This window comes from Enterococcus sp. AMC2644, from assembly GCF_058216475.1.
In genome coordinates, this window is the sequence record NZ_CM177095.1 from 2,106,887 (window position 1) to 2,164,557 (window position 57,671).

The 57,671-nt window shown below is 36.0% G+C and carries 56 protein-coding genes and 1 other annotated feature (2 of these 57 running past the window's edge); of the genes, 36 read left to right on the plus strand and 20 right to left on the minus strand.

What is annotated here, in order from left to right; all coding sequences use genetic code 11:
* Together AC4BC5_RS10175 and AC4BC5_RS10180 are read left to right on the plus strand one after the other, a co-directional pair.
* Window positions 1-1,175, plus strand: partial view of a glycoside hydrolase family 125 protein gene (locus AC4BC5_RS10175; protein ID WP_490495285.1) — the 3' portion only. 118 nt of this gene lie to the left of the window's left edge; the window shows 1,175 of its 1,293 coding nt (coding positions 119-1,293); its start codon lies beyond the left edge, outside the window; its stop codon occupies window positions 1,173-1,175.
* 10 nt (window positions 1,176-1,185) lie between these two features.
* The gene (locus AC4BC5_RS10180; RefSeq protein ID WP_490495286.1) at window positions 1,186-3,861 is read left to right on the plus strand and encodes an alpha-mannosidase; all 2,676 of its coding nucleotides are present in this window, start codon (window positions 1,186-1,188) and stop codon (window positions 3,859-3,861) included.
* A 48-nt stretch (window positions 3,862-3,909) separates the two neighbouring features.
* Here AC4BC5_RS10180 and AC4BC5_RS10185 read toward each other — a convergent pair whose 3' ends face one another.
* The gene (locus AC4BC5_RS10185; protein ID WP_490495287.1) at window positions 3,910-4,215 is read right to left on the minus strand and encodes a CHY zinc finger protein; all 306 of its coding nucleotides are present in this window, start codon (window positions 4,213-4,215) and stop codon (window positions 3,910-3,912) included.
* Between the two features lie 67 nt (window positions 4,216-4,282).
* On the opposite strand from AC4BC5_RS10185, the gene AC4BC5_RS10190 reads away from it, so the two are divergent.
* Window positions 4,283-4,825 carry a biotin transporter BioY gene (locus AC4BC5_RS10190; RefSeq protein WP_490495288.1) on the plus strand — a complete coding sequence of 181 codons (543 nt, stop codon included), beginning with the start codon at window positions 4,283-4,285 and terminating at the stop codon, window positions 4,823-4,825.
* A 91-nt stretch (window positions 4,826-4,916) separates the two neighbouring features.
* Here the strand turns inward: AC4BC5_RS10190 and AC4BC5_RS10195 are convergent, their stop codons facing one another.
* Window positions 4,917-6,149 (minus strand): MFS transporter, encoded by a 1,233-nt coding sequence (locus AC4BC5_RS10195; protein WP_490495289.1) that lies wholly within the window; start codon window positions 6,147-6,149, stop codon window positions 4,917-4,919.
* 222 nt (window positions 6,150-6,371) lie between these two features.
* On the opposite strand from AC4BC5_RS10195, the gene AC4BC5_RS10200 reads away from it, so the two are divergent.
* On the plus strand, window positions 6,372-7,247 hold the full coding sequence (locus AC4BC5_RS10200) for a hypothetical protein (RefSeq protein WP_490495290.1): 876 nt from the start codon (window positions 6,372-6,374) through the stop codon (window positions 7,245-7,247).
* A gap of 52 nt (window positions 7,248-7,299) precedes the next feature.
* On the opposite strand, the gene AC4BC5_RS10205 is transcribed toward AC4BC5_RS10200, so the two are convergent.
* Genes AC4BC5_RS10205 through AC4BC5_RS10215 form a run of 3 tightly spaced genes read right to left on the minus strand, consistent with a single transcriptional unit; the run spans window position 7,300 to window position 10,979 of the window.
* Window positions 7,300-8,598 (minus strand): alpha-L-fucosidase, encoded by a 1,299-nt coding sequence (locus AC4BC5_RS10205; protein ID WP_490497538.1) that lies wholly within the window; start codon window positions 8,596-8,598, stop codon window positions 7,300-7,302.
* 12 nt (window positions 8,599-8,610) lie between these two features.
* Window positions 8,611-9,090: a hypothetical protein gene (locus AC4BC5_RS10210; protein ID WP_490495291.1), complete on the minus strand. Its 480-nt coding sequence runs from the start codon at window positions 9,088-9,090 to the stop codon at window positions 8,611-8,613.
* An 11-nt stretch (window positions 9,091-9,101) separates the two neighbouring features.
* Window positions 9,102-10,979, minus strand: coding sequence for a beta-N-acetylhexosaminidase (locus AC4BC5_RS10215; RefSeq protein WP_490495292.1), 1,878 nt, complete (start codon window positions 10,977-10,979; stop codon window positions 9,102-9,104).
* Between the two features lie 318 nt (window positions 10,980-11,297).
* Between AC4BC5_RS10215 and AC4BC5_RS10220 the strand changes: the two genes are divergently transcribed.
* The 11 genes from AC4BC5_RS10220 (at window position 11,298) to AC4BC5_RS10270 (ending at window position 25,094) form a co-directional block, all read left to right on the plus strand.
* Window positions 11,298-12,251 carry an ABC transporter permease gene (locus AC4BC5_RS10220; RefSeq protein ID WP_490495293.1) on the plus strand — a complete coding sequence of 318 codons (954 nt, stop codon included), beginning with the start codon at window positions 11,298-11,300 and terminating at the stop codon, window positions 12,249-12,251.
* Window positions 12,252-12,264: 13 nt separating this feature from the next.
* Window positions 12,265-13,179 carry a carbohydrate ABC transporter permease gene (locus AC4BC5_RS10225; protein ID WP_490495294.1) on the plus strand — a complete coding sequence of 305 codons (915 nt, stop codon included), beginning with the start codon at window positions 12,265-12,267 and terminating at the stop codon, window positions 13,177-13,179.
* A 53-nt stretch (window positions 13,180-13,232) separates the two neighbouring features.
* The gene (locus AC4BC5_RS10230) at window positions 13,233-14,867 is read left to right on the plus strand and encodes an extracellular solute-binding protein (RefSeq protein ID WP_490495295.1); all 1,635 of its coding nucleotides are present in this window, start codon (window positions 13,233-13,235) and stop codon (window positions 14,865-14,867) included.
* Between the two features lie 127 nt (window positions 14,868-14,994).
* Window positions 14,995-15,615, plus strand: a complete 621-nt coding sequence (locus AC4BC5_RS10235) for a YesL family protein (protein WP_490495296.1) — start codon at window positions 14,995-14,997, stop codon at window positions 15,613-15,615.
* Window positions 15,612-17,873 carry a helix-turn-helix domain-containing protein gene (locus AC4BC5_RS10240; protein ID WP_490495297.1) on the plus strand — a complete coding sequence of 754 codons (2,262 nt, stop codon included), beginning with the start codon at window positions 15,612-15,614 and terminating at the stop codon, window positions 17,871-17,873. Before AC4BC5_RS10235 ends, AC4BC5_RS10240 begins: the two co-directional genes overlap by 4 nt.
* A 16-nt stretch (window positions 17,874-17,889) precedes the next feature.
* Entirely contained in the window at window positions 17,890-18,834 is a 945-nt protein-coding gene (locus tag AC4BC5_RS10245; protein WP_490495298.1) for a DUF7916 family protein, read from the plus strand.
* 11 nt (window positions 18,835-18,845) lie between these two features.
* Window positions 18,846-19,775: a metallophosphoesterase gene (locus AC4BC5_RS10250; RefSeq protein WP_490495299.1), complete on the plus strand. Its 930-nt coding sequence runs from the start codon at window positions 18,846-18,848 to the stop codon at window positions 19,773-19,775.
* Window positions 19,739-21,028 carry an alpha-L-fucosidase gene (locus tag AC4BC5_RS10255; protein WP_490495300.1) on the plus strand — a complete coding sequence of 430 codons (1,290 nt, stop codon included), beginning with the start codon at window positions 19,739-19,741 and terminating at the stop codon, window positions 21,026-21,028. The genes AC4BC5_RS10250 and AC4BC5_RS10255 overlap by 37 nt, the downstream gene beginning before the upstream one ends.
* 386 nt (window positions 21,029-21,414) lie before the next feature.
* A complete protein-coding gene (locus AC4BC5_RS10260) occupies window positions 21,415-22,809 on the plus strand; it encodes a glycoside hydrolase family 1 protein (protein WP_490495301.1) in 1,395 nt (464 codons plus the stop codon).
* Window positions 22,806-24,137 (plus strand): beta-N-acetylhexosaminidase, encoded by a 1,332-nt coding sequence (locus AC4BC5_RS10265; protein ID WP_490495302.1) that lies wholly within the window; start codon window positions 22,806-22,808, stop codon window positions 24,135-24,137. Before AC4BC5_RS10260 ends, AC4BC5_RS10265 begins: the two co-directional genes overlap by 4 nt.
* 12 nt (window positions 24,138-24,149) lie before the next feature.
* Window positions 24,150-25,094: a glycosylasparaginase gene (locus AC4BC5_RS10270; RefSeq protein WP_490495303.1), complete on the plus strand. Its 945-nt coding sequence runs from the start codon at window positions 24,150-24,152 to the stop codon at window positions 25,092-25,094.
* 41 nt (window positions 25,095-25,135) lie between these two features.
* Here AC4BC5_RS10270 and AC4BC5_RS10275 read toward each other — a convergent pair whose 3' ends face one another.
* Window positions 25,136-25,774 carry a copper homeostasis protein CutC gene (locus tag AC4BC5_RS10275; protein ID WP_490495304.1) on the minus strand — a complete coding sequence of 213 codons (639 nt, stop codon included), beginning with the start codon at window positions 25,772-25,774 and terminating at the stop codon, window positions 25,136-25,138.
* An 83-nt stretch (window positions 25,775-25,857) separates the two neighbouring features.
* On the opposite strand from AC4BC5_RS10275, the gene AC4BC5_RS10280 reads away from it, so the two are divergent.
* From AC4BC5_RS10280 to recD2, 5 genes are all read left to right on the plus strand, one after another.
* Entirely contained in the window at window positions 25,858-26,694 is an 837-nt protein-coding gene (locus tag AC4BC5_RS10280) for a methyltransferase domain-containing protein (RefSeq protein ID WP_490495305.1), read from the plus strand.
* Window positions 26,695-26,995: 301 nt separating this feature from the next.
* Window positions 26,996-29,017 (plus strand): Ig-like domain-containing protein, encoded by a 2,022-nt coding sequence (locus tag AC4BC5_RS10285; RefSeq protein WP_490495306.1) that lies wholly within the window; start codon window positions 26,996-26,998, stop codon window positions 29,015-29,017.
* A 131-nt stretch (window positions 29,018-29,148) separates the two neighbouring features.
* A complete protein-coding gene (trmL, locus tag AC4BC5_RS10290) occupies window positions 29,149-29,652 on the plus strand; it encodes a tRNA (uridine(34)/cytosine(34)/5-carboxymethylaminomethyluridine(34)-2'-O)-methyltransferase TrmL (RefSeq protein ID WP_490495307.1) in 504 nt (167 codons plus the stop codon).
* A gap of 9 nt (window positions 29,653-29,661) precedes the next feature.
* A complete protein-coding gene (locus tag AC4BC5_RS10295; protein ID WP_490495308.1) occupies window positions 29,662-30,285 on the plus strand; it encodes a histidine phosphatase family protein in 624 nt (207 codons plus the stop codon).
* Window positions 30,286-30,310: 25 nt separating this feature from the next.
* Window positions 30,311-32,803: an SF1B family DNA helicase RecD2 gene (gene recD2 / locus AC4BC5_RS10300; RefSeq protein ID WP_490495309.1), complete on the plus strand. Its 2,493-nt coding sequence runs from the start codon at window positions 30,311-30,313 to the stop codon at window positions 32,801-32,803.
* 89 nt (window positions 32,804-32,892) lie between these two features.
* Here the strand turns inward: recD2 and AC4BC5_RS10305 are convergent, their stop codons facing one another.
* Window positions 32,893-33,852: a diacylglycerol/lipid kinase family protein gene (locus AC4BC5_RS10305; protein WP_490495310.1), complete on the minus strand. Its 960-nt coding sequence runs from the start codon at window positions 33,850-33,852 to the stop codon at window positions 32,893-32,895.
* 456 nt (window positions 33,853-34,308) lie between these two features.
* On the opposite strand from AC4BC5_RS10305, the gene AC4BC5_RS10310 reads away from it, so the two are divergent.
* Complete coding sequence (locus tag AC4BC5_RS10310; RefSeq protein WP_490495311.1) at window positions 34,309-34,542, plus strand: hypothetical protein; 234 nt, start codon at window positions 34,309-34,311, stop codon at window positions 34,540-34,542.
* A 92-nt stretch (window positions 34,543-34,634) separates the two neighbouring features.
* Here AC4BC5_RS10310 and AC4BC5_RS10315 read toward each other — a convergent pair whose 3' ends face one another.
* A complete protein-coding gene (locus AC4BC5_RS10315; RefSeq protein ID WP_490495312.1) occupies window positions 34,635-35,132 on the minus strand; it encodes a QueT transporter family protein in 498 nt (165 codons plus the stop codon).
* A gap of 161 nt (window positions 35,133-35,293) precedes the next feature.
* Window positions 35,294-35,929 (minus strand): cyclic di-AMP binding protein CbpA, encoded by a 636-nt coding sequence (gene cbpA, locus AC4BC5_RS10320; RefSeq protein ID WP_490495313.1) that lies wholly within the window; start codon window positions 35,927-35,929, stop codon window positions 35,294-35,296.
* Window positions 35,930-36,074: 145 nt separating this feature from the next.
* Between cbpA and rpmG the strand changes: the two genes are divergently transcribed.
* The 6 genes from rpmG (at window position 36,075) to sdaAA (ending at window position 39,049) form a co-directional block, all read left to right on the plus strand.
* Complete coding sequence (rpmG, locus tag AC4BC5_RS10325) at window positions 36,075-36,227, plus strand: 50S ribosomal protein L33 (RefSeq protein ID WP_207941617.1); 153 nt, start codon at window positions 36,075-36,077, stop codon at window positions 36,225-36,227.
* A gap of 11 nt (window positions 36,228-36,238) precedes the next feature.
* Window positions 36,239-36,409: a preprotein translocase subunit SecE gene (gene secE / locus AC4BC5_RS10330; RefSeq protein ID WP_490495314.1), complete on the plus strand. Its 171-nt coding sequence runs from the start codon at window positions 36,239-36,241 to the stop codon at window positions 36,407-36,409.
* Between the two features lie 197 nt (window positions 36,410-36,606).
* On the plus strand, window positions 36,607-37,152 hold the full coding sequence (gene nusG / locus AC4BC5_RS10335; RefSeq protein WP_490495315.1) for a transcription termination/antitermination protein NusG: 546 nt from the start codon (window positions 36,607-36,609) through the stop codon (window positions 37,150-37,152).
* A gap of 71 nt (window positions 37,153-37,223) precedes the next feature.
* Window positions 37,224-37,454, plus strand: a complete 231-nt coding sequence (locus AC4BC5_RS10340) for a hypothetical protein (RefSeq protein WP_490495316.1) — start codon at window positions 37,224-37,226, stop codon at window positions 37,452-37,454.
* Between the two features lie 44 nt (window positions 37,455-37,498).
* Window positions 37,499-38,164 (plus strand): L-serine ammonia-lyase, iron-sulfur-dependent subunit beta, encoded by a 666-nt coding sequence (sdaAB, locus tag AC4BC5_RS10345; protein ID WP_490495317.1) that lies wholly within the window; start codon window positions 37,499-37,501, stop codon window positions 38,162-38,164.
* A 12-nt stretch (window positions 38,165-38,176) separates the two neighbouring features.
* Window positions 38,177-39,049: an L-serine ammonia-lyase, iron-sulfur-dependent, subunit alpha gene (gene sdaAA / locus AC4BC5_RS10350; RefSeq protein WP_490495318.1), complete on the plus strand. Its 873-nt coding sequence runs from the start codon at window positions 38,177-38,179 to the stop codon at window positions 39,047-39,049.
* Between the two features lie 300 nt (window positions 39,050-39,349).
* On the opposite strand, the gene AC4BC5_RS10355 is transcribed toward sdaAA, so the two are convergent.
* Together AC4BC5_RS10355 and AC4BC5_RS10360 are read right to left on the minus strand one after the other, a co-directional pair.
* Window positions 39,350-40,240: a ribokinase gene (locus tag AC4BC5_RS10355; protein WP_490495319.1), complete on the minus strand. Its 891-nt coding sequence runs from the start codon at window positions 40,238-40,240 to the stop codon at window positions 39,350-39,352.
* Window positions 40,241-40,262: 22 nt separating this feature from the next.
* A complete protein-coding gene (locus AC4BC5_RS10360; protein ID WP_490495320.1) occupies window positions 40,263-41,114 on the minus strand; it encodes an alpha/beta hydrolase in 852 nt (283 codons plus the stop codon).
* Window positions 41,115-41,336: 222 nt separating this feature from the next.
* On the opposite strand from AC4BC5_RS10360, the gene rplK reads away from it, so the two are divergent.
* The 5 genes from rplK to AC4BC5_RS10385 all read left to right on the plus strand — a co-directional run bounded on the left by rplK (window position 41,337) and on the right by AC4BC5_RS10385 (window position 44,230).
* On the plus strand, window positions 41,337-41,759 hold the full coding sequence (gene rplK, locus AC4BC5_RS10365; RefSeq protein ID WP_016175757.1) for a 50S ribosomal protein L11: 423 nt from the start codon (window positions 41,337-41,339) through the stop codon (window positions 41,757-41,759).
* A gap of 110 nt (window positions 41,760-41,869) precedes the next feature.
* Window positions 41,870-42,559: a 50S ribosomal protein L1 gene (gene rplA, locus AC4BC5_RS10370; protein WP_490495321.1), complete on the plus strand. Its 690-nt coding sequence runs from the start codon at window positions 41,870-41,872 to the stop codon at window positions 42,557-42,559.
* 64 nt (window positions 42,560-42,623) lie between these two features.
* Window positions 42,624-42,748: a sequence feature (ribosomal protein L10 leader region), on the plus strand.
* A 45-nt stretch (window positions 42,749-42,793) separates the two neighbouring features.
* Complete coding sequence (gene rplJ, locus AC4BC5_RS10375; protein WP_016175755.1) at window positions 42,794-43,297, plus strand: 50S ribosomal protein L10; 504 nt, start codon at window positions 42,794-42,796, stop codon at window positions 43,295-43,297.
* A 61-nt stretch (window positions 43,298-43,358) separates the two neighbouring features.
* The gene (rplL, locus tag AC4BC5_RS10380) at window positions 43,359-43,724 is read left to right on the plus strand and encodes a 50S ribosomal protein L7/L12 (RefSeq protein WP_016175754.1); all 366 of its coding nucleotides are present in this window, start codon (window positions 43,359-43,361) and stop codon (window positions 43,722-43,724) included.
* A gap of 83 nt (window positions 43,725-43,807) precedes the next feature.
* Window positions 43,808-44,230 carry a DUF1810 domain-containing protein gene (locus AC4BC5_RS10385; protein ID WP_490495322.1) on the plus strand — a complete coding sequence of 141 codons (423 nt, stop codon included), beginning with the start codon at window positions 43,808-43,810 and terminating at the stop codon, window positions 44,228-44,230.
* Window positions 44,231-44,261: 31 nt separating this feature from the next.
* Here the strand turns inward: AC4BC5_RS10385 and AC4BC5_RS10390 are convergent, their stop codons facing one another.
* Window positions 44,262-44,603, minus strand: a complete 342-nt coding sequence (locus AC4BC5_RS10390; RefSeq protein ID WP_490495323.1) for a metal-sulfur cluster assembly factor — start codon at window positions 44,601-44,603, stop codon at window positions 44,262-44,264.
* 174 nt (window positions 44,604-44,777) lie between these two features.
* Between AC4BC5_RS10390 and ilvD the strand changes: the two genes are divergently transcribed.
* On the plus strand, window positions 44,778-46,478 hold the full coding sequence (gene ilvD, locus AC4BC5_RS10395) for a dihydroxy-acid dehydratase (RefSeq protein ID WP_490495324.1): 1,701 nt from the start codon (window positions 44,778-44,780) through the stop codon (window positions 46,476-46,478).
* Between the two features lie 143 nt (window positions 46,479-46,621).
* Here ilvD and AC4BC5_RS10400 read toward each other — a convergent pair whose 3' ends face one another.
* Genes AC4BC5_RS10400 through AC4BC5_RS10410 form a run of 3 tightly spaced genes read right to left on the minus strand, consistent with a single transcriptional unit; the run spans window position 46,622 to window position 49,862 of the window.
* Window positions 46,622-47,803, minus strand: coding sequence for an ABC transporter permease (locus tag AC4BC5_RS10400; protein WP_490495325.1), 1,182 nt, complete (start codon window positions 47,801-47,803; stop codon window positions 46,622-46,624).
* Window positions 47,790-48,917: an ABC transporter permease gene (locus tag AC4BC5_RS10405; protein WP_490495326.1), complete on the minus strand. Its 1,128-nt coding sequence runs from the start codon at window positions 48,915-48,917 to the stop codon at window positions 47,790-47,792. The genes AC4BC5_RS10400 and AC4BC5_RS10405 overlap by 14 nt, the downstream gene beginning before the upstream one ends.
* Window positions 48,918-48,929: 12 nt before the next feature.
* The gene (locus AC4BC5_RS10410; RefSeq protein WP_490495327.1) at window positions 48,930-49,862 is read right to left on the minus strand and encodes an ABC transporter ATP-binding protein; all 933 of its coding nucleotides are present in this window, start codon (window positions 49,860-49,862) and stop codon (window positions 48,930-48,932) included.
* A gap of 116 nt (window positions 49,863-49,978) precedes the next feature.
* Here AC4BC5_RS10410 and AC4BC5_RS10415 point away from each other — a divergent pair, with 116 nt between their 5' ends.
* Together AC4BC5_RS10415 and AC4BC5_RS10420 are read left to right on the plus strand one after the other, a co-directional pair.
* On the plus strand, window positions 49,979-51,061 hold the full coding sequence (locus AC4BC5_RS10415; protein ID WP_490495328.1) for a sensor histidine kinase: 1,083 nt from the start codon (window positions 49,979-49,981) through the stop codon (window positions 51,059-51,061).
* Complete coding sequence (locus AC4BC5_RS10420; RefSeq protein ID WP_490495329.1) at window positions 51,058-51,684, plus strand: response regulator transcription factor; 627 nt, start codon at window positions 51,058-51,060, stop codon at window positions 51,682-51,684. The genes AC4BC5_RS10415 and AC4BC5_RS10420 overlap by 4 nt, the downstream gene beginning before the upstream one ends.
* A gap of 5 nt (window positions 51,685-51,689) precedes the next feature.
* Here the strand turns inward: AC4BC5_RS10420 and AC4BC5_RS10425 are convergent, their stop codons facing one another.
* Window positions 51,690-52,016, minus strand: coding sequence for a winged helix-turn-helix transcriptional regulator (locus tag AC4BC5_RS10425; protein WP_490495330.1), 327 nt, complete (start codon window positions 52,014-52,016; stop codon window positions 51,690-51,692).
* A gap of 136 nt (window positions 52,017-52,152) precedes the next feature.
* On the opposite strand from AC4BC5_RS10425, the gene AC4BC5_RS10430 reads away from it, so the two are divergent.
* A complete protein-coding gene (locus AC4BC5_RS10430; RefSeq protein ID WP_490495331.1) occupies window positions 52,153-52,785 on the plus strand; it encodes an NAD(P)-dependent oxidoreductase in 633 nt (210 codons plus the stop codon).
* Between the two features lie 49 nt (window positions 52,786-52,834).
* Here AC4BC5_RS10430 and celB read toward each other — a convergent pair whose 3' ends face one another.
* From celB to AC4BC5_RS10450, 4 genes are all read right to left on the minus strand, one after another.
* Complete coding sequence (celB, locus tag AC4BC5_RS10435) at window positions 52,835-54,169, minus strand: PTS cellobiose transporter subunit IIC (protein ID WP_490495332.1); 1,335 nt, start codon at window positions 54,167-54,169, stop codon at window positions 52,835-52,837.
* 15 nt (window positions 54,170-54,184) lie between these two features.
* Window positions 54,185-55,576, minus strand: a complete 1,392-nt coding sequence (locus AC4BC5_RS10440) for a glycoside hydrolase family 1 protein (protein WP_490495333.1) — start codon at window positions 55,574-55,576, stop codon at window positions 54,185-54,187.
* 99 nt (window positions 55,577-55,675) lie between these two features.
* Window positions 55,676-56,689, minus strand: coding sequence for a branched-chain amino acid aminotransferase (locus AC4BC5_RS10445; protein ID WP_490495334.1), 1,014 nt, complete (start codon window positions 56,687-56,689; stop codon window positions 55,676-55,678).
* 201 nt (window positions 56,690-56,890) lie between these two features.
* Window positions 56,891-57,671: the 3' portion of a TPM domain-containing protein gene (locus AC4BC5_RS10450; protein WP_490495335.1), read on the minus strand. The gene runs 26 nt beyond the window's last position; the window shows 781 of its 807 coding nt (coding positions 27-807); its start codon lies off the right edge, out of view; the stop codon is at window positions 56,891-56,893.

Genomic DNA, 57,671 nt, shown 5'->3' on the forward strand with positions numbered 1-57,671 from the left:
TATTAACTACCGTAAAGCGTCATGAGGATGGCACAACTTTCTTATTAACAGGTGATATTCCTGCAATGTGGTTACGTGACTCAACCGCTCAAGTTCGCCCGTATCTAGTTGTGGCAAAAGAAGACGAAGATTTAGCAGCTATGATTAGTGGGTTGGTGAAAAAACAATTTTTCTATATCAATATCGATCCTTATGCGAATGCTTTTAATGAAGAAGCAAATGGTGCTGGCCATCAAGACGACCATACCGAAATGAACGATTGGATTTGGGAACGTAAATATGAAATTGACTCATTGTGTTATCCTGTTCAACTAGCATATTTACTTTATAAAAATACTGGACGTACTGATCAATTTAATGAAGATTTCGTAAATGGTGTGAAAAAGATTTTACAAGTATTTGAGGTAGAACAAGACCACAATCAATCACCTTATAACTTTGTTCGTGAGACATGGCGTAAAGAAGACACCTTAATTAATGAAGGAAAAGGTGTTGCGGTTGCCCCTACAGGAATGACATGGTCAGGTTTCCGTCCAAGTGATGATGCTTGTGCAGGTGGGGGATATTTAGTGCCATCAAATATGTTTGCTGTTGTCATCTTAGGATATTTAGAAGAAATTTTTAGTAGTGTATTAACAGATACTGCGATTGTTGAAAAAGCTAGAACCTTACGTGAAGAAATTCAAGCAGGTATTGAAGCACATGGACGTACACAAAATGCAGCTGGCGAAGATATTTATGCGTATGAAGTAGATGGTTTGGGAAATGCTTCCATTATGGATGATAGCAATGTCCCTAATTTAATTTCAGCACCATATCTAGGGTACGGTTCTATGAAAGATGAACGTTATTTACGTACTAGAAAAACTTTATTAAGTCAAGAAAATCCATATTTCTATGAAGGGAAATATGCAAAAGGTATTGGTTCTTCCCATACACCAGAGAATTATATTTGGCCAATTGCGATGGCAATGGAAGGCATGACAACTGATGATAAAGTAGAAAAAGAACGGATTTTAAACCAATTGGTTGCAACAGACGCTGGAACGCACTTAATGCATGAAGGCTTTGATGTAGATGACCCAACGCAATATACACGCGAATGGTTCTCTTGGGCAAACATGATGTTCTGTGAATTAGTGATGGATTACTTTGATATTCAAGTAGAAAAATAGGAGAAAATAGATGAAAAAGAAAGTATATATTATTTCTCATAGTCACTGGGACCGCGAATGGTACGTGGCGTATGAAAAACACCATATGTTATTAGTCGAACTGATGGATGATTTGTTAGAAATTTTTGAAACAGACCCGGATTTTAATAGCTTTCATTTAGATGGTCAAACGATTATTTTGGATGATTATTTACAAGTACGTCCAGAAAAACGTGATGCTGTTCAAAAAGCAATTGATGATGGAAAATTACGCATTGGACCATTTTACATTTTGCAAGATGACTTTTTAACTAGTTCTGAATCAAATGTTCGTAACATGTTGATTGGGATGGAAGAGAGTCGTAAGTGGGGAACGCCTGTCAAATTAGGTTACTTCCCAGATACTTTTGGAAATATGGGACAAGCACCTCAATTAATGCAAAAAGCTGGTTTTGATGCAGCCGCATTTGGTCGTGGTGTGAAACCAATCGGCTTTGATAACCAAGTCTTAGAATCTGAAAGTTATACCTCACAATATTCTGAAATGTGGTGGCAAGGTCCAGATCAATCAGAAATTTTTGGACTATTGTTTGCAAATTGGTATAGCAACGGCAATGAAATTCCAGCAGAAAAAGAAGCCGCAATTCGGTTCTGGGATCAAAAATTAGCCGATGCAGAAAAATTTGCTTCGACAGATCACTTGTTAATGATGAATGGTTGTGACCATCAACCTGTTCAAAAAGATATTACGAAAGCAATTGCTTTAGCAAATGACTTGTACCCAGAATATGAGTTTATTCATTCAAACTTTACTGATTATTTAGCCGCGGTTCAAAAAGACTTGCCGGAAGATTTAGGTTCAGTCAAAGGGGAATTAACGAGTCAAGAAACTGATGGCTGGTATACGTTAGCTAATACGGCTTCTGCTCGTGTTTACTTGAAACAGTGGAATACGCGTGTTCAACGTCAATTAGAAAACATTGCTGAACCTTTGGCAAGTATGGCATATGAAGTCACGGGTCATTACCCACATGACCAATTGGATTATGCTTGGAAGACATTAATGCAAAATCATCCACACGATAGCATTTGTGGTTGCTCAGTCGATGAAGTTCATCGTGAAATGGTTCCACGTTTTGAAAAAGCCAATGAAGTAGGAAAATATGTTGCAGAAGAAGCAGTCAATGCGCTAACAGCTGAAATTGATACGGAAGCATTTGCTAAAGATAGTTTCCCATTTGTAGTCTTTAATACAAGTGGTTTATCTAAGAGTGGCGAAGCTGAAATTGAAATTGAATTAGAACGAAAAACATTCGCGCAAGGCTATCCAGAACAACTGTATCGTGCATTAGATGAATTGCCAAAAGGTGACTATCATGTAGTCGATGAAACTGGTCAACCTGTTTCGGCGGTTATTTCTGAGGAAAAAGTTCGCTTTGATTATGATTTGCCTAAAGATGGTTTCCGTATTCCTTATATGAAACGTTATGTGACAGTTAAGCTGGTTGTGCAAGATTTAGCAGCTTTCTCATGGACAACGTTGGCATTAGTTTCAGGACCAGCGGTGAATCAGACAGAAAAATTAGCAAGTGCTGATGGACGTATCTTAGAAAATGCTCAAATTAAAGTAGAAGTCTCTGAAAATGGTACTTTAGCAATTACAGACAAAACAACTCAGGAAACAGTCACTGATTTATTGGTATTTGAAAACGTTGGTGATATTGCTAATGAATATATTTTCATGCAACCAAAAAATGACCAAGCCATTTTATCAAGTGATGTCGTTGCTGATGTAGAAGTTGTCGAAAATCATGCGGATAAAGCAGTTGTCAAAGTGACACATGTCTTAGAAATTCCTGTTTCAGCAGATGAGTTATTGGATATTGAACAACAAATGGTTATTGGTTTTACTGGCCGTAAAGCAGGTCGTTCAAAAGAAACGGCACCATTAACCATTGAAACATTCGTAACTGTTCATAAAGACAGTAAAAAAGTTGATTTTGAAACCCGTCTAAACAATCAAATGAAAGACCATCGCTTACGTGTGTTATTCCCAACTGGTTTACAAGTAGAAACGCATGAAGCAGATAGTATTTATGAAGTTGTTGAACGTCCAAATCATGTTTCAGCAAGCTGGGAAAATCCAACCAATCCTCAACATCAACATGCATTTGCTAACTTACATGATGCCACACGTGGTGTGACAGTTGGTAACTTTGGGTTAAATGAATATGAGATTGTGGCAGACACAATTGCAGTGACTTTATTACGTTGTGTTCGTGAATTAGGTGATTGGGGATACTTCCCAACACCAGAAGCACAATGTTTAGGAGAACATACATTTAATTACAGTGTGGAACTTCATGGAGCCCCTGAAACACGTTATGAAACATATAAACATGCCTACACTGCGCAAGTACCATTTACAGTGGCACAAGTAGCTGTTCAATCAGGAAACTATCCAGCAACGTATCACTATGTAGATGTTGAAAGTGAAACCTTTGTGCCGACTGCATTGAAACGTCGAAAAGCTGATCAAGCCTTAATTTTACGTGGATATAATATGTCCGATGAAACCAAAGCACTAACGATTGAAAAAGCAGAAGCCACACCAGTGGTATTAAACTTGCTTGAAGAACCATCTGAAGAGAGTTATGTATCAGAAATTCAACCATACGAAATTCGTACAATTGGTTTGATGAAATAAGAGAAAAAGCGTCTGCTCGGGTTTATAGAGTAGACGCTTTTTTTATAGCTACTTATCGCTAAAATAAATAGACTCGTGTAACTGGCATTTCGGATTAAAGGGAGCGTAACAATAGGAACAGGCACCGGTTTTGTATTGTGAAAACGTCAATGTTGTGCGACAACGTCCACAAATTACAGGAGCCAAATCAGTCCGCCTAATCGCTTCAAACGAGTGTGTTTCACAGCTATCATGACATTGATAACAAGCATAATATTTTTGACATGTCTGGCATTTTAAACCGACAATATCATTTTCCTGATGATAATGAAAACATCTACCCTCAGCATCAATATCTCGTCCGTAAATAATCATAAAAAAACCTCTTTCTTTTTGTTAACTATTATAATATAATTGGTTAACGAAAAGAAAGGAGTTTTTTATGCGTACAAAAGATATTTCGATGATTGCGATGACAATGGCAATTATTATTGTTTTAGGAATGATTCCACCGATTCCATTAGGTTTTATTCCAGTACCAATTGTCTTACAAAATTTAGGAATTATGTTAGCAGGAATTGTATTGGGAGCGAAAAGAGGCGGTTTAGCAGTCGCTTTGTTTTTAATCTTAGTGGCAGTAGGAATGCCATTTTTATCTGGTGGTTCAGGCGGTTTTTCAGTTTTTCTAGGACCAACAACAGGTTATTTGATTGGTTGGCTTATTTCAGCTATTTTAATTGGTTTGGGACAAGAAAAATTTACGACAACAAAAAATTGGGGAATTAAATTTTTAATTGTTGCACTACCAGGGGTCTTGCTAGTCGATTTGTTAGGATCAATTGGACTTTCAATCGTGACTGGTATGAATTTATCTGCTGCCATTATTTCTAATGCTGTTTTTATCCCGGGTGATATCTTAAAAGTAATTTTAGTCATCATCATAGCCGAGCGATTATTAAAAGTTGTTTATCGTAAGAACATGTAACTTATATTGAGTTAATGTATTCATCCAATAATATTGAAAAAGATTAAGGCTATAAATTCTGATTGGTCAGAGTTTATAGCCTTTTTGAATATTATATTTTCTTTACAGCGGAATGCTGTATCTTTAAAGAAAAGATTCCTAATAAGCAAATAATTAGTAATAATATACTCGTTTGCTCTATTGTTATTATTGAACTAAAGCTAATTAATAACATAGAGATAATACTAGGTAAAACAATAGATACAACACTTAAACTTCCCTGGACAGAGCCAATATTTTCGATAGGAATGACTTTAAATATATAACTTTGTAGACGTGGATTAAGAAAACCAAAGAAAAAATAAGAAATAGTAGTCCCTATGAAAAGAAAAATAAGAGATTGTGAAAAAAGTCCTGTAGAAAACAAGATAAACCCACTATAGCCAAAAAATTGAGCTTCTTTGAGGGAAATTCTTTGTAATTTTTGACTTAATAAACTTCCAGAAATACTACCAATAATTCCTGTAGTCTCTAAAAGAGTGAGAGTAAGTGGAAAACTAATAACTATCTGTTCTGAATAGATACTTAAAAACAGTGAAAATAAAGGTATAATTGACATTGAAATTCCATTCATAAATACAACGGATAGAAAAAGAAAATTCAAATTTTTATTTTGAAAAACCATTCGAATAGAAATGAATACATGCTGGATAATATTTTTTTCTGTATTCTGAGTAATTTTCATATGTTGATTTTCAATAGTAACAAAATTAGTTGATAACAACTTAATTCCTAAACTATAGCATAGAAATGTAGCTGAATTTAAGAATGCTAATATAGGAAAAGAAACAAAAGAGAGTAAAAGTGTTCCTAAATAATTAGCAAAAATATTTACTATCATTATCATAGATTGTTGAATCCCCATTGCAGCAGGAAAATCATCTTCCTTAACTAAAAACTTAGTAAAAGGCATCATAGTTAAACTAGAAAAGGAACCAAAGATATCTGAAAAAAAATTCAATATTCCAATTAACAAGATACCATAAATATTAGGTTGATAAATAATTGTTAAACCTATTAGAAGATATAAGATAAAACGCATAATACCTAAGTGAAAAACTCTTTGTATTTTATGAATACTTCTATCACCTATAGCTCCCAGTAAGGGCTGGAGAATTTTTGGAGCAGTTTCTGAAATAGTAATAATAAGAATACCAAAATGAGGCTGATCTAAAGTCGATACAAAACTTAAAATTGCTAGGTAGAACATGCCATCACCTAATAAAGAAATCCATCCTAGACTAGTCCATTTAAAATATAATGGGTATTTTTTGATTGTTTGCATGTGTAGGCTCCTTTTAATGCAGTTACACCACATGATTTATTTAATACATGTTTATCGTAAATGAAAAATGTAATAATGATTTAAAAAGTCCTCTATCGTATACCATTAAATCAATACAATTATTCTTGACTTCTATAAAAAATAGTGACAACTTAGTTAGTTAATAGAAGAAACATGCTGATAATAACCTAATTTACTATTGCCTATGGAAGGAGCAGTCGCATGAAATTTGGAACGACAATAAAAAAGATTCGCTTACAAAAAAGTATTCTATTAAAAGAGTGTTATGCAGGAATTGTGACGAAAAGTTTTGCTATTCGATTTGAAAAAGGAGAGGTTAACTTAAATATTGAGGATTTTTTGAGTATATTAGAAAATCTTTCTCTGACATTTGAAGAATTTTTCTTCATCTATCACGAATATGATAATTCATTTAGTGAAAGTGTGTTAAATAAAATGATTCATACTCACCTTGATGGACAAACTGCTTATAGAATTTATCGGAAATATTGTGATGATAAAGAGGTGGATAAGCAGTTTATTGCTAGTGCTGCTAATTTTTTCTTTAATCTTTCTAATCAAACATTAAAAAATTTCCCTTCTTCTCAAAAAAGAATACTTTGTTATTATTTTGAAAAAAATGAATCTTGGACACTAGATGAAGCTCGGCTATATCCATTATTTTCAATTTTATTTGACGCACCTTTAAAAATGTTATTAATGAATCGCTATGTAAAAATTATTAAAAGATATCAAAGTTACTCAAATATTAATTTTGAAAATGAATTAGCTTATGGGTATGTTAATTATATTGCTGCGAATTTACAAATTGGTGATTCTTCATCAGGATTTTATTTTCTGGAAGATTTTCGCCTGCATATGAAACAATATCCTTTATTGAAAGGTGACTTATGGTTGTGTATACAGTTGGATTTGTTTGATGCCATTTTAGCTACGATAAGTAATAGACCGAAAGAAGCGAAAGCGAAGTTACTTATTTTGAAAAAAAAGTGCGAAGTCATGGATTTACAGGATGTTGCTGATGAGTATTTTAGAAGATATAGGCAACTCGTTAATCGAGTTAACGAACAAGCTTAAAAAAACTATTGCCGATGAAATGGATAAAGTTTTCATCGGCAATAGTTTTTGTTTACTCATTTAAAAATATTTCAATCACAGGTACCAAAGCATCCGGGCGTTTGGTTGGTAGTTGCAAGACAATATCATTCGGTTCAATAATAGTTTCTGTGGTGGTAATGACTTCTTCGGGATCAAAACCACGGTAAAAGACTTCGGAACCATCATTTAGAAATTGCGCATAGCGAATTTTTCCTGCTAAATCTTTTAAATGAATATGGAAATAGGGCCAAGAAAAAATATGCAAGTAAAGGCGATTTCCATTTTGAGTATAGCGACAATCAACCGGTGGTACAAAGTCACTTGGGCCACATTGTTTAATGGAACGATTGTGAAGAGCAAACCATTCACTTAAATCAGAAAAGCGTTCTTTAGATTGTTTATCAATTAATCCGCGTCCGTTTGGTCCGGTATTCATTAGGAAGTTGCCGCCTTTTGCGACAGTATCAATTAGCATTTGTAAAATTTGTTCGGATGATTTCCACTGTTGATTGTCGCGGTCATACCCCCAAGTGCCATTCATTGTTTGACAAGCTTCCCATAAAACTGGCAGTCCATCTTTGTATAATGGTTTGTCTGGTTGATATTGTTCAGGTGTAGTAATCCCATGACCCAAATCAAAGCGGTCGTTAATTAACATTTCTGGTTGTAAGGTTCGACAAATTTTTTCTAAACGACGTGCATCCCAATCGTTTGCACCTTTGCCGACAGACCAACCCCAATCGCGATGTGCATAAGAAAAATCAAACCACATATAATCAATTTTGCCGTAGTCTGTCAATAATTCTGTTACTTGTGCTGCAAGAAAATCTTGGTATTTTTTTAAATCACGCTGAGAGTTGCTTGCTCGATAACTTTCATCTTCACGACAAGGATGAAGTCCATCAATAGGGAATTCAGGATGATACCAATCAATTAAAGAATGATATAAGCCGATTTTTAAGCCTGCTTGCCGAAATGCTGGTAACAACTCAGCCAGTAAATCGCGGCCAAAAGGGGTGTTGGTGATTTTATAATCGGATTCTTGGGTGTCCCAAAAAGCAAATCCTTCATGATGTTTCGTCGTAAATACGACGTACTCTGCACCGGTGGCTTTAATTTCTTGGGCCCATTGATTGGCATCGAACAAATCTGGATCAAAATGTTCAAAATATTTACGGTAATTTTCTGGTGTAATTTGTTCATTGGTCATGAACCATTCGTGACGTGCGCCAAGTGTGTATAAGCCAAAATGGATGAACGCACCAAAACGCGCCTTTGTAAACCACGTGGTGTCAGGATAACTTTCTGGCCAATTTGCATATTTTTTCATCATTCAAACTCCTTAAACAAAATGTGTATTCGTCATATTGGTTTCTTCAATTACCCATTTGCCATTTTCTTTAACAAATGTATGATGAGCTTCGGCAATATGATCGCGATATTTATTTTTTCCTTTATTAATGGTTTTTTGTTGGGTTTCTACCAACATCCGCTTTTCTTCTTGTTTTAAAACTTTAAAAGAAAGCAAGGTGTTTTCTAAATCATATTCATTAAAAAAAGCCTGCATTTCTTTTTTTGTATCTTCTCTTGCATCGGAGACAAGCGTTGTGACGTATAAGTTAACATCTTCGTCATTTGCGGCTTTTAAATTGGTTTCCAATGTTTCAAATGCTGCGACGGCATCGTCTTGATTTGTAATTTTTCCTTCAATTTTAACATCGGTATTAGTTGCCATAGAATCTGTGGATTTATTTGTCAGGACACTGACTAACACAACGATGACTAACAGACCAAGCATGCCTAAAAAGAGTTTATTTTTCATCGTTTTCCTCCTTAAACATCGGATAATTTACTAGGGCTAATGATACCATGATATAAATTACGACCAATAATTCCTTCTGGCATAGGATAAGGTCCATCAAATGGTAAACGTGTTTCTGATAATTCTTCAATAGGTTCATCTTTTTCAATCCAGCGAGTAATCCGCCAGTGACTAGTTTCTAAACGTGAAAGTATTCCTCCGTAGCGAATATCTAGTATCTCCCAGCCAAAAGGTTTATTATAAGTGAACCACAATTGACGATGGCGTTTACGCAATTTATCAATTAACAGCTGTAGTTGCTCAATTTGTGAAAGCAGCTGTTGTCCTGAAGTCTTATTTTGTGTTAGATAGGCTTCTTGAAGCTGATTGCCTAGAGCCGTTTTTTTAGCTAAGACTTCAGCAACTAATTGATAATAGACAAATAAGTCAACCGTCTTATCGGAAGTTTCACACTGTGCTAATGCCGTTGCTAGTTTTTGATAATGTTGGGTTAAAGGAAGAGCTTCAATTGTTTTATCATACAAACCCAGTAGAATGTCTTGATACAAAATTAATTTGCTAACTGCTGAACCATCTGGATTTTCTGGTGCAACACCTGGTGTTTGATCAAAGCAATCCAATAAGAGGAAACTATCCGCTGATTCGTGTTGTAATTCGTTAAAACGTCTAGCAACTAACTCGTCTGTTACAACCTCATTAAATTGATGTTCTGCGAATAACTGTAATCCATACAGGGCCGTATCTAAAGGTGTTTCGGCGCCATCATCCCCCCAAAGTGTGGCATAGATGGAAGAAATTTGTTGTTTTTTACAAGCAGATAATGCTGCATGTGTCGTTGCAATCGTTTTGCTATAGTTTGGTGCAATCCCATTCCATGTCCAAATACCACCAGCAAATACAATCGGCTTTCCTAACTCTTTATGCCCCGCTAATAATTGTAGGTATTCTGTTTCTTGATGATGATAATAGTCCCAATAGACCATTTTGACATCAGGGATATTGGTTACTACATCTTTGGGAATATCAAAATCAGGATCATAATAATCGCCTGTTTTTGAACCCAATCGAAAATACATGTCACTCCACATTTCGACTTCTAATCCTAATGAATCCGTAATTTCTAAAACTTTTGCTAAATGGCGATTCATTAATTCAAATCTATCTTGTAAGCCATGCTTTTGCAAAAACTGTCCTAGGCCTAGTTGATGGGCTTCGTCCATGCCGATATGAATTTTTTTTGTACGAAACGGCTGACTGACAGCTTGAATGGCTTTGGTTAAAAATTGATATGTTTTTGGTTCATCTACTAATAGAATATCTTCTGTGTCACGAAATTCGCGAGTAAAATTCCATTTCAACGGGTTTTTTAAATGAGCTAAAACTTGAATAGCTGGAATAACTTCAATCCCAAGAGCATAGCCATAATCATCGATTTCTTTCAACTCTGTTGCCGAATAGCGTCCGCGTAAATAACCAAAATAAGGATAATCTATAATTTCGTAGGTATCTTCCATATACAGCATGAATTGATTTAATCCAAGAATACTACATGTTTCTAAAAGTTCCTTTATTTTTTGGACAGTTGGTACGGCATTTCTGGAAGCGTCAACCATCGGACCAACTGCATCAAATTGAGGTTCTTCTTTAAAGGAAAAAGTTGGTTCTTCCCAATGACAAAATAACAAATTTAACCCTCTAAAAAGATGTGTAGGTTCAGAAAATGTGAGTGTAATTTTGTCTGCATGTTTTTCACACACAAGAGAACCCTTTCGTTGGATAAGATGAATCGGTGTTCCTGAATCATCAAGATGAAATTGTAATCTTTCTTGAAGAAGAAGTAATCCTTTTTCTACTGCAGAAACATCACCTGTAAAATATACCGCTTTCATTTTTTTGCTCCTTTCATATCTCTTTTATTAGTATAAACAATTATGTAAAAGTTTTCTATGGAATAAAAATTTTACATAGTGGAGTCAAATCTTACATATTAAAATGGTTATTTATAAAAGAAATCGATTACATTGGTTTCTACAAATAAATCCATGCAAGAGAGAAATAGCAAGAGTTATTCCTATAAAATTAGCTATTAAACATTGATGTATCAGCGTTTTGTTGTTGTGGTCAAAAACCACATATTGAGTACCATTGGTATTAAAGGTAATCTGAAAGCGCTTTCAGGCAACGTTTTTTGAAAAGGGGGAAAAAAGATGGAGTTAACTGGAAAGAAACCACAGCTAACTGCTAAACAGAAGAAAAGAGAATCAGCTAAGAAAAAACTTATTGCTAGTCGACAATTGTATTTGTTTATTTTACCAGCATTCTTAGTTATTTTCATTTTCTCTTATATTCCAATGTATGGTGTAATTATTGCATTTAAAGATTACGTTCCTACATTAGGAGTTTGGGGAAGTCCATGGGTAGGGATGAAACACTTTGAACGTTTCTTTAATTCTTATTATTTTTGGGACTTATTAAAAAACACTTTGGGTATCAGCGTTTATTCATTAGTTGTTGGATTCCCACTACCAATTATCTTAGCATTAGCTCTAAACGAAATTAAAGATGGACCATGGAAGAAGTTTTCGCAGACAGTAACGTATGCACCAAACTTTATTTCAGTCGTAGTAATGGTAGGGATGATTTTAGCATTCTTAAACCCATCTACTGGTTTGATTAACCACGCATTAGGATTCTTTGGACTTGAACCTATATCATTTATGGAAGATCCAAAATGGTTCAAAACGGTTTATGTATTATCCGGTGTTTGGCAAGGGACTGGTTGGGGCTCAGTTATCTATCTTGCTGCATTAGCAGGTGTAGATACACAACTGCATGAAGCGGCAATTGTTGATGGTGCCTCTCGTTTACAACGTATTTGGCATATTAACTTGCCAACAATTCGCCCAACGATGGTTATCTTGTTAATTATGAACGTTGGTTCTGTCATGAACTTAGGATATGAAAAAATTCTATTAATGCAAAATCCATTAAATATGGAATCTTCAAATGTAATTGCTACATTTGTTTATGAACAAGGTTTACTTGAAGCGCAATATAGTTATGCTGCGGCTGTAGGTCTATTCAACTCAGCAATTAATGCCATATTATTAATTGTTGTTAATAAAATTGCTGCTAAACTAGGCGATTCAAGTTTATTCTAGAAAGGGGATTTATATGGAAAATCGATTAGTCAAAGATACCAAAGCAGATAGAGTGTTTATGATATTTACCTATATTTTCGTCTTTCTTTCTGTAGCTATTGTCTTGTATCCATTAATTTATATTGTAAGTGCTTCATTTAGTGATCCCTTAACTGTAAATTCAGGTTCAATGTGGTTGTATCCAAAAGGCTTTACAATAGAAGGTTATAAAACAATTTTGGAAAACAATAGTATCTGGCGAGGCTATCTAAACACAATCTACTACACTGCTTTAGGAACATCGATCAATTTATTGTGTACACTGCCAGCAGCCTATGCATTATCTCGTCCAGATTTTTATGGTCATAAAACATTTACTACATTCTTATTGATTACCATGTTTGTTAGTGGTGGTTTAATTCCTTCTTATTTATTAATTAGAAACTTAAATATGTTAAATACAGTGTGGGCTTTGGTTTTACCAGGTGCCGTATCTGTCTATAACTTAATTGTTACGCGAACATTCTTCCAGACAACGATTCCACGTGAAATGGAAGAAGCTGCGATTATTGATGGCTGTAATGATTTTAAATTATTTATGAAAATCATTTTACCATTATCAACACCAATTATCGCAGTTATGGCTTTGTTTTATGGGGTTGGACATTGGAATAGTTTCTTCAGTGCGTTGATTTACTTATCTGATAAAACAATGTACCCATTACAAATGGTTTTACGTGAAATCTTAGTCTTACAAGATATGTCATCTAATAGTATTGGTAGTAATATGACAAGTGATATGGCGGAATTAATGTTTAGTAAGCAACAACTTGCAGCCGTTATCAAATATGGTGTCATGATTGTTTCAACACTACCAATTATCGTTGCATACCCATTCTTACAAAAATACTTTGTAAAGGGTATGATGGTTGGTTCAGTAAAAGGGTAGAGTTTTACGGCTATTGCCGATTAATAAAAAATCTTTTTAAAGGGGAGAAAGATATGAAAATGCACAAGTCTAAAGTTTTGTTTAGCTTACTAGCTTGCGGAGTATTATTAGCAGCTTGTGGTGGAAACAAAGACAATGCAAGTGACAAAGGAAGTGACGTCGAGTTAGGAACGGTAGGCGAATTTCCAGTTACAAAAGAAAAAATCAAGATGACTATGATGGGACCAGGTACTGGTCAAGCAGAGTGGAAAGACATGCCGGTTTTCCAAAAAATGGCTGAAATGTCTAACATCGAGTTTGAATTTACAACACCACCAATGGCTGATTTCAGTACTAAACTGAATTTAGCATTTGCAGGGGATGATTTACCAGACGTATTATTTGGTACAAGTGCTGATTCATTAACACCAGCGATGGAAATGGATTATGGTTCTCAAGGGATTTTAGTACCATTAGAAGATTTAATTGATGAAAATATGCCAAACTTAAAGAAAGTTATGGATGAAGACCCATCAATTCGTAAGTCAATTACAACACCAGATGGACATATTTATTCCTTACCAATGGTTCATCGTGGCGAAACAGCAATTTGGCCTCGTGGTCCAATGTGGTATCGTGGTGACTGGTTGAAAGCATTAAATGTTACAGAGTTGCCAAAAACCACTGATGAATTTTATGATTTATTAGTTCGTTTCCGTGATGAAGATCCAAATGGAAATGGTAAAAAAGATGAAATTCCATTGACTGACGTGAAGATGGATAGTACTCGTCCTTGGTTGATGGGGGCATTCGGTTTAACTGAACGTGGCATTGAAGAAATTGATGGTGAAGTAGTCTATACACCACTTACTGAGAATTACAAAGAATATTTAACTTTTATGAATAAATTGTATTCTGAAAAACTATTAGACCAAGAAGTATATGGCCAAGCTGATGAACAGAAAAAAGCGAAAGGTCAAAATAATCAAATTGGTTTATTCCCAGACTGGTTCTCTATTTTCACAACTGGTAAAAATGAAAAAGATGCCATTGATGATTTGATGTTCCAACCATTAACTTCTAGCGTATCACCAGAAGCAGTTGTTCCAGGAAGCACACGTATGGCTCGTGAAACATTTGCGATTACAAAAAATTGTCCATCACCAGAAGCAGCACTTCGTTGGGTTGACTACTTCTATGGTGAAGAAGGTTCTTACTTCTTGAGTAAAGGTCCTGAAGGTTCACTATGGGATTGGGCTGAAAATGATAAAGGCGAAAAAGTTCGTGTCTATGCAGAAGGAATTGATACTTCTAACACAGAGGAAGAACGTTCAATGATTACCCCTAACTACGGTATTACTGTACCAACTATGGGTTATCCAGAAACAGAAGATATGATGATTTTAACTGATCCAAATCAAGAACCAGATCGTACATTTATCGAATTTATTGATGCAGAAACACAAGCAAAAGTTACACCATTTGCAAAAGTTCCATATCCATTGTTATATCTAACAACGGAAGAAACTGAGAAAGTTCGCGATTCAGAAACAGATTTGAAAACGTATGTAGAACAAATGGAAGCGAAATTTATCACTGGCGTAGAACCTTTATCTAACTGGGATAAATACGTGAAAACTATCGAAAGTATGGGTGTTGAAGAATACGTTTCCGTATACCAAACAGCTTACGATCGCTGGGCAGAGTAACAATCTGTAAGAACAGTTGGTTTGAGCTCCTCAAACCAACTGTTTTTTGTTATTATTTCGTCATTTAAAAACTAAAAATCTCAATTTTATGGTAAGCTAATGGTAGAAAAACAAAGGGGGAAATAAGATGAAGGAAATGAGAGGGATTATCAAAGGAAGCTATGTTTTAGGGCAAAAAATTATTGATGGTCTTATTCTACAACTTTTATTCGTCATCTATACATTACGAGGAGCGATTATTTTAGGTTTCTTTCCGGCTCTAGCAGCTGTATTTCATGTCATTTATTTAGCGATTACCAAAAAAAGTGGGAAATTTAGACCAGCATTTGATGAATTCTACAAAGGAAATTTTAAAATAAGCAATCAATTAGGATACACTGCATTAGCAGCTTGTTTATTTTTATGGGTAGATTTACGAATTTCAGGTACCTATATCCAAGTGCCTCTTTTGCATTATGGCTTAATTTTGTTATTTGTTCTTTGCTTAGGTACTAGTTTGTTTTTATTTCCAGCACTGTGTCGATATTCGTTAAAATATCGAGAATACCTTCGCCAAGCAGCTATTTTATTTTTTAGCAATATAATTGAATCGATTGCGATTTTAATAGGTGTCTTTATTGTTGTTTGGCTATATGTTATTTTTCCAATTTTATTAGTCGTGGCTGGTGTACCATTATTAATTTTTCCAATTATATGGTTTGCTATGCAAGCAATGATTAAAACGGAACGAAAGGCTGAAGTCTCATGAAAATGATTCAGCGAGTATTAAAAAAAATCGCATTTACCAATAAGACCTTTTATCGCTACGTATTTTCTTATTTGCTGGTATTTTTGTTACCGTTTTCTATTGTATCAATCATCTGGTATAAAACATCGACGGATAGTATTAATCAGCAAATTAATTTATCGGCACAAAATCATTTGTTGCAAGTGAAATCAATCATGTCTGCTAATTTACGTCAATTGGATTATTTAACAGAGCAAATTAGCACTAACCCAGCATTAAGCGAAAAACAATTTTCCCATCCTTATTATGGATGGGAAGCCAGTCGTGAATTATTGCAAAATAAGGTTAATAGCAACATTATTGAAGAATTGTATTTATATTTTTATAATCAGCCAGATCAAGTTTATTCGTCTAATGGACGTTTAGATTTTCCGGCATTTATGCAGCAACGCTACGGCATTTTTGCTTTTGATGAACAGAAATTGAAAGAATCTTTAAATACGAAAGCACCGCTAATTGAAACAATTCCTTCTGGTCAAAAAAATGGGGTAGGTTTAATGACTTATATCGTCCCTTTGTCAGCAACAGATGGCTTACCTTCAGGAGTTGTGATGTATACCATGCGGATGGGAAATATTCAAACTTTCTTAGATAAGTCAGTTGATCGTGAAACAGGCAATGTCTTTGTAGTAGATGGTGAGAACCGTCTATTAGTGGCTGCCCATGATGATACTGTTCCGGAATTTATGAATCAGTCATCTGAAGTAGAAAAGTTATACCATCAGACCTCTCGAGAAACGAAAGAAGGCAGATTATTAGTCAATACCTCAGAAGACAAAGATTTTGGCATTCGCTATATTTCTTTAACAAATTCAGAACAAGCTTTAAGTGATGTACGAAAGATTCATTATCGCTTGATGGCAGTCGTATTACTGATTTTAGCTTTAGGCTTAGCTGTCGTTTTCCTAATCGGACGCCGACAATACAAACCGATTCATGAATTAGAAAAGTTAATGGAAAAACAATTAGGCGGGATTCATGAGGCGGAGGACTTAGATGACTTTGTCCGAATGGAACAACATGTAACGAGCTTTTTACAACAAAACCAAGAGCTTCATCAAGAAATTAGACGTCAAACGCCTCATGCCAGAGAGCAGGTATTACGAAAACTATTAATGGGGCGTTTCAAAGATGAAAAAGAGATTCAGTTACTATTAGAATCGGTTGAAATTAATCTCTACAAAGATAGTTACTTTGTTATGTTGATTGATACAAAGATGATCACCACTGAAACAAGTATTCAAAATCAAGAATTCCTAATGAGTTTTTTAGGCTCCATTTCAGGGAAAGGGTATCGTGCTTACGGTTCTGAATTACTTTCCAACCAAGCGATTGCCTTATTAGTCAGCATGGATGGTTCAGTCAGTCATTCAGAGCTTGTACGTGAAATTGTAGCTAAAATTATTTTAGAAAATACTGTCGCACCAACGATTGGTGTCGGTTCAATTGTGAGTGAACTAGCGACAATTAATCGATCATATATTGAAGGGCTAGCTGTTCTTGAATATCAGGCTGTTTCAGATAAATCAAATCAGGTTTTATTCTTTAAAGAAATTAAAAATGAAAAGAAAAACTCAGTCGTTTCCTACCCTGCTGATGAGCAATTGAAGTTGAGTCAGAGTTTGCAACAAGGGGACTTTGAGATTGCTTCTGAAACTATTGATATGATGGTGAAAAAAGGCTTGCAGGAACAGCGCACAGTCGCAGGAATGAAACTTTATAGTTATTATCTATTGAATAGTGTCGTGAAAGTAGGTGCAGAAGTGATTGGCGATTCCTTTTTCCAAGAAGCTGAAAAAGCGGTGGAATTTCGCAATTTATTAGAACTTCAAAATGAACTAATTAAAATGAGCGGAAAGATTTGTTTGGCTGTTCAACGTAATCCAAAAAATCAAGAGTCAAAATTACAAAAAGATATCTTTGTCTATCTGGATGCAAATTATGCTTCTCACGATTTTTCATTGGAGAGCATTGCAGAAGAATTTGATGTTTCTGTTTCTTATCTTAGCCGTTTTATCAAAAAAGAAAGTGGCATGACATTTTCAAAATATGTCCAAGAAAAACGCTTGGCTAAAATTAAAACAGAACTTCGAGAGACAGACAGACCTATTAAAGAAATTATTTCGAGCGCTGGATATTATGACGTTTCGAATTATACAAGAAAATTTAAACAAATTGTCGGAATGACACCAGGTCAATACCGTAATAAAAATCGTTAAGAAAGAGGGATAAATTGTGGTAAAAAGATTGATTAGTGCAACAGCATCAGAAATTCGAAAAATGAATCGTGAGGAAATGTTTGAATCGATTAAAGCTAGTGAAGGGCGTGTCATTGTAAGTGAGAACGTCTGTGTTTCTGCACCGGTCTCAGACAGTACAACAAATGCTGAATTAGCAGCGGCATTTGGAGCAGACATGCTGCTATTAAATCTTTTTGACTGTTTCAATCCAGTAGTGATTGGCTTACCAGGAATGGGGCTATCTGAAGCATTTGACATTTGGGAAAATCCAAATAAAAATACACGTAATCCAATTGAAGAATTGAAGAAACTAACTGGGCGTTTAATCGGAATAAATTTAGAACCAGTTGCTGAAGATCAAGCAACGATGGGTGAAAAAATCACCATTTCAAATGGACGCAAGAGTACGGCAGCAACTTTCCAAGCAGCGGAAAAATTGGGTGTGGATTACATTTGTTTAACTGGAAATCCAGGTACGGGTGTGACAAATGAGCAAATTGCTCAAGCAATTCGTATTGGAAAAGATAATTATAATGGTTTAATTATTGCTGGTAAAATGCACAGTGCGGGTGTGGATGAACCAATTATGACTCAAGCAGCGATTGAACAATTTGCAGATGCAGGTGCCGATATTCTCTTGTTACCAGCTGTCGGAACTGTTCCAGGATTTGATCAATATGAATTAAAAGAAGCAGTTAAAACAGCAAAAAGTTTAGGCATGTTAACCATGTCCGCTATTGGTACAAGTCAAGAAAGTGCCTCGCCTGAAACAATTCGTCAAATTGCTTTATGGAATAAAATGTGTGGTGTTGATATTCAACATATTGGCGATGCTGGTTATAGTGGCGTGGCGCCAGCTGAAAATATTTATCATATGTCAATTGCTATTCGCGGAATGAAACATACCATGCAAATCATGGCACGTTCAATTAATCGTTAAGGAGAGTTGTCATGTTACGATGTCGACCGGATGGGCGCTTTATTATCGCTCACTTTACAGATTTGCATGTTGGTTATCCTAACAACGAAGCAGATGAACGAACTCTCCAAGAATTAAGTGATTGTCTCCAAACACTGGATGCTGATTTATTAATGTTCACAGGCGATCAAATTTGGTGTTATGGAGAGAACAATCCTTATCAAGGATTTCAGCAAGTCATTGATTGCATTAATACTAGTGAAATTCCCGTGGTAGTGACTTATGGGAACCATGATTCAGAACACGGAAAAATTACCCGTGAAGAGTTGCGAAAAATGGAACAAGGATTAAAAAATCGAGTTTTCGGTGAGCAATGTATTGTGACTAAAGAACGTTTATCTGAGCTGTTTGATATTTATGATGTTACCGGTCAAAAAGTAGTGAAACAATTCGCTGTTTTTGATTCTGGTGACTATGTTTCAGAAAGAATAGCAAAAAAATTAGCTGATAAACCGACGGATAATTGTTATGCCTATCTTTATCCTGAACAAGTTCGTTGGTTTGAACATTATCAAAAGCCGGTAGAAACAGTGGTTTTCTTACACATTCCACTGGTAGAATATCAGCAAGCAAAATCGTTCATTCAGACAGGTCAATGTCTAGAGGCCATTTGTAGCTCGGAAATTAATACGGGTTTGTTTGCGACATTAGTTGAACATGAACAAGCAGTTAATGTCTTTTGTGGACATGACCACGACAATGATTTTACAGCCGAGTGGTTGGGCGTTGGCTTACATTATGGTCGAATTAGTGGCTACAATGTTTATGGACAGTTTGCTAGAGGGTATCGTCAAATTGTTTTACATGCGCAACAAGCATTAACAACGACAATTATTTCGTATGACAAACACAAGGAAGGTAAATCATGGCAAAAATTAGACAAGATATTGAAGAAAATTTAACGACTGATTATCAAGCTTATGACGAGCTCCCCGCAAATATTCAAGAAAAATTATCGTGGTTTAAAGATCAAAAAATTGGTGTGATTTTTCATTGGGGATTATACGCAGTAGCAGGAATTGTTGAATCTTGGCAAATGTCTGAAGAAGACGATTGGGCTAGAAAAAAACCTTGGCGTAATGATATTGATGAATTACGTAATGATTATTGGGGGCTAAACCACTCGTTTAATCCTTATAATTTTAATCCAACTGCTTGGGCTCAAGCGTGTAAAAATGCCGGTTTTCGCTATATGCTTTTTACAACAAAGCACCATGATGGGTTTAATATGTATGATACGGCTTACAGTGAATATAAAGTAACGCAGTCTCCTTGTCCTTTCGCTGAAGACCAGCAATCCGATATTTTTGGGGCTGTTGCAGAAGCCTTTCGTCAAGAAGGGTTAAGTGTAGGTGCGTATTATTCAAAACCAGATTGGCATTCTCCATTATATTGGGTACCAGGAGAAAAACCAAAAGGCCGATATGCTAGTTATGATCCACATGAGTTTCCTGAACGTTGGGCACAATACGACCAATTTGTGCATGATCAGTTAGTCGAAATTACAACCAATTATGGCGATTTAGACATTCTTTGGTTAGATGGTGGTTGGGTTAACAGTCGTCATGAACAATTGGATATGGAGCGAATTGCTCAAGACGTTCGTGCTCAACAGCCTGATTTACTAATTGTTGATCGTAGTATTGGTGGTAAATATGAAAACTATGTGACACCTGAACGAAAAATCCCAGAGGTTCCTCCAACTAAAGCCTGGGAAAGTAATATTCCATTGGCGAAAAACTGGGGATTTTGTCCGAACGATACCTACAAATCATTTGAAGAAATTCTAACAAGTGTCGTTCAAGTAGTGGCAATGGGAGGCAATATTATTTTAGGTGTAGGTCCTAAACCAGATGGAACATTGCCTAAAGAAGCCTTAGCCATTTTAGAGCCATTAGGGGAATGGTTAGCGCAATTTGGTGAAGGGATCTATGAAACCCGACCAGCATCTTACAAAGTACCAAAAGGCTGGTCATTGACACAAAAAGGTTCGACGATTTATGCGTTTGGTGAAAAAAATGCCCCAAACATATCGTGTGAGTTATTTGAAAAATGCCAAAAAGTGACCTTGCTAAATACCGCTGAAGTCATTGAATCGGGTGAACTAACGGCAGGCGATGCACTTTATCAAGTCTATAAAATAGAATGTGAATAAATAAAAACACAGTACAATGAAAACAAAACAGCCACAGACAAACAAAAAAGTCTGAACGACATGTTCTGGTTAACATTATTTTGGGTACAATCCTTCTGGTCTTTGCTTATGCTAAAAGGATAACGCCTTATGTAATTATGACAGAGCTCGTGACGATTCTGTTATTGCTTGTTTGTTGGCTGTTTTTAGGTAAAAAAACAATTATGAGTAGTCTTTCGTCCTAGCCATCAGTTGATTATTTTAGTTTGTCTATTACAGCGATTAGCACGCTTTTTATAGAAAGAAACTATGTAACTATTGCGTGATTAGGTCAGCGAAAAATTCACATATTGTTTTGTATTCGTTTTCTTAGTAGAGTGAAGAAAAGAGTTTGAGGAGGAAAAACAATGATTACATTTCCAAAAGATTTTTTATGGGGGGCTGCAACTTCTGCCCCACAAACAGAGGGCGCCGCATTAATTGATGGCAAGAGTCCTTCTACTTGGGACAAATGGTTTGAAATGGAACCAGAGCTATTTTTCGATGGAGTGGGTCCTGACGACACATCCAATGTTTATTTTCAATATAAAGAAGACGTAGCGTTAATGAAAAAAATGTCGATGAATTCGTATCGAACATCGATTGCTTGGACACGCTTGTTACCTGATGGGAAAACACTGAATCCGAAAGCGGTAGCATTTTATCGCGCTTATTTTGAAGAAATGATTAAAAATGATGTAGAACCCATTATCAATCTCTTCCATTTTGATATGCCTTGGTGGTTAATGGAAAAAGGTGGTTGGGAAGCGCGAGAATCAGTGGATCATTTTGCTTTCTATGCAAAAACTGCTTTTGAACAGTTTGGGGATATCGTAAAAAAATGGGCGACTTTTAATGAACCTTTAGTACACATTGAGTGTGGCTATTTGGGTGATGCGCATTATCCGAAAGTCCATGATTTTAAACGAGCTGTTCAAGTTGGGTATCATACATTGTTAGCCCATGCGGCAGCTGTCAAAGCATATAAAGAATCTTCACAAAATGATGGTGAAATTGGTATTATTTTAAATCTTTCACCAGTCTATGCTAAAAGTGAAGCTCCGGCTGATCAAGAGGCAAGACACAAAGCAGATTTAATTTATATTCGCAGTTTTGTGGATACTGTTGTGAACGGCTATTTCCCAGAAGAATTGATTGCTATTTTAGATGAAAACCAGCTATTACCGGAGACAAAAGCAGGTGATCGAACAATTTTTGAAGAAAATACTGTTGATTTTTTAGGTGTAAATTACTATCAACCATTGCGAGTACAAGCAGTGGAAAATCCACATTTTCCTGCGCAGTCCCCTGGTGATTTTGCTCGTTATTACAACTGGCCAGAAAAAAGAATCAATCCACATCGCGGTTGGGAAATTTACCCAGAAGGAATGTATGATATTGCGATGCGTTTAAAAAATGATTATAGCAATATTCCTTGGTACGTTTCTGAAAATGGTATGGGCGTCGAGGGTGAAGAGCAATTTTTAGATGAGCAAGGTGTTATTCAGGATGACTACCGTATTGAATTTCTAGAAGATCATTTATCAATGTTGGCAAAAGCCATGGATGAAGGTAGTCAATGTTTTGGTTATCATATGTGGACGTTTGTTGATTGCTGGTCATGGTTGAATGCTTACAAAAATCGCTATGGTTTCTACCGCTTAAACCGTGACCAAAATTATGCTCGCTCAGACAAGGCAAGTAGTTATTGGATGAAACAAGTAATTGAGCAATCAGGATTTAACGCTGGAGGTAGTCAATGAGTTATACAATTTCTGTTGCAGAAGTAAGCAGCTTAAAAATCGCACGACGTTTAAAAAGAGTCGTCGAGCGTTTATTTAAACAATCTGTAAGTATCACACAACATGAAGTGGGTGATTTGCATCTTGTTCAACAAGAAGCTACATCTGTGATTTATAAAGATCGAGGGATTAAAGTAGTTGCTGATAAAAATGAATTATTGGCAGTTGCCATTCATGCGCTCATTCGTGATTTTTTAGGTGAATTATCTTTAGGAGAAACGGTAGTGACCTATCAGCAGGAACAACGAATTCTAATGATTGATATGGCACGTAAATATTTTTCTAAAGAAATTTTATTGCAATTCATTGATAGTATGGCTTTAGCACAATTTAATTATCTGCAATTGCATTTTTCGGAGAATGAAGGATTCCGGATTGAATCAGAAGTAGCGCCTGAAATAGTTTCCGATGAATATCTAACCAAAAATGAGATTCGTGAAATTATTTTATACGCTAAACAAGCAGGAATTGAAATTATTCCAGACTTTGATAGCCCGGGGCATTTAAAGCAAATTTTACGAACGCATCCAGAATGGCAACTACAAAAGAAACAGGAAGATGGCACACTAGAACGCGATCCAGCAGCTTTAAATATTTGTGATCCGGAGGCAATTTCATTTATTCTATCAATTTATCAAGAATATGCAGAATTATTTACGGATAGTACGTATTTTCATATTGGGGGCGATGAGTTTGTTGATTTCGATCAAATTGAAGCCTATCCTGAATTACGAGCTTATGCAAAAGCAACATACGGAGCAGCTGCAGAGGGCATTGATACGTTTGTGGCTTATGTTAATCAAGTTATTGAACAAGTCAGTCAATGGGGATTTGTTCCTCGGATTTGGAACGATGGCTTTTTCCGACTAAATCGTAGCGAACAGGTAAAGTTGGCAACTAATGTTGAAATTACCTATTGGACTAAATGGAATCAAAATATGGCCCCAGTTGCAACTTTCTTAGAGAAAGACTATACAATTATTAATTTTAATGATAATTATTTCTATTATGTTTTAGGTGAAAATGCCGGTTATTCTTATCCAACTTACGACAAGATTTTAAATGACTGGACACCCGAAATGTATCCACAGCAACAAGTAATTGAACAGCTTACACCTCAATTACCTGGTGTGGCACTTGCTATCTGGTCTGATCGTCCAGAAGCACAAGATACACAAGTAGTTTGGGAAAACATGTCGTACTTATTATTGGCAACAATGCAAAAATTGACGACAGTCTTTGCAGACAAAAAACAAATCGAAACAATTATTAAAGCATACTTTCATTAAGGAGGAGTTCTTATGTGGGGAATCATTGCAACTTGGCGAATGGCCTTTGATGGCGTGACTGTTGCGAGTCAATTACTAAAAGAAGGAATCGCAGTAGGAGATGCTATTGAATCAGCAGTACGCCTAGTAGAGGATAATCCTTTGTATAAATCGGTTGGATATGGCGGTTTACCCAATATTCAAGGAGCCGTTCAATTAGATGCTGCTTATATGGATGGAGATACCTACCAAATTGGAGGAGTCGCAGGAATATCGGATGTTAAAAATCCTATTTCTGTAGCTAAAAAGTTAAGCAAAGAGCGGTTTAATAGCTTTTTAGTGGGGGAAGGCGCGCATGCTTATGCAGTCCTGAATGGATTTGATATCCAAAATATGTTAACTGATCGTGCGAAAGATGAATGGGAAAAGCGGTTGAAAGAAGTCCAAAAAAATCAGTTAAATCCTTATGATGGTCATGATACAGTAAGCATGGTAGGTCTTGATGTCAGTGGTAGTATGGCAACCGGAACTTCTAGCTCCGGTCTATTCTTGAAACAAGCTGGTCGAGTAGGAGATTCTCCTTTGAGTGGCTCTGGCTTTTATGTTGATAGTGAGATTGGAGGAGCGGCGGCAACAGGCTTAGGCGAAGATTTAATGAAAGGCTGTTTGTCTTATGAAATCGTTCGTCTAATGAAAGCTGGTTATACACCGCAAGAGGCTTGTGACCAAGCCGTTTATGATTTTGATGAACGGCTAACAAAACGCAATGAAAAAGCAGGGGCTTTTTCATTGATTGCAATGGATCGTAATGGTCAATGGGGCGTTGCTACGAATGTTGAATTTACTTTTGTTGTAGCAACTGAAAAACAAAAACCAACGATGTATGTTGCAACACCAGCTAAAGAAAAACAAACGATGATTGAAAAAATCACAGAAGAATGGTTAGAACAACAACGTAAAAATCCAACTGTGGATTGAAAAAAATCGTCTGCTCTTTAGTGAGTAGACGATTTTTTTAGTTAATTAAAGGGAACAATTTTTGTACCATGGACTTCAGTAACACCTAATGTATCAACAACTTCTTGTGCGTTTTCATATGAGATGCCACCACCAGGTAAAATAATAATTCGATTGTCTGCATGAGCAATTAATTCGTTTAAATGATTGTAGTTTTCAGCAATTGGAGTGCCACTTGCTCCGCCATGAGTTAGAATTCGCGTCACACCATGTGCTACTAACCAATCAATCGCTTCAAATTGGCGTTCTTTAGGAATCGCATCAAAGGCCATATGGAAGGTAATTTGTAAGCCTTCTGCGTTTTCTATTAACATTTCTAAAGCTTCTTCATCTAGCCAATTATTGGGAGTCAAGCAACCAAATACCACACCATCGGTACCTAATTTTTTTGCTTCAATCAAATCGGTGTGCATTATTTTTAGTTCGATATCATTATAGACAAAATCACCACCACGAGGACGAATCATCGTCATGACAGCCACGCCTTTATCATCTGCATAGCTCAAGGCTTCTTCAATGACGCCAGTGCTTGGTGTTGTTCCGCCAACAGCTAAATTATCGCAAAGTTCAATTCGCTTAGCACCGCGAGCAATGGCTTTTGGTAAATCAGTATAATTTTCTGCACAGAATTCTCTTAACATCTTTTTGCCTCTTTTCCTTTTGTATATCTAGCATTTTAGCATAAGAATATGCTAAAGTAATGAAGGAAAGATGAGGAATCAAGATGTTAAAAAAAATTGACCGTAGTGCATTATTTTTAAAAGAGAATGCGCCTTTATTTCAATGTCCCTTATGCCATGAATCGATGACTGCTTTAGAGAGAGGTCTCATTTGTACCAACCATCACCGATTTGATTTATCGAAAAAGGGCACACTCTATTTTTTGGATCACCAAATAAAAACAGAATATGACCATGAAATGTTTTTACATCGAGGAGCAATGATTCAAAGTGGCATGTACCAACCACTTTTGGATGTGTTAGCACCACTTTGTGAAAATGAACAAATTCTTGATGTTGGTTGTGGTGAGGGAAGTTTTTTAAATAACTTAGCCAATCAAACAACTATCGGACCTAGCGTTGGTTTTGATATTTCAAAGGAAGGGATTTATTTGGCGACAAATCAACTAGCACCCTTATTTTGGTGTGTCGCTGATTTGACTAATCTACCTTTTGCTAATACATCGTTTTCTACAATTTTAAATATCTTTTCACCCTCTAATTATCAAGAGTTTAATCGTATTTTAAAAACAGATGGAAAAGTTATTAAAGTAGTACCGCGTAGTGGCTATCTAAAAGAATTACGCACAGCTTTTTATCCAGAAGATGTACAAAAACAAAGCTATTCAAATCAACAAGTTGTCGATAAATTTAAACAAATTTACCCTGAAATGACGCAGCAGCAAGTTTCTTATGTTTTTGATATTCCTGAAAAAAATCGTCTGTCGTTATTAGAAATGTCTCCCTTAGAATGGGGCGTTTCACCAGATAGGAAAGCAAAAGTTCAAGCAAAACCACTTGCAAAGATTACGATTGATTTAGATGTTCTAATTAGTCGATAAATTTGAATTTTTTTTGAATTTTTCTAGATTAATCTCTTGCATTCGTAAGGTAAGAATGATATATTAATTTCAAGTCATTTTTCATTGGTTTTTATCAGCATCCTGTTCTGATAAAAGTTAGTGAAAAGAGCTTCACTAACGTAACAACTCGCAGTGCTAGACACCGAGTTGTTACGTTTTTTTTATGCACATATCAACTTGTCATTTTTGAGAAAAAAAGTTAAGTTATCTTTTGATAAATTTTGATAGATGGTGTTTAATTGAGTTAGATGAAAGCTTTTCAAATGGAGGAGTGAACACGATGAAAAAGTTAACGTATCAAACAGTATGCAAAGCGTCTTTTTTTACATTATTTGTACCTTTATTATTAATTAGCTCCATAGCGTTAGCAGATGAAGGAACATCTTTAACATCCGAAATTCCAGCTGAAGAAACAGTGAAACAGAAAGCTGTTGAACCTACAACAGTCCACGTATCCGTTAGCTCATTAACTATCAATAGAAATGAAACACAACAAATTCAAGCGACAGTATCACCTGCAAATGCCGAAAATCAGCAAGTTTCCTGGTCCTCTACGAACGAACAAGTTGTCAAAGTGACGAATGGGCTTGTTGAAGGGGTGAAAGTAGGGACAACAACAGTTACTGCCAGAACAGCAAATGGGGTTGAAGAAAGTATTCCAGTCACGGTTGTTGATCCAGCTGTCGAATTAAAAGACACTAGTTCCAATATTCGTGTATCTGGAGTAGCCAGTGTGTTACCCAAAGAAACAACTTTAAAAGTGAAAACTAGTAAACAAGGAACAGAAATTTACAATCAAGTAAAAAAAGCGGTAAAAGGCAACTTTCTTTTAGTTGATATTCAATTGCTGAATAAAGCAGGAGAAACTATTCAACCAAATGGCAAAGTAAAAGTGCAGGTACCAGTACCCAAAGCATACCATCAAGAAAAAGTAAAAATGTATACTTATGATGCTAAAAATAATAACTTGACTGAAATCAAAGGGTCGATTGAAGCGGATATGTATACCTTTGAAACGACGCACTTTTCTTATTATGTTTTAGTCGAAGAAGTAGATGTCCAAGCATTAACAAAAACAATTAAGAAAGCAACTGCTTTATTGCCCGATGAATATACAAAAGAGAGCTGGGAAGCTTTAACGAACATGTTAGCGGTAGCCCAAGACGCCTTAGCAAACGCACAAGAACAAACAATCATTGATCAAGCAACGAGTGATTTAGATGAGGCAATCGCTAATTTAGAGGCTAAGCCAATTAAACAAGCTTTAAACCAAGCAGTGAGTAACGCTCAAAAACTGAAAAAAGCTGACTATGAAGCAACGTCTTGGCAAATATTCCAAGAAAAACTAATTCAAGCGCAGACTGTTTTGGAAAAGGACGACGCGACAAAAGAAGCAATTGATACGGCACTTAAACAATTACAAAGCGCTCAAAATAATTTGAAAGTCAAAGATAGCAAAAAATTAGCAACCGCTATTGAAAATGCCGAAAATCTAGTAAAAGCAGAGTATACAGAAAAGACATGGGCCATTGTTGAAGCTGAATTAAAAAATGCAAAAAACCTTGCTGCTGACGAAAATGCGACGCAAAAAGCTATCGATCAGGCGACAAATTCGTTAAATACGGCCATCAAAAAGCTAGAAAAAAATAAAAAAACGCCTTCAACAGTGGCGAGTAACAAGTTAGCCGAAGCTATCAAAAAAGCTGAAACGCTAGCCGAAGAACACTATACTGGTGAAACATGGAAAATCTTTTCTGAAAAGTTAGCTGCTGCGAAAAAAGTTGTGGCTGATGTAAGTGCCACTCAACAAGAAATCGATACAGCTTTGAGCGACTTAACTCAGGCACAAAAAGCATTAATTGCTAAGGTTGACAAAGAAGCATTAGGTGAATTAATCGATCAGGCACTTAAATTAAACGCGACTGATTTTGAAGCAAAAACATGGGATAACTTTAAAAAATCTTTAGAAGAAGCACAGACAGTATTCGGAAATGCGAAAGCTACTGTGAATGAAATTGCTGAAAGTTTTAAAAAATTAAAAGCAGATATTGCTGCATTAAAGTCTGCCAGAAATAAAAGTACAAGCAACAATGTGGCTAAGCCTACCTCAACTAGTCGTAAAACCAATTCGTTTAGTTTACCCAAGCGAACGAACAAAACTTATCCAGCATCACACCGTAAAACATCATTTTTACCACGTACGGGAGAACAATTTTCTGATTACTTACCCATTATGGGTGGGGGACTTGTTCTTGTAGGGGTAATTATCTTTATTCGACGTAGAAAAGCAAAAACAAATTAGGCAAAAGTCTGGGAAAAAGACCTCCCAGACTTTTTATTTCGAAAAATAAAAGAAGATGGTAAAAAATAAAAAATTGCGTTATCATTGATAGGAATATCAATGTACTATTGAAAAAGAAAAGAGGATTTTTTGTGAATCATATTGTCTTATTTGAACCACAAATTCCAGCAAATACTGGAAATATTGCCCGAACTTGTGCGGCAACTAATACGCCGTTACATTTAATTGAACCATTAGGATTTTCTACCGATGATAAGCAATTAAAACGTGCGGGCTTAGATTATTGGCATGATGTAAATATTACTTATCATAAAAGCTTGGCTGATTTTATAGCAAGTGTGGATGAAGCACCAGTCCATCTCATCTCAAAATTTGCGAATAAAGTCTATAGCGAAGAAAACTTTGCGGATGGTCGTGACCATTATTTCCTATTTGGAAAAGAAACAACTGGACTACCAGAAACATTCATGCGTCAAAATGCGGAAAAGTGTTTGCGGATTCCAATGAATGATGAACATGTTCGCTCATTGAATTTGTCCAATACAGCTGCTTTAATTGTTTATGAGGCGTTACGTCAACAGAGCTTTCCAAATTTGGAATTAACTCATCACTACGAAAACGATAAAATTGATTAGGAGTTTAATATGAAACTTTATTTTACGCGACATGGTAAAACAGAGTGGAATCAAGAGCGCCGTTTTCAAGGGATGAACGGTGATTCACCATTATTACCGACAAGTTATGAACAAATTCGATTGTTAGGACAACATCTCAAAGAAATTCCCTTTGAAGCTATCTATTCAAGCCCGTTAAAACGAGCACGTGACACAGCAGAAGGTATTCAACAAGAACTACTGCATCCAACAAAAATTGTTTATAAAGAGGATTTGCGTGAAATGGGCTATGGAGAATTAGAAGGTCAAAGTATTGATGAGATGTATATGAAATATAGCGATGATTTAACAAACTTACGATATCATTTAGACCGTTATGATCCTTCTGCTTTTAAAGGGGAAACGACTGAATTAATGTTACAACGAGTAGCTACCCCCATTTTTGAAGCTGTAGATTTGCATAGTGGCCCTGTCTTATTTGTTGGTCATGGTGCCTCTTTTACTGCAACTTTACAGTATTTAGTTGGAAAAGATCTTTCCGAACTACGGGCAATGGGCGGTTTATTAAATAATAGCTTAACAATTTTAGAAACTGGAGACCAACAGCTTCCATATCAGATGCGTCAGTGGAATGATGTGAGTTTTCTAGGGTAGTTTTTTTAAGGAAGGAGCGGGAACCATGTTGCCAGAAAAAACGTATGTTGTCGGCAAGGTTGCCGCTATTTTTTTTCAAAATCCAAGTAACTTTTTTAAAGTATTACTCATTCGTATTGAAGAAACGAATGCAGAGTATCGTGAGAAAGAAATAGTGGTAACTGGAAGTTTTGGCGAAGTGCAAGAAGAAGAGAGCTATCGCTTCTTTGGTGAGCTAGTAGAACATCCAAAATACGGTGAGCAATTGAAAGCTGATACGTATCAAAAAGAACAGCCAACCTCAGAAAATGGCTTAATTCATTACCTTTCCAGTGAAAAATTTCCTGGGATTGGTAAAAAAACGGCAGAACGAATTGTTGAATTGTTAGGCGAACAAGCGATTGATCGAATGATTGAAGAACCTGAACTATTAGCACAAGTTCCTGGATTAACTGAGAAAAAAAGAAAAATGATGCTAGAAACAATTCGTTTAAACTATGGAATGGACCAAGTGATTGTTGGTTTAAACCGTTTTGGATTTGGAAATCAATTATCTTTTGCCATTTATCAGGAATACAAAAATTCTGCTATTGAGATAATTGAAGAAAATCCTTATCGTCTCGTTGAAGACATTGAAGGAATTGGGTTTAAAAAAGCTGATAATATAGCAGAACAATTAGGCATCGAAGCAACCTCACCAAAACGGATTCGTGCGGCCATTTTACATCAAATTTTCCAACAGTCAATTCAAACGGGAAATACCTATGTACCAGCAAAAGAATTGTTGGATCAAACAATTCGATTACTCGAAACCAGTCGTCCCATTGAAATCCACCCAGAGCCAGTGGCTGAAGTGGTTATTCAATTGGTCAATCAAGGGAAGATTCAGCAAGAAGGTACGAACTTATACGAAAATAGTTTGTTCTTCTCAGAATGGGGGATTGCAACATCTATTCAACGTCTATTGCAACGTAAAAAAGAAATTCATTATCCAGAAAAAAAAGTTGAACAAACCTTACGTAAACTTGAGAAACGTTTAGGAATTGTCTATGGTTCTTCTCAAGAAGAAGCGATTAAACAAGCCATTCGCTCACCTTTATTTATTTTAACTGGAGGTCCAGGTACCGGGAAAACTACAGTAATCAACGGGATTGTTCAATTATTTGCTGAATTGAATGAAGTTGATTTAGAGCCTAGCAAATACACTGAAGAAACATTTCCAATCTTATTGGCGGCGCCAACTGGACGAGCTGCTAAACGTATGAACGAGACAACAGGTTTGCCAAGTGGGACGATTCATCGGTTATTGGGCTTAAACGGACGCGAAAAAGCAGCGGCTATGACACCAAAAGAATTAGAAGGTGGCTTGTTGATTGTTGATGAAATGTCAATGGTTGATACTTGGCTAGCAAATACGTTATTTAAATCAATTTCTACTAATATGCAAGTCATTTTTGTAGGAGATAAAGACCAATTACCATCTGTTGGTCCCGGACAAGTTCTACACGATTTATTAGAAATCGAGGACATCCCTAAACAAGAATTGAATGAGATTTATCGTCAAGGAGATGGGTCTAGTATTATTCCACTTGCCCATGAAATTAAAACAGGACATCTTCCACAAAATTTCACGCGTAATCAAAAAGATCGTTCGTTTTTTTCATGCGATGCATATAAGATTGAACCTTTAATTGCTCAAATTGTTCAACGTGCCAAAGATCGAGGTTTTACTCCGCAAGATATTCAGGTACTAGCTCCTATGTATCGAGGTGCTGCTGGGATTGATGCTTTAAATAAAATGATGCAAGAAATCTTTAATCCTAATCCTGATGGCAAGAAAAAAGAAGTACATTGGAATGAGACCGTGTATCGGATCGGGGATAAAGTATTACAATTAATCAATTCTCCAGAAGATAATGTGTTTAATGGAGATATGGGACAAATTGTTGGTATTACTTATGCGAAGAATTCAGAAGATAAAGTTGATGAATTAACTATACAATTTGATGCGAATGAAGTGACGTACAAACGAAATGAGTGGAATAAAATTACACTATCGTATTGCTGTTCGATTCATAAGTCTCAAGGTAGTGAATTTAAAATGGTTATTTTGCCTATGGTTCATCAATATCAGCGGATGCTACAAAGAAATTTACTTTATACGGCAATTACCCGTAGTAAAGAGTTACTTATTTTGTTAGGAGAATTACCAGCCTATCAACAATGTGTTGAAAATGAATCGAATCTCCGTTATACAACATTGAAAGAACGGATTTTAGGAATTGATAGCCTATCGATAGTCATGCGCCAACGGATTAATCAGTATGAAGAGGCTGATGAAGACCCATTTACTGAAGAAACTGAAGTGGTTACGCCTGTAGTTGAAACAGTTGAAGAAAATCAAACATCTTTATTTGAAGAAAAGGAAAAATTACCAGAGTTGCCAGAGTATCTTACTGAAGAAATAGTTAGAACAGGGATAATTGATCCGATGATTGGGATGGAAGAAGTCTCACCTTATGATTTTCAAAACAATTAAATAATAAATATAGGTGAACAAAAAAATCTGAACGACACAAAGGAAAGTGTCGTTCAGATTTTTTCTTAAAAACGAAGATTAACGTTTTTTCATCCCCAAAAAAGTTGTTGAGTCACCCCTAAAGATAAGTCATAAGGACCATGACCTAATTCTTCGCCATCTGCTTGTGAATATTGTGGTGTAGGTGACACAATTCGTAATTTTGTTGCCGAAAGATGATGGTAGTATTTGGATAGATGATGTTTTTTTCGGAACAATAAGAAAATTAACCAAAAGATTTTGTATAATGGAATGCGTTCAACGACAACCAAGTCTAGGGCTGCTTTTTCAATCGTCGCCATAGGGGCAATCGGTACTCCGCCACCAAAATAAGGATGGTTTGTAGTTGTACATAAAAAAGCTTTATCATAATGGTAAGTTTGTCCGTTGGCTTCCACTAAAATTGGAAATCCTTTTTGCTTCAATAAGACTTGCAGAACAGAAGCAATGTAAGATAGTGAACCAAGGTTATATTTATTTAAATTTGTTTTTGTGTCAGAATGATTCGTTCGATATACAATAGCTGCATCTAAACCAATCCCTACATTATTTACACTAATCCCCATGCGCTCTTGAATTGCTTCATCATAAGTCAAAATATTTACTTTGCGCGGTTGGGTTGTTTGAGTAATTCGCAGAAAGGCTTGTTTTACATCTTTAGGTAAACCAATCCCACGAGCAAAGTCATTTCCTGAGCCTGCTGGAATGTAAGCAAGGGGGAGTTCTTTATTCATTCGTTTCAATTGATTCATTACTTGATGAAGCGTGCCGTCACCACCTATGACAACTAACAAAGGAAAAGGCTCCCTATCATCCTCTGATTCGAAAGGACGTAAACGATTGGTTGCAAGCTCGTCTACAATTTCTAACTCATGATTAGGATATTCTGTTAGGTAAGTTGTAAATAAATAATTATGTTGTTTCATTAATGAACAAACTTGCTCACTGATTTTTTTTCCGTTTCCCCCGCCAGCTACTTGATTGACGAGAAGATGATAATGAACTGTCATATGATATTATCTCCAAAAAATTTTTTCTGCTAAATATTATAACATGGAATGAATAAGAGTGTGCGAAAAAGAGATTTTCTATAAAAGAGCACAAAAAAATAGAATCCAATGAGAAAAGGTAGTTAATCTATCTGTTATAGATTAGGTTTGATAACAATGGAAGGTTCTAATGTCCACTTCGTCTTGTTTCATCTCATTGGATTCCTATTCAGTTAGTAAGGAGTTATTCAAATTCCCACATCCTTTTCGTTTACTTGAAGACTCACAACAATTCTTTTCAACAGCTCCTACTTCGGCTGCGCTACTGGGAATTACTATGACTCCTTACACTTATTTTATACCATGAACCAGCTGTTTTTGCAAGCGATTACAATTTTGGGTGGAGTTATTTTTTACAGAAAGTCTTACAAGTGGGAGCGTAATCTGCTATAATTCATTGCTGAGGGAAGTGAATGAATGAAATATTATCATCTTATTTGTTTATCGATGATGTTGTTTGGTGTCCAATATGTCTTACAGAATGTTTTACAACTTACTCTTGCTACATGGATTAGAGGCCTTTTTTTTATTTTGCAGTTACTTATTTTTATTACCTATGCATTGTTGCTGATTGTGTTTTTATTAGCTTCAAAACGTCAAAAGAGAACATTTAAGAAACAAAAAGAGAAACAACAAGCTTCACAGGTATAAAAGGCGACGTTAAATAATTTTCATAAAGCCTAATCCAAGGCTTTTTTTTTGTAAAAAAAAAAAGACAAAACACAAGGTCTTGTCTCTACAAGTTAGACTTTTTCAGCAAAATTTAACTTACTATCAATATAATACATCACTGGTGCAGAAATCGTCATAATGATTAATTCACTTAAGGCTGTTGTGCCATAAATTGGCCAAAATGGTAATTCTGATGTGATGTGCAGCATTAAGGCAATTAGAAACATACTAGCCGTAAAGAATACTGTATTTAAAACCATACGCATTTTTACGTTTTTAACAACATTTTGTAAAAGTGCTGTTAGGCTCAAAGCTAATAGTGTTTGCCCGCCGCCAAAAAGAACATCTAAAATTCCAAAACCGAAAAATAAATTGTAGACGAGGACTCCTCCAAAAACGCCCCACATTAATTTACGATTGAATACGACTAAATGATTTAAACTTTCAGATAGACGAAACTGAATGGCACCTGATGAAAAAGGTAAGATGAAGCTTAGTACGACGTATAATCCCATAATAATAGCATTTACAATGATGAGATATAATTTTTTGTTGCGATGAGTTGACATAATTTTCCTTCTTTCTCCGAGTTTTGATTACGCGGGATGGTTGATGAACCGCGGTATGAAAAAGCACAACAGATTATATTTTAAATTTCCTGGTAAGAAAAGTCAATAAAAAGGTAGTTCCTCCTTTAGCATAGATGCTTGGAAAGAAGCTACCTTTTTTATTAAGGGTTTAAGTCTTCAATTTCAACGACTTTAAATTGTTTATTCTCTAACTGTGCGATAATTTTGTCACGTAATTCAAGACTTGTTCCAGCAGGCAAGGTGATTAACGTACGGCGAATAAATTCATCTTTACCTACATCTAATGTGATACAACTAGCAATGTTGCTATATTTTGAAACAATTTTAGAAATTGCTGCAAGATCACCTTGTTTGCCAGTTGAAGCAATTGTTAAAACATAACTGCCATCTTCAATACTCCATGATTGTGCAAGCATATTTAATAACGAACTGTGTGTTAAGATTCCGTAAAATTGATTGTCTTGATCCAAAACAGCGATATAAGGTAATTCTTTAATAGTAAAAAACACATGGAAGAATGAATCAGCAACATGAATGAATTTTGTTGCATTTTTTAATAGGTGAGTTACTGGCAAGTTCATGTCTCCACCGTTTGCTTTATGGCGATAAATGTGCATTTTATAGATATTACCACGGAAAATTTTACGTGATTCATCTAAAATCGGTACACAACGATAACCAGATTCTTCTAAAATTTCTAGAGCTTCTGCAAGGGTGTTTTTTTCACTAACTGTTGTTAAATTTTGTTTTTTATATACCATTGTTTTTAATAACATTTTTCTGCCTCCATTTGAGATTTATTAACAATCTTATCATACCATAAAATAGCAGAAAACTGGTCGAATAATTGACAGTATTTGAAAATCATGGTAACTTTACTAAGTATGAAATCATTTTTAAAAATGAGCAGGAGGCAGAGGAATGGCCGGAAAAAAAGCAGCGTTAGCATGTTCTGTTTGTGGTTCTCGTAACTATACAAAATCAGTCAGCGAAGGCAAAAAAGGCGAACGCTTAGAAATTAATAAATTCTGTAAATATTGTAATCAATATACACTACATAGAGAAACGAAATAAGGAGGAATATCATGAACTTTTTACGTAGCGTCAAAGACGAAATGAAAAAAGTCACTTGGCCATCAGGAAAAAAATTACGTAAAGACGTAATCGTGGTTATCGAGACTTCATTAATTTTTGCGGCTTTATTTTATCTTATGGATACAGGCATTCAATCCGTATTCAGTTGGATTCTAAAATAATTGTTTGGTAATGTCAGACTAGCGAAATTAGCCTAAGGGTGTTATACTGTGTGATGAGGAAAAAAACTTCGGAAGTATCTGAGGTTTTTTTATTATTCCGTGAAAACAAACAACTGATTTGTTCGAACATTATTCGGGGTGAATCCCACCCGATAATCTGAGGGATTCAATTTATAAAAAGATAGGGAGCCAAAATAATGGAGTCTTTTGAAAAAAGTTGGTACGTACTGCACACATATTCAGGTTACGAAAATAGAGTGAAAGCAAACATTGAATCTCGTGCACAAAGCATGAGAATGGGTGATTTTATTTTTCGTGTAGTTGTTCCAGAAGAAACAGAAGTAGAAGTGAAAAATGGAAAAGAAAAAGAAATCGTTCATAAAACTTTCCCAGGTTATGTATTAGTTGAAATGATGATGACCGATGAATCATGGTATGTTGTCCGTAACACTCCTGGTGTAACTGGATTTGTAGGCTCACATGGTGCAGGGAGTAAACCAGCTCCATTGTTACAAGAAGAAATTAATTCAATTTTACGTTCATTAGGCATGAGCACGCGTGCGGTTGATTTAGAGGTACAAGTAGGCGATACGGTAAAAATTATCGAAGGTGCTTTCGCTGGTTTAGAAGGTCATGTTACTGAAGTTGATACTGAAAAAGAAAAATTAAAAGTAAATATCAATATGTTTGGTCGCGAAACAAGTACAGAATTAGACTTTGAGCAAGTAGATACGATTGATTAATCCTAAAGAGCAAAGTAACATTTGCTCTTTTTTTCTTGCTTAAGGAAAGATAATTAAGAGGGGGATGAAAAATGTCAGCGGCAATATTTCCTTTTTCATTAAAGTTAGTCAGAGGACAATCTTGGCTAGTAAAAAAAGAAGATACTGTCAAACTTTTACTAGGATTGCATGGAGAAATAACCGTTCGTAAAAATGGCATGGATTATAGAATGTTAGTTGAGCAAGCAAAAAACGAGCACAAACAAACACTAGGAAACAAAGGGTACCAATCTGCTATACCAGCAGAGGTTGTCCCTCGTTAATAAAATTTGTAACTTAATTTCAATGAAATAGATGAGGTGGAAACATGGAACAATTAAAATATCGCAGTGTCTTTGATATCATTGGACCTATCATGGTGGGGCCAAGTAGCTCACACACAGCAGGGGCAGCACGAATTGGAAAGGTTGTCCGTAAAATTTTTGGTGAGCAACCAGATACCGTAGATATTTATTTATATGAATCTTTTGCTAAAACGTATCGTGGTCATGGGACAGATATTGCTTTAGTAGGTGGATTGTTGGGGATGGAACCTGACGATCCACAATTAGCGGATTCATTAAAGATTGCACATGAAAATGGCATGGAAGTCTTGTTTGTACCTAAGCAAGAAAAGGCAGAACATCCAAACATGGTACAAATGAAAATTACGAAAGGTAATCGTAAATTAACAGTTACTGGAAAATCAATTGGTGGTGGGAATATTCAAATTTCCGAATTAAATGGTTTTAAGTTATCCCTTTCTTTAGGTGTACCAACGTTTATCATTGTGCATCAAGATGTTCCAGGAATGATTGCTAAAGTTAGCCAATTACTATCAGATGCTGAAGTGAACATTGGAACAATGACAGTCACGCGTGAATCGAAAGGTGAAAAAGCGATTATGATTATTGAGGTAGATGAACGTAATGAAGCAATTTTAGAACAGATTCGTGCATTGGATTCTATTTACAGTGCCTCATATTTTGGATAAAGGAGCAAAAATATGTTTTTTTCAATTGAAGAATTAGTGCAACAAAGCCATGAGTATTCTTCTGTTGCTGAATTAATGATTGCGACAGAAATTGAAATGTCTGGTCGCACACGTGAACAGATTATAGAATTAATGGAACGGAATTTACAAGTGATGGAACGTTCTGTTGAAGAAGGCGTAGAAGGGGTTACTTCTGTTACAGGATTAACTGGAGGTGACTCACCTAAAATGAATGCGTATATTGAAGCAGGCGATTTTTTAAGTGGGGAAACAATCTTAATGGCAGTTCGTAATGCGATTGCTGTAAATGAAGTGAATGCTAAAATGGGATTAATTTGTGCTACACCAACGGCCGGTAGTGCAGGGGTGGTACCAGGGGTGTTGATGGCATGCCGTGAAAAACTTGCCATGTCGCGCGAACAGCAATTAGCTTTCTTGTTTACAGCAGGCGCATTTGGACTGGTAATGGCAAATAATGCCTCAATATCTGGCGCAGAAGGTGGTTGTCAAGCTGAGGTCGGCTCAGCTAGTGCTATGGCATCAGCAGCTTTAGTTGCTGCAAAAGGCGGATCTGCTCATCAATCAGCGCAAGCCGTTGCTATTACTTTGAAAAATATGATGGGACTTATTTGTGATCCAGTTGCAGGTTTAGTAGAAGTACCCTGTGTGAAACGAAATGCGCTAGGCTCTTCACAAGCCTTCATTTCAGCAGATATGGCGTTAGCAGGAATTGAAAGTGTGATTCCGCCAGATGAAGTTGTTGAGGCGATGTATCAAGTTGGTCGTCAAATGCCCGCTATTTTCCGTGAAACAGCAGAAGGTGGTTTAGCTGTAACCCCAACTGCCAAGCGTTTAACAAAAGAAATTTTAGCAAAACAATCGTAAAACAAATGATTGTTTCATGAAAACAATCTGATAACGTTCTGAAAAATATTTTTTTTATAGTTAGACTATGGTAAGATAAAGTATCGAAAGTAAAGATAAATAACTATTATTTCTTCAAAAAAAACCAGAAGTGATAATAACTTGTGCGTAAACAAACACGAAAAGAGCCTGTGATATAGGTTGATTGACAGTGAAATATCTGAACAATAGAAGATTACTCCTTGATTTGGCGTAACTCCATGCTATTTTGTTCAGATATTTTCGTCTTTTTTTCCTTATATCACAGGCTCTTTTTTTCTATTACATATAACGAAGAATTGCTTCACGAGAAGGCATACCGCTTTGGGCACCCAACTTTTGTACTGATAAAGAAGCACCAATTGTAGCAAAGTGAACAGCTTGAGAGAAGGTCGTTCCAGTTGCTAATTCAGCAGCTAATAAACCATTAAATGTGTCACCTGCACCAGTTGTATCGATTACTGGAACGGATAATGCAGGAATCGTTACAAGGTTGTGTTTCTCTATAAAGGAAGTTCCTCGGCTGCCACGTGTAACAATCAAACGCGTGGTATGTTCGGCACTCCAAGCTAACATTGCTGCTTCTAACTCTTCATCAGAAGATAATTCTTGTCCAGTTAATTGTGCAAATTCTGTTTCATTAGGTGTAATAATGTCAATTAAAGGGAGCATATCAATAATATCTGGGTGAAATGGTGCAGGGTTAACAATTGTTGTCAGTTCCTTTTCTTTGGCTAGCTTTAGGCCTTTTAGAACGGTTGTTAAAGGAATTTCTAATTGTGTTAGAAAAATTGCTGCCTCTTGCCAATGTTCTGCGAGGCTAGCATCAATTGTAAATTCAGCATTTGCACCGGGTAAAACGATGATGGCATTATCGTTCGGTAATTTAAAAATTGCTGCAATCCCTGTGGCCGTTGCTTTTTGAGTAATTTGTAGCTGTAATTTCTCTTGTTCTAGCGTTGCTAAAATTTTTTCACCGAATGCATCTGTTCCAACTTGACCAATCAAAGTTGTTGTACTATTGGTGCGTGCTGCAGCAACTGCCTGGTTGGCACCTTTTCCACCAACAAAATAAGCTACGTCTTCCCCTAATAACGTTTCTCCGATAATCGGTAACTGGTTAGTTTTCATAACAATATCCATATTTAAACTACCTAAAACAATGACAGACATCTTTCTCCTCCTAAACTAAATATTAATTGTTCCATAGAAATTGTTGTAATAGTTGGTCAACTTCAAGATTTTCATGTAATTGACTATGTTGTGCGTTAGTTGAAATAACAGCATAATCAACAGAGCGTTGCGTTTCTTTTAATAAAGAATAGACTGCTAATGCGCTTGTTAAAGGAACGGTACCATCACTAAAATCAGTCTCACTTAGTTGACCCGCAATGAGTTGTGCTGAAAATTGAGGCATCGTTGCCATCATTGCTTGATAATCTTGATAACGTGACGAAAATTCTGTAGGTCCGTTAGTCAGCAACTCATCAACTGTTTGATTCCTGCTAGTATCAATAAAATCATTAAATGGTGCCCCGATGGCAGAAAACTTTTCTATTTGAGGTAATGTAGTATCAGCGCCATAAGTTCCTAAATAACGAAGACTGCTAACGCCTCCCATCGAATGACCAACTAAATTGACACTTTCAATAGCGTAGGTTTCTTTTAAATAGGCTAATGCTGCTCGAATCCATTCTGCTTGATTCCATTCATTGTTTTCATTATCTTGAAAAAGTACTTGAATCATGGGATTTAATGCTTCCCCAGACAATTCTCCTTCAGTTACAATCGTACCTTCGCTTGTAATTGTTAAAGTCATCTCTTTTTTTGCGATTTGCTTTTCTTCCATACGTTGGATTAAATGTCCAAATGACGAAAGACCACCTGCGTACCCGTGAATAAATAAGGTCGGGGTTGCTGTTTTTTCTGTGTGCCATTCGCTAGTAGTCGTCTGCGTTTCTTCAGTAGATGCTAGCGTAGCAGTAGGCGCTTTTTGACTACAAGCGGTCAATAAAAATAAACTTACTACTAATAATAATCGTTTCATACAACGCCTCTTTTTACATTTAGTATATGCTTCCAAAATTTAAAAAGAAAGTCATTATGAAAAAAATGAAAAAAGTACATCAAAATCCTTGCTATTTTTTGGCGTTTTGCTATAATGTTCAAGTGTGCATCGGAACACGTTGTTTTGTGTGCGCTGAAACAAGTGGGAGGAGAAATTTGGATCTCCAATTAACCACATCACGGACTCAAGGAGGTATGTCTCGTGGCAAAAAAAGTAGAAAAACTAGTTAAATTGCAAATTCCTGCAGGTAAAGCAACACCAGCACCACCAGTAGGTCCTGCATTAGGTCAAGCGGGTGTTAACATTATGGGATTCACTAAAGAATTCAACGCTCGTACAGCTGATCAAGCAGGTTTAATTATTCCGGTTGTTATTTCTGTATACGAAGACCGTTCATTCACATTCGTTACAAAAACACCACCAGCAGCAGTATTATTGAAAAAAGCTGCAAAAATTGACAAAGGTTCAGGTGAACCAAACAAAAATAAAGTTGCTAAAGTTACTAGCGATCAAGTAAAAGAAATCGCTGAGTTGAAAATGGAAGACCTAAACGCAGCTAGCGTTGAAGCAGCTATGCGCATGGTTGAAGGAACTGCACGAAGCATGGGAATCACTGTAGAATAATTTTTCGCATTGAAACCTAAGGAAGTAGCTTCTCAGTTGGCTCTGTATTGAAAGATATAGAACACGTGGGAGGTTCTACCGTTATAACCACATCAAGGAGGAAACACAAAATGGCTAAAAAAAGCAAAAAAATGCAAGAAGCATTAAAAAAAGTTGATGCAACAAAAGCTTACTCAGTTGAAGAAGCAATAGCATTAGCAAAAGACACAAATATTGCAAAATTCGACGCAACTGTTGAAGTTGCTTACCGTCTAAATGTAGACCCTAAAAAAGCGGATCAACAAATCCGTGGCGCGGTGGTTCTACCAAATGGAACTGGTAAAACTCAAAAAGTTTTAGTATTCGCTAAAGGTGAAAAAGCTAAAGAAGCAGAAGCTGCTGGAGCTGATTACGTAGGCGAAGCTGACTTAGCACAAAAAATCCAAGGTGGCTGGTTCGACTTTGACGTTGTAGTAGCAACACCTGATATGATGGCTGAAGTTGGTAAATTAGGACGCGTATTAGGCCCTAAAGGTTTAATGCCTAACCCTAAAACTGGTACTGTTACAATGGACGTTACAAAAGCAATTAACGAAGTAAAAGCTGGTAAAGTAACTTACCGTGTAGACCGTAACGGAAACATTCATGTTCCAATCGGTAAAGTATCATTCGACAATGAAAAACTTGTTGAAAACTTTAAAACTATCCATGATGTAGTAGTGAAAGCTAAACCATCAGCAGCTAAAGGAACTTACATGAAAAACATTACAGTGACAACTACATTTGGTCCTGGTGTACATGTAGATTCAGCTTCTTTCTAAAAAAAATTAGAAAATAAATAAAAAATAGTTGACTCAAACACCTTTCCTATGGTAAGGTGTTTGAGGTTAATAATTAACTGTACCGAAGACAGTAGGTGACTTAGGTCATAATTCCTACCGAGGACTTTATTGAGAAACTTCAATTGTCCCTCTATGTCTACGGTGGCATAGAGTTTTTTATTGTCTCTTGAGAATAAAAGCTCTTCCATCAAAACCAGGAGGTGAATTTAAATAATGAGTGAAGCAGCTATCGCTAAAAAAGCAGCGATTGTTGAAGAAGTGAGTGAAAAATTCAAAGCAGCAGCTTCTGTAGTCGTTGTAGACTACCGTGGATTAACTGTTGATGAAGTAACTCGTTTACGTAAACAATTGCGTGAAGCTAACGTGGAAATGAAAGTTATCAAAAACTCTATCCTTTCACGTGCCGCTGAAGCAGCTGGTCTAGAAGGCATGAATGAAGTATTCACTGGCCCAACAGCAGTCGCTTTCAGTAACGACGATGTAGTCGCACCTGCGAAAATCATCGATGAGTTTGCGAAAGACGCAAAAGCATTGGAAATCAAAGGCGGTATCATCGAAGGTAAAGTATCTTCATTGGAAGAAATTACTGCATTGGCAAAATTGCCAAACCGCGAAGGTCTTTTATCTATGCTTTTATCTGTACTACAAGCGCCAGTCCGCAACGTGGCTTACGCTATCAATGCAGTGGCAGAAAAAGAAGACGGAGATGCAGCTTAATTGCCGCATGATACACAATTAATTAAAACATAAAACTTACCTATAATGGAGGAAAACAAAAATGGCATTGAACATTGAAAACATTGTCGAAGAGCTAAAAGGCGCGACAATCTTAGAATTAAACGACTTAGTTAAAGCTATCGAAGAAGAATTTGGCGTATCTGCTGCTGCTCCTGTAGCTGTAGCTGCTGCTGGTGGCGCTGCTGAAGAAGAACAAACAGAATTTACTGTTGAATTAACTGCAGCTGGCGATCAAAAAGTTAAAGTTATCAAAGCAGTTCGTGAAGCAACTGGCTTAGGCTTAAAAGAAGCTAAAGCTGTAGTTGATGGTGCTCCATCAGCTGTTAAAGAAGGCGTATCTAAAGACGAAGCTGAAGCATTAAAAGCTGCTTTAGAAGAAGTTGGCGCTTCTGTAACTGTAAAATAATCATTATCAATGATTTTAAACCTAGGATGCTTGAATATTCAAGTTTTCTAGGTTTTTTTGTCTAATAAAAAGGAGGCGAGAACATGTCAGATACGTATGAGTTGAATCGATTTGTTGCGAAACATCAAGAAGACTATCATACTGCTTTATTAGAAATTAAAAATGGAAAAAAACAAAGTCATTGGATGTGGTATATCTTTCCGCAATTAAAAGGTCTTGGAAAAAGTACGATGGCTGAGTTTTATGGACTTACTTCTTTACCACAAGCGAGCGCATTTTTGAGACATCCCATCCTCGGAAACAATTTAAAAGAAATCACTAAAGCCTTGTTACCACAAATGACAACTGCTAGAGAAATTTTTGGAACACTTGATGAGCGCAAACTTCATTCTTCGATAACACTTTTTGCATTAGTTGATGATGATCCTCTTTTCCAAGAAGTATTAGATAAATTTTTTTATGGCGAATATGATGAACAAACATTGCAATTGTTAGGAATACGATAAAAAAAAGATTGAGAAAAATTCTCAATCTTTTTTATTTAGGATTAATCCCTAATGCAATTCGACCGAAACGACTGATACGAGTCATTTTCCAGGCAGGCGACCAAACGATTCGGACAGTAACATCATGAATCTCATCAAGCTGCATTAAAGCCCATTTGATTTCTTCAGGGACTGCTTCAATACAATCGCAGCCAATGCCTGTGAACGTCACAACGACTTCGCAATGTCCGTTTTCTTCTAAATTAATTTCATAGATGAAACCTAAATTATAAATATCTAATCCAATCTCATGGTCATGGACAGTTTGAAGTTGTTCAATGATTTTGTCGCCAATAATTGCAGCGCGGTCATTTATTTTAATATCTTCTCGCATAACAATTTTTCCTTTCGCTTTTGAAAATTTAGTACAATGCTTATTTTTTCATGAAAATCCTATTTTGGCAAGTAAAATATTCATTGTTTTTTTACTTTATTTATAGTAGAATTTAATATTTATGTTAGAATATAATAAAACTATTAGAGAGTATCTCGAGAGGAGCGTTTTAACGTGTCTAGTGAACAAAAAAAAGATATTAGAATTAGAAGTAATGTATATGACAGTATGGTCAAATCACCGAATCGTGCGATGTTGCGAGCAACGGGAATGAATGATGAGGAATTTAAAAAACCAATAGTAGGCGTGATTAGTACATGGGCAGAAAACACTCCTTGTAATATACATCTTCATGATTTAGGAAGATTAGCACGTAAAGGAGTTATTACTGCTGGTGGTTGGCCAGTCCAATTTGGGACGATTACAGTTGCTGATGGGATTGCTATGGGAACGCCAGGTATGCGTTACTCACTACCTTCACGTGATATTATTGCTGATTCAGTTGAAACGGCTGTTAGTGGTCATAATTGTGATGCTTTTGTTGCAATCGGTGGATGCGATAAAAATATGCCTGGTTGTATGATTGCTATTGCGAATACGGAAATTCCGTCAATTTTCGTTTATGGTGGTACGATTGCACCAGGAAATTTAGATGGCAAAGATATTGACCTAGTTTCTGTATTTGAAGCAATTGGTAAATGGAATCATAACGATATGACCGCAGAAGAAGTTCGTCGTATTGAATGCAATGCTTGTCCTGGCCCTGGTGGATGTGGTGGAATGTATACAGCAAACACGATGGCATCAGCAATTGAAGCAATGGGAATGAGTTTACCAGGTTCATCTTCTCACCCTGCAACAACTGAAGAAAAACTTCGAGATGTTGAAGCTGCAGGTGAGGCTGTTTTAAAACTGTTAGAAAAAGGGATCTATCCCAAAGATATTATGACTCGTAAATCATTTGAAAATGCGATTACTGTCGTGATGGCATTAGGTGGCTCGACAAATGCTATCTTACACTTAATGGCGATGGCGCATGCAGCAAACGTTGAATTAACTTTAGATGATTTTAACGATTTCCAAGAAAAAGTCCCACATTTAGCCGACTTAAAACCTAGTGGCCAATATGTATTCCAAGACTTGTATGAAGTTGGTGGTGTACCAGCTGTTATGAAATATTTATATGAAAACGGGTTTTTACACGGAGATTGCTTAACTGTAACGGGAAAAACAATTGCTGAAAACTTAGCCGAAGTCCCTTCATTAAAAGAAGGCCAAAAAGTAATCATGCCATTAGAAAATCCAAAACGTAAAGATGGTCCATTAATTGTTCTTCATGGTAACTTAGCTCCTGATGGGGCAGTTGCAAAAGTATCTGGCGTAAAAGTTCGCCGTCATGAAGGTCCTGCTAAAGTATTTAATACGGAGGAAGAAGCGATTCAGGCAGTATTAACTGATGAAATTGTTGATGGGGACGTTGTTGTAGTACGTTATGTAGGACCAAAAGGTGGTCCAGGGATGCCCGAGATGTTGTCTTTATCTAGTATGATTGTTGGTAAAGGTCAAGGAGAAACAGTTGCCTTATTAACAGATGGTCGCTTCTCAGGCGGAACGTATGGTTTGGTTGTAGGACACATTGCGCCTGAAGCTCAAGATGGCGGACCAATTTCACTTCTGCAAACGGGTGATACCGTTGTTGTAGACCAAGATACGAAAGAACTTACAATGAAAGTGTCAGACGAAGAATTAGCAAAACGTCGTGAAAAAGTGGTGATTCCACCGCTACACTCTCGTGGTGCACTTGGTAAATATGCACATATCGTGTCTAGTTCGGCAAAAGGTGCAATTACTGATTTCTGGAAAAAAGGCGAATAGCGAGAAAGAAAGATCCGAAACGATAAAATAAAAATATCCGACCTATAGGCGAAGATAATTACCAATTAGCATAATAAAGTGCAGGTAGGGTATCTTAATAGGTCGGATATTTTATTGGTTGAGTTTATACATTGTTTTGTTAACTATCGAGTTGTCCGTTTCTGTGGAATAAGTGAAGTTAAACTTTTTTCGCGCATATTCATCAAGTTTAGAATAACAAAAACTGCTGAAAAAGCGAGTAATACCAGTAAATTCAATCCAAATTTTTCAAAAAAAGACTGATTATAATTTAGAGTTTCACCAATTAACATGTTACTTTGTACGAACCAATAAGTTGGGGTAAACACTGCAATTTTATTGACAATATCTGGTAAAAATTCAGAGGGAACGAAGACTCCGCTAATAAAGCAACTACCTAAAATAAAGACATTGTTCACGCCACTGATTGTTTCACTGCTTTTCACTATACTTGTTATCAGTGTTGAAAAAGTAATCATTGCTAAAAAGAAAGCGAAAATACTGAGACTGAATAAACTAATAATCTGTAGCGATGTTAGTTTAGAAACATACATAATAAAACTACTAAACCCAATTGTTGCGAGTAAGGAATAGCTGATGGTGGCTAAAGAAATTTTTCGAGAGAAACTTCTTCTAGAAACTGGTGAGCAACTATTTCTCATCTTAATTTCTGAACGATTAAAGGTCAGATTAACCAGGCCATAAGCAGAGAAAATAGTTGAAAATAAACCATACGCTAGTAGATTAATAAAGCGTGCACCAACACTTTGATTTACTTTTTGAGTATACATGTGATCTAGTGTCACAGTTGATTTTTGACTTAAGGTCTTTGTTGTCTGTTCTAAGACTGCTTGTTCAGAAAGTGTAGGTTGTGCTTTCTGATAAAGGAGATAGGTATTTAAAAACTGATTAATGGTTGTATTGACCAACGTCTTCGTATACGTTCCAGGTTTTGTTTGTACTGATAATTTTGGTTTTTTACCATTAGTTAATGAATCTGTAAAAGATTTAGGAATTGTTAAAATATAATCAGTTTGTCCAAAATACAAGGCATCGTCTAATGCTTTTTGAGAGGTATCTTCAAGGGTGACCACACGTTGCTCTTCTTTTAAATAATTAGTTAAAGCTTGCGTCAGTGAGGAATGATCTTCTGACAAAATCACAATTTTGGCGGTCCGTAAGGTTGATTGTTCCTCTCGTATTTGTCCAGTTTGCGCAAGGGTGATAAACATAGTAATACCGATACCTAATATTAAAGCGCCTTTATTTGTTTTTAACAATTTAATAATTGTTTTATAGATGATCATAAGAAACTCTCCTTTCAAAATAAACATTGCTCAGAAAGAAGACTACAGTAAATCCTGTTAACCATAGAAGGTTATGATAAAAAGGTTGTAAAGACTGATAATAATACAATTGATAAAATCCTTCGCTAATCAAGTTCACTAAATTAATTTTACCTAGCAGTGGAAGATTTTGGCTAATCCAATATTTGATAGATTCTGTTCCCATCATTCCGGCGAGAAAGCTCATTGCCATCGTCAGTGTTGTTCCAATCGTAATTTTCTGATCAAACGAAATTTTAGAAGAAAAATTACCCATTAAGGTTCCAAAACTTAATGCATTTAATGAACCAATAGCGATTAATAAGAAAATCAAACGCCAGTTGTCTCCAAAATCAACCCGATAAATAAAATGGAAGACACCTAAGACTATAAGCGATTGCAAATAAAATAAGAGAAAGCTAGCAAGTAAATTAGCTAAAGAAACGATAAACTTATTGCGGGGAGAGAGACAAATTCGAATTCCATTCGCTGATTGATTCGCTTGTTGATCGTTTGTATTGCCAAGTCCCCAGATAAATCCATTTAAGATAGTCATACCCAGTAAGGCAAAGAAATAGAAGTTGCTTTGACTAAATGAACGTTCTTTAGACTCAGCAATAAAATTTTCATGCGTTAGTAACTGGGAATAAATCTCCTCTGGATTAACACCTGCATGTAACAAGACAGCGACTTTGTCTTGAATTTGTAAGTATTGATTTAAAAATTCGGATAATACGGTTTGTTCTATTTGATTTTGATTGATAAATAGTTGGATGTTGTCTTTATCGAATTCATAATAGCCAACAATTTTATCATTGGTTAATTGAGCAGTCGCTTCTTTTTTTGAAAGGTGAGTAACGTTGAACAACTCGCCTTCTTCACTTTGTAAAGAGCCAAGCATTGTTTCGAATTCAGAGGTATCTTCCTCACTGACAATCCCGATGGTAGACTGATTGAATAAATTCATCTGATCTAGGTTACTAAAAGCAGCAGCAAAAAGTAGTCCTAATAAAATAGGAAAGACCATCGTCCAAAAAATGAGTGGTAAATTTTTAATTAAAACTTTTAAACGATAATAAAACAAATGCCAAAACATTGAAGCACCTCCTTAATCTCGTAATTCTTTTCCAGTAATTTCTAAGAAAACATCATTTAAAGTGGCTTCTTGCGTGTGTAAATTTGCATAAGGAACTTGTTCGTCTTCTAAATAAGTTAAGATTGGTAAAAGCGTATCTTTAGTATTTGCGACATTTAGAGTTAAGTTAATTTGATCATAATCGACATCTAGTACACCAGGAATCTCTGCAAGTTCAGCTTTTTGCTGGTGCGATAAGGAAGGAACTTCTACTAGTAACTTTTCTCCAGTGCGAATCATATTTTTTAGCTCTTCCTTAGTTCCTTCTGCGATTACTTGTCCTTGATCAATAATTACCACGCGATCACAAAGAATTTCAACTTCTTCCATATAGTGAGTCGTATAAACAATTGTAGCGCCTTGTTGGTTTAATTCCTTAATACTACTTAGGATTTTGTTGCGACTTTGTGGATCAACCGCCACTGTAGGTTCGTCTAAGAAAATTAATTCTGGTTTATGAGAGATCCCACAAGCGATATTTAAGCGTCTTTTTAGCCCACCACTCAACTGATGTGGATGAAATTTTCTGAACTTTTCTAAGCCAACTAATTGAATAACTTCTTCGACATATTGTTTTCTCAGCTTTTTGTCTGTAACGTATAATCCACAGTAATAATCAATATTTTCGACAACTGACAATTCAGCAAACACGGCAATTTCTTGAGGAACAATTCCAATTCGTCGTTTAATCTCGTATTTTGTAGGATGCATGTCTTCATCAAATAATTTAACAGTGCCGCGATCGTAGGTTAAGAGGCTTAGCATGCAATGAATCGCTGTTGTTTTTCCACTGCCATTAGGTCCCAGTAAACCTAGAATGGTACCTTGTTTTACTGACAAGTTAAAGTGATTGAGTGCAACGAAATCGCCGTAGCGTTTGACTAAATTTTGAATTTCAATAATCATCAGCAAAAGCTCCTTTTCTATTTTTTCTTACTTTAACTATAATGGAAATAAAATAGAAGGAACAGTGTCTACATGCTAAAATGAGTATGACAAATGTCATATCTTAGGAGGAAATTATGAATAATCGAAATGTATGGGGGAGTTATCTCTTTTTACAAATTATTAGTTTTTTATTTTTAAGTTATGTACATTTTCAACCAATAGATGTCTTGTTTATATTGGTTAGTGTGATTTTATTAGTTCCTACCTTATTATTGCAAAATGGATTAGGTCATGCGTTAACACTTGTTCTGTTTTATATTTTGAGCTTTAGATGGCCAGAATTTAGTTATTTTCTACCAGGAGCCTGGTGTATGGTCAATCGCTCTCAGTTAGTGGGAATACCTTGGCTATTTCTGTGTAGTGGTTTCATCTTATGGGTAGATGTGAATGGAATTATCCAAATTTTTGTGGTTACTATGCTTGTTTTTGTTTCTTTCTTTAATAAAATTTGTCTGGATAAAGAGCAATTAATGCAAAAGTATTTGTTTTTACAAGACGATAGTTGGGAACAAGAAGAATTGCTACGTCAAAAAAATGAAGAACTGCAAGCAACGCAACAAGCGATGATTCAACTGGAAATTGCAGAAGAACGTAATCGTATTGCGCGTGACATTCATGATAATGTAGGGCATTTATTATCAAGTGCAATTATCCAAATGGGGGCATTAGAAGTGCTCATTCAAGAAGATCACTTGAAAAAACCACTATACTCTTTAAAAGAGACGATTCATACAGGGATGGATAAAATCCGTGAAAGTGTTCATGATTTGCATGAGTCTTCACTATGCTTTCAAGAGAGTTTACAGCATTTAGTAGAAGAATTTCATTTTTGTTCGATTACTGTTCAAGGGGATTTATCAGAAAAGTTGACGAAGCAACAAGGTGAGGTTCTTTTGATGGTATCTAAAGAAGCATTGGCTAACGTGATGAAACACAGTAATGCAACACAGATTATTATTGAAGAAACGGACTTACCAGCATTTTATCGCTTTCGAATTAAAGATAATGGCCAACTAATTTCGAATAAAATATCAAAAGGTCTAGGGTTAGTGAGTATGCACCAACGAGTGACAGAAATTGGCGGACAGCTGCATACCAATGCAACTAAAGATGGATTTATGGTAACAATTATATTACCCAAGGAGGTCGCCGTATGATTCGTGTAATGGTGGTTGATGATGATCGTTTAGTGACAGAATCGCTCAAAACTATTCTTGAGATTACTCAAGAGATTGAGGTGCCTAAAATGGGACATTCTGCTGAAGAAGCAGTGTCTTTATATCAAGAGGTACAGCCGGATGTTTTGTTGATGGATATCCGTATGAGTGATGGAACAGGGATTGATGCAGCTAGACTAATTTTAAAAGCAGATCCACAAGCAAAGATTTTGTTGTTGACGACTTTTTCTGATGAAGAATACATTAGTGAGGCTGTCCAGTTGGGCGTAAAAGGTTATTTAATTAAGCAAAATTTAGCAACGATTGTACCGGCTATTAAAGCAGTCATGAGTGGGCAATCTGTTTTTGGTATGGAAGTTGTAGGCAAACTATCAGCAATTTTGAAAGAAGCTTCCGAAAAAAGATCTTCTGTTGAACTAACTGCAAGAGAAGAAGAGATTTTAATACAAATTGCAAATGGCAAAAACAATAAAGAAATTGCACAGACTCTTTATTTAAGTGAGGGGACGGTCAGAAATTACATCAGCCAGTTACTTGATAAAATTAATGTTCGTGACCGTACCCAGTTAGCTATTTTTTATTATCGAGAGTATAAAAAATAGGTCAGTTAGTTTTGTTGGTACTGTTTTTGATAGTTGCTGCCCCAATCCGATAAGCTATCTAGAACTGACTGCAAGCTATAACCGGTTTGTGTTAATTCATATTCAACACGAGGAGGCACTTCAGCAAATACTTGTCTGGAAACTAAGCCTTGTTCTTCCATTGAACGTAAATTGGATGTCAATACTTTTTGAGAGATACCTTCAACCGATTTTTTTAATTCACCAAACCGTTTTTTTCCATCCATTAGATCTCGTAAAATTAAAACCTTCCAACGATTACTTATGAGTAGTAGTGTGGTCTCCACTGGACAGGCAGGTAAAGTTTTTTCCATGATTTTTAAGCGTCCTTTCAAAATAGTTTCCAAAAAGTAACTAGGTTACTTAAAGGTTCTTACTTTCTTTTAGTAACTAATAGAGTTATTATAACGTTAGGAAATAAAAAATACAATTTTATTGGAGGAATAGAAGATGAAAATTGCCGTTATTGCAGCAAATGGAAAAACAGGAAGTCAGATAGTTACTGAAGCAGTGAATCGAGGGTTTGATGTAACAGCTGTTGTTCGTCATGCTAATCAAACAATTGCTCAACATGAATTGAAAAAAGACCTATACGACTTAACTACCGAAGATTTACAAGATTTTGATGTAGCTGTCGATGCATTTGGTATTTGGGACCCAGAAAAATTAAATGAACATACGACTTCATTGCTTCACTTAGTAGACGTATTAAGTCATACAAAAACTCGCTTAATTGTGGTTGGTGGTGCAGGAAGTCTTTATATGGATGCTGATCATACTATTCAATTAAAAGATACCCCAGATTTTCCAGAACTGTTCTTCCCATTAGCTTCACAAATGTCGATTGCTTTGGATGAATTGAGAAAAAGAAACGATGTACAGTGGGTTTATATTAGTCCAGCAGCTGATTTTCAAGCGGATGGCAAACGTACTGGTGAATATGCCTTAGCAGGTGAGGAATTTACAGCTAATGCAGCAGGAGAAAGTTATATCAGTTATGCTGATTATGCAATTGCTGTAGTCGATGAAATAGAAAAAGGTTCACATAACCAAGAGCGTATTTTAGCCTATCAAAAAAACTAGCAGATCTATTATAAGATCCACTAGTTAGGCTTTTTCGGAGTAGAATTTTCTACTCCGTTTTTTGTTGTTCCGTATATAATTTTCCGTCATACATTTTGAAAAATGGATAATAAATAATAATCGAGACAGCTAGGTTAATAAAAGCAATTAAAACTGCGCGATAGTCTCCTCCGGTACCTAGAAAAGCACCAATTCCGATAGGGGAAATCCAAGGAATACCAGAAATAATTTTGTTAACGAAGCCAAAAGCTGTTGCAAAATAAGCAATAGATACATTGACAATTGGTGTTATGATAAAAGGAATAATCAAATAAGGGTTGTAGACAATAGGTGCTCCAAAAATTACAGGTTCGTTAATATTAAATAGTCCTGGTAAAATTGCTGCTCGTCCTAAAATCTTTAATTGGTCTGATTTAGCAATAAACATCATTAATAAGACTAAGCCTAATGTGCTCCCAGCTCCACCCAAGAAAATATACATGTTGGTAAAGTCACCAGCAAAAATATTGTCACCGCCATTAATATTTTCTGTTAAAGAAACCAATAAAATTGGATTAATGAAGCTATTCTTAATAATCGCTGTACCATGTACCCCTACGGCCCATAACAAGTGGATTAACAGCATAATCACTACAATCCCTAACCATGAGCCCGTCAATTCTTTTACGAATTCAAATGGTTTAGACAATAAACCATGCAAATCAGTGTGGAATGTTGCTAAGACACCATTAATCAGTAGCATCGTAAATGCGATGAAAATTGCTGGAATTAAAGAAGCAAAAGCTTTGCTCACACCGTCGGGTACACCATCGGGCATCCGAATAGTTAGTTTTTTATGAAGGCAAAACCGGTAGATTTGCGTAGCTAAAATTGCTGTTAAAATTCCAATGAAGATACCGATGCCACCAAAGCGAGTAACCCAACTCCCAATCGCTATACCATTATAAACAATTGCTGTATCAGTCGTTTGCTGAATAAGTTGTGCCCCTTCACTAGTAATGTCAACCTGAATAATTGTCAATAAGAAAGCGAACAAACCTAAAACAGCTCCAACAAAACTACTGAGCTCCTTGTCTTCTTGTCGATAGCTTTCGGTTAAATAATAGGCTGTTGCTAGAGCATAAAAGATGGCTAACGAACCGATTGACATGGTGGTAATTACACTATATAAAGGTGAAAATTTTAAGAGTGTTTGCTCAAAAAATGGTGCTAAAGGTGGGATAATCTGCGGTAGATTATTAATGATTAAAAAGATTGAACCCACGATAGTAAAAGGAACTGTAATAATCCCTGCTTGCATAATTGCTCGAATAAATCTTAAATTGGCTAATTTATTCAAAGGGGGCATTAATTTGGTTTCTAAAAACTGAAAAATACGATTCATTAGACAGGCTCCTTTCTAAGAGGGAATTTGATTTGTTTGAATTAATTGTTGATACCAATAAAAACTATCTTTTTTATAACGTGCTAGTTGCTTTTCATCCTTTTCAGTACGATCAACATAAATAAAACCATAGCGTTTACTAATTCCTTCATGAACACTGACTAAGTCAAGTGCTGACCAAGGACTGTAACCAAATAAGTCAACGCCTGCTTCAATGGCTTGGAGACATTGTCCAATATGTTGTTCCAAATAATTAATCCGATAGCTATCGTGAATTTTACCGTCAGCTGTTAATTCATCGCGAGCACCTAAACCATTTTCAGTAATGATAATGGGTAAATGGTAACGATCATATAAGGTTTGTAAAGTTGTTTTTAAACCATCTGGGTCAATTGTCCAATTGAATTCATTTTTTTGTAAAAAGGGATTGGTATATCCTTTATAAAAGCCCCATTCCATAATGTCTTCACTTTGTTGATCGCTAATGCCATCAGTCATGCCTTCTTTTTTTACTGGTTTTTCAACAGTAACCGTTGTATAGAAGTTCATCGCCAGAAAGTCAGGGAAATGTGTACACATCATGTCTTCATCATTGTCTGCAAAAATAATGTCGACACCTTTTTGCTTCAAATAATCTTTAAAGACAGCATTGTAACGACCGAAACAAGAAAAATCAAGATAAGCCCAGTTACGGACACTATTGAAATAAAGTGCCGCTTGATTATCTGTTGGTTTGCTTGTTGCTGGGTAAACCAAGGAGATATTAGGAACAGGTCCAATTTTTCCTTCAGGAACTAATTCATGACAAAGTTTGAACGCATATTTTTCCGCCATCATTAAATGATGAAATTGTTGGTATTTTTCTTGTAAAGGCGTTTCTTTTCCAAGAATTTTTTTATCAACTAGCAACATGATATTCGGTTCATTAATTGTTAGCCAGTTTTTGACACGATCGCCATATGCTTCAAAAAGGGTTTGGGCATATGTTGCAAACGCCTCAACAGTACTTCGAACAGACCAGCCACCTTCATCTTCTAATGCTTGAGGTAAGTCAAAATGATTCAATGTAATAAACGGTTGAATATTGTATTTTAAACATTCATTGATGACATCGTTGTAGTGCTTGATTCCGGCTTGATTAACCTCACCACGACCTTTGGGGAAAATTCTAGTCCAAGCAATTGAAAAACGAAAAACGTCTAAACCTAACTCAGCCAATAAATGAATATCTTTTTTATAATGGTGGTAGTGATCTGAAGCAACTGTAAAATCTGCAATTGTATGATTATCACGTGGACGTGTATCTTGGACGCTCAATCCTTTGCCATCTTCAAGATAGGCACCTTCTGTTTGATGTGCACTAATAGATGCACCCCATAAAAAATTTTTAGGAAATGTATGTGACATAACCGCCATCCTTTCAAAATAAATTAAATACAACCTAGTATACCAAGAGTTATTGGTAGTAAGCAAAAAAAGGACACTGCGCTAACAGTGTCCCAATTTTTATTCTACTTCAAAAATCCAACCCTCTGGAGCAGGGCGATCACCGTATTGAATACCTACTAATTCTTCATATAAATTTTTTGTCACAGGACCTACTTCCGTTTCACTATAAAAAACATGAAACTCATCGTGGGTTTGAACGCCACCAATTGGGGAAATAACAGCTGCAGTTCCGCAAGCACCAGCCTCAACAAATTTATCTAGTTCATCTAAACGGACATCACCTTCAATAGCTTTCAAACCTAATGTATGTTCAGCTAAATGTAAAAGTGAATATTTAGTAATACTTGGTAGAATCGAAGGGGATTTTGGCGTAATAAATTCATTATCTTTTGTAATACCAAAGAAGTTTGCTGAACCAACTTCTTCGATTTTAGTATGTGTTTCTGGGTCTAAATAGATACAGTCTGAGAAGTTCTTTTCATGAGCTTCTTCACCAGGAAGGAGACTCGCAGCGTAATTGCCACCAACTTTAGCTGCACCAGTACCATTTGGCGCTGCCCGATCGTAATCAGAAACGATAAAGTTTGTCGGAGCTAAACCACCTTTAAAATAAGGACCAACTGGCATACAGAAAACAGTGAAAATAAATTTATCCGCAGGTTTTACACCAATAATATCTCCAACACCGATTAATAAAGGGCGAATATATAATGTAGCGCCTGTTCCATAAGGTGGCACAAATTGGCGGTTAGCTGTTACTACTTCTTTTACTGCTTTTAAAAATAATTCTTCTGGAACTTGTGGCATACGTAAGCGTGTTGCACTACGATTTAGACGCTTGCTATTTTCATCTGGGCGGAATAAATTAATGCCACCATCTTTGCGGCCATAAGCCTTTAGGCCTTCAAAACATTGTTGCCCATAATGTAATGCTGGGGAAGATTCGCTAATATGTAAGACATTATCTTCTGTTAGTTCACCTTCATTCCAAGCGCCATCTTGCCAAGTAGCAATAAAACGCCAAGGTGTTTTTATATAATCAAATCCTAAATTATTCCAATCAATTGTCATAAGACCACTCCTTTATTTTTTGATAGTATATCACTAATTCTAATTATTGTCATTATTCTGAAAATTTGCAAAAAAGCATAGAATAAGTAAAAGCAATAAAAAATATCCGAACAATCTTTTAGAATGCTAAACTTGCAATAGTTAGCATCTCGAAAAGATTGTTCGGATTATTTATTAGCGGAACAGACCACATCTTTGCTCTTAGAATTTTCCGCCACCACCGCCGAATGAGCCACCGCCTGTTGAGTGGGTAGTACTACCGCCACCACCAGAGCGTCCCCCGCCACCACTAGAAGTGTTGCGTGGAATACGTCTTGTAGTAACAAAGGAGTTTGTCAAACGATCTTCTTTTTGACTAAGTTTTAAGGAAGATTTTTCATTGTATGGATAACGATAGCCACCCATTTTTAATTGATACCTTGACTTAACAATAAAGAAGAAAACAGCACTAATTACGGTTGCTACAAGGAGCGCAAAAAAGGCTTCCCAAAAGGTTAATACTTTGTAATACGTAATCTTGCCAGTTTCACGATCTATATGATAATGGCCTCTAGGAACGCCATCAGAAACATATTGACTGGCTTCTGTTAAATAATTCTGTGCCGCTCGAAAATAATTTCCTGCTGAAAGAGATTCTTGAACAGATTCTTTTATATTTTCAATTCGTCGATCATTAAGGTAATCAATCATATTTCCTGAAGTGGAAATATGATAATCTCGATAGTTCATATTGACCATTAAAGCCATGCCGTTGTTGTCATTACCAACCTTGCTGCTTAAATATAAGTCAGTAAATTCTTCTGGGTCATTATAACTACGAGTCGTGGTAAGAATAAACACTTCACCTTTAATTTTATTATTGAGCTCTTCTGCTAATTGATTTAATTCTTGAATTTCTTGTTCGGTGAACAATCCTGCTTCATCATTCACAGCTTCTGCAGCATAACTTGGAGCAGCAAAAATGAACAGACCTAAAAATAGG

Bases quoted from the DNA above. Each gene is read 5' to 3' on its own strand.
- AC4BC5_RS10180 (WP_490495286.1), top strand. From the start codon at position 1,186: ATGAAAAAGAAAGTATATATTATTTCTCATAGTCACTGGGACCGCGAA.
- AC4BC5_RS10185 (WP_490495287.1), bottom strand. From the start codon at position 4,215: ATGATTATTTACGGACGAGATATTGATGCTGAGGGTAGATGTTTTCAT.
- AC4BC5_RS10190 (WP_490495288.1), top strand. From the start codon at position 4,283: ATGCGTACAAAAGATATTTCGATGATTGCGATGACAATGGCAATTATT.
- AC4BC5_RS10195 (WP_490495289.1), bottom strand. From the start codon at position 6,149: ATGCAAACAATCAAAAAATACCCATTATATTTTAAATGGACTAGTCTA.
- AC4BC5_RS10200 (WP_490495290.1), top strand. From the start codon at position 6,372: ATGAAATTTGGAACGACAATAAAAAAGATTCGCTTACAAAAAAGTATT.
- AC4BC5_RS10205 (WP_490497538.1), bottom strand. From the start codon at position 8,598: ATGAAAAAATATGCAAATTGGCCAGAAAGTTATCCTGACACCACGTGG.
- AC4BC5_RS10210 (WP_490495291.1), bottom strand. From the start codon at position 9,090: ATGAAAAATAAACTCTTTTTAGGCATGCTTGGTCTGTTAGTCATCGTT.
- AC4BC5_RS10215 (WP_490495292.1), bottom strand. From the start codon at position 10,979: ATGAAAGCGGTATATTTTACAGGTGATGTTTCTGCAGTAGAAAAAGGA.
- AC4BC5_RS10220 (WP_490495293.1), top strand. From the start codon at position 11,298: ATGGAGTTAACTGGAAAGAAACCACAGCTAACTGCTAAACAGAAGAAA.
- AC4BC5_RS10225 (WP_490495294.1), top strand. From the start codon at position 12,265: ATGGAAAATCGATTAGTCAAAGATACCAAAGCAGATAGAGTGTTTATG.
- AC4BC5_RS10230 (WP_490495295.1), top strand. From the start codon at position 13,233: ATGAAAATGCACAAGTCTAAAGTTTTGTTTAGCTTACTAGCTTGCGGA.
- AC4BC5_RS10235 (WP_490495296.1), top strand. From the start codon at position 14,995: ATGAAGGAAATGAGAGGGATTATCAAAGGAAGCTATGTTTTAGGGCAA.
- AC4BC5_RS10240 (WP_490495297.1), top strand. From the start codon at position 15,612: ATGAAAATGATTCAGCGAGTATTAAAAAAAATCGCATTTACCAATAAG.
- AC4BC5_RS10250 (WP_490495299.1), top strand. From the start codon at position 18,846: ATGTTACGATGTCGACCGGATGGGCGCTTTATTATCGCTCACTTTACA.
- AC4BC5_RS10255 (WP_490495300.1), top strand. From the start codon at position 19,739: ATGGCAAAAATTAGACAAGATATTGAAGAAAATTTAACGACTGATTAT.
- AC4BC5_RS10260 (WP_490495301.1), top strand. From the start codon at position 21,415: ATGATTACATTTCCAAAAGATTTTTTATGGGGGGCTGCAACTTCTGCC.
- AC4BC5_RS10265 (WP_490495302.1), top strand. From the start codon at position 22,806: ATGAGTTATACAATTTCTGTTGCAGAAGTAAGCAGCTTAAAAATCGCA.
- AC4BC5_RS10270 (WP_490495303.1), top strand. From the start codon at position 24,150: ATGTGGGGAATCATTGCAACTTGGCGAATGGCCTTTGATGGCGTGACT.
- AC4BC5_RS10275 (WP_490495304.1), bottom strand. From the start codon at position 25,774: ATGTTAAGAGAATTCTGTGCAGAAAATTATACTGATTTACCAAAAGCC.
- AC4BC5_RS10280 (WP_490495305.1), top strand. From the start codon at position 25,858: ATGTTAAAAAAAATTGACCGTAGTGCATTATTTTTAAAAGAGAATGCG.
- AC4BC5_RS10285 (WP_490495306.1), top strand. From the start codon at position 26,996: ATGAAAAAGTTAACGTATCAAACAGTATGCAAAGCGTCTTTTTTTACA.
- AC4BC5_RS10295 (WP_490495308.1), top strand. From the start codon at position 29,662: ATGAAACTTTATTTTACGCGACATGGTAAAACAGAGTGGAATCAAGAG.
- recD2 (WP_490495309.1), top strand. From the start codon at position 30,311: ATGTTGCCAGAAAAAACGTATGTTGTCGGCAAGGTTGCCGCTATTTTT.
- AC4BC5_RS10305 (WP_490495310.1), bottom strand. From the start codon at position 33,852: ATGACAGTTCATTATCATCTTCTCGTCAATCAAGTAGCTGGCGGGGGA.
- AC4BC5_RS10310 (WP_490495311.1), top strand. From the start codon at position 34,309: ATGAAATATTATCATCTTATTTGTTTATCGATGATGTTGTTTGGTGTC.
- AC4BC5_RS10315 (WP_490495312.1), bottom strand. From the start codon at position 35,132: ATGTCAACTCATCGCAACAAAAAATTATATCTCATCATTGTAAATGCT.
- cbpA (WP_490495313.1), bottom strand. From the start codon at position 35,929: ATGTTATTAAAAACAATGGTATATAAAAAACAAAATTTAACAACAGTT.
- rpmG (WP_207941617.1), top strand. From the start codon at position 36,075: ATGGCCGGAAAAAAAGCAGCGTTAGCATGTTCTGTTTGTGGTTCTCGT.
- secE (WP_490495314.1), top strand. From the start codon at position 36,239: ATGAACTTTTTACGTAGCGTCAAAGACGAAATGAAAAAAGTCACTTGG.
- nusG (WP_490495315.1), top strand. From the start codon at position 36,607: ATGGAGTCTTTTGAAAAAAGTTGGTACGTACTGCACACATATTCAGGT.
- AC4BC5_RS10340 (WP_490495316.1), top strand. From the start codon at position 37,224: ATGTCAGCGGCAATATTTCCTTTTTCATTAAAGTTAGTCAGAGGACAA.
- sdaAB (WP_490495317.1), top strand. From the start codon at position 37,499: ATGGAACAATTAAAATATCGCAGTGTCTTTGATATCATTGGACCTATC.
- sdaAA (WP_490495318.1), top strand. From the start codon at position 38,177: ATGTTTTTTTCAATTGAAGAATTAGTGCAACAAAGCCATGAGTATTCT.
- AC4BC5_RS10355 (WP_490495319.1), bottom strand. From the start codon at position 40,240: ATGTCTGTCATTGTTTTAGGTAGTTTAAATATGGATATTGTTATGAAA.
- AC4BC5_RS10360 (WP_490495320.1), bottom strand. From the start codon at position 41,114: ATGAAACGATTATTATTAGTAGTAAGTTTATTTTTATTGACCGCTTGT.
- rplA (WP_490495321.1), top strand. From the start codon at position 41,870: ATGGCTAAAAAAAGCAAAAAAATGCAAGAAGCATTAAAAAAAGTTGAT.
- rplJ (WP_016175755.1), top strand. From the start codon at position 42,794: ATGAGTGAAGCAGCTATCGCTAAAAAAGCAGCGATTGTTGAAGAAGTG.
- rplL (WP_016175754.1), top strand. From the start codon at position 43,359: ATGGCATTGAACATTGAAAACATTGTCGAAGAGCTAAAAGGCGCGACA.
- AC4BC5_RS10385 (WP_490495322.1), top strand. From the start codon at position 43,808: ATGTCAGATACGTATGAGTTGAATCGATTTGTTGCGAAACATCAAGAA.
- AC4BC5_RS10390 (WP_490495323.1), bottom strand. From the start codon at position 44,603: ATGCGAGAAGATATTAAAATAAATGACCGCGCTGCAATTATTGGCGAC.
- AC4BC5_RS10400 (WP_490495325.1), bottom strand. From the start codon at position 47,803: ATGATCATCTATAAAACAATTATTAAATTGTTAAAAACAAATAAAGGC.
- AC4BC5_RS10405 (WP_490495326.1), bottom strand. From the start codon at position 48,917: ATGTTTTGGCATTTGTTTTATTATCGTTTAAAAGTTTTAATTAAAAAT.
- AC4BC5_RS10410 (WP_490495327.1), bottom strand. From the start codon at position 49,862: ATGATTATTGAAATTCAAAATTTAGTCAAACGCTACGGCGATTTCGTT.
- AC4BC5_RS10415 (WP_490495328.1), top strand. From the start codon at position 49,979: ATGAATAATCGAAATGTATGGGGGAGTTATCTCTTTTTACAAATTATT.
- AC4BC5_RS10420 (WP_490495329.1), top strand. From the start codon at position 51,058: ATGATTCGTGTAATGGTGGTTGATGATGATCGTTTAGTGACAGAATCG.
- AC4BC5_RS10425 (WP_490495330.1), bottom strand. From the start codon at position 52,016: ATGGAAAAAACTTTACCTGCCTGTCCAGTGGAGACCACACTACTACTC.
- AC4BC5_RS10430 (WP_490495331.1), top strand. From the start codon at position 52,153: ATGAAAATTGCCGTTATTGCAGCAAATGGAAAAACAGGAAGTCAGATA.
- celB (WP_490495332.1), bottom strand. From the start codon at position 54,169: ATGAATCGTATTTTTCAGTTTTTAGAAACCAAATTAATGCCCCCTTTG.
- AC4BC5_RS10440 (WP_490495333.1), bottom strand. From the start codon at position 55,576: ATGTCACATACATTTCCTAAAAATTTTTTATGGGGTGCATCTATTAGT.
- AC4BC5_RS10445 (WP_490495334.1), bottom strand. From the start codon at position 56,689: ATGACAATTGATTGGAATAATTTAGGATTTGATTATATAAAAACACCT.